Here is a 57,671-nt window from a genome sequence, read left to right as displayed (position 1 = left end):
TTCCTCCACCAATATCAACAACCATGCTTCCCGTAGGCTCCCATACAGGTAAATTCGCACCGATTGCCGCTGCAAACGGTTCTTCAATTGTATAGGCTGTCCGTGCTCCAGCTTGAACGGTCGCATCCTCCACAGCACGCTTTTCAACAGCTGTAATTCCCGATGGCACGCAAACCATTACATGTGGCCTTCTAGAAAAAGCAGATTGGTTTTTTTGTGCTTTTTCGATAAAATGCTTCAACATGATTGCTGTTGTTTCAAAATCAGCAATCACACCATCTTTCATCGGCCTTAAGGCGACAATATTTCCTGGTGTCCGACCAATCATATTTTTTGCTTCATTACCAACAGCTTCAATCGTTCCCTTATCCGTTCGAAAAGCAACAACAGAAGGTTCGCGTACGACAACACCTTTGCCTTTAACGTAAACTAGCGTATTCGCTGTTCCTAAGTCAATTCCCATATCACGAGAAAAGCCACCTAAACCAAACATAAATATGTATCTCTTCCTTTCTCAGCATGACGTACAAGAAACTTGTACACACAAACTCATAATGATTATTATACGGTAAAAAAATAGAAAAGGATAGTTTTTTAAACATATCCTTTTTCCTTTAAGCTTATAAATTTAGTATCGCCAATTATGAGATGGTCAAGTACTTCAATGCCAAGTAATTTTCCACATTCAACCAAGCGCTTTGTCACATCAATATCTTCACGGCTTGGTGTGGCGTCGCCAGAAGGGTGGTTATGAACGCAAATAATAGAGGCGCTTGACCTTCTGAGGGCTTCTTTGAAGTAGGGTAAGAACCCGATGCCTTGCTTAGTTACCTAAGTAGGTTTCCGAGAACTCCCCTCCAAACCGTACGTACTCCTCTCAGAGTATACGGCTTTCCATTTACCTAATCTATCTTTCCGTTATGCAATTTATGATGGCACGGGATACACATCGCAATGGTCTTTCTTCTCCTTGCAATCATTATCTGTTCCCACATCTTTTTACCTTCCAAATCTTTCAGCTTTTTCACATGGTGCATTTCTAGTGGTACGCCTTTGGCTCCACACCATTCACAGGTTTCTGCTAAAAGACGGTCGATTAAACTCGTTCTGCCACTATTAACTAACGTATTTTCGATTGTATCTACCGAATGATGTTTTATTTCCGAGTTTTTTTCCATACGTTGTTCCGTAAAATAGGCAATTTTTTGTCCATCCTTCGTTTTATAGCGTACACCGATACTCCCATTTATCTTAAACTTCGTAATGATTTGACTGACGGTGCTTCTATATTTATTGGCGTACGTTTTAATCATGCTGTATTTCATTGTCTGACGGAAAGATTGAAGCACATGTACATTGCTTGCTAAGCGATAGTAATTATATAACCCTTCAATTTCCGCATTGTATGTTCGAAGAATTTCTAAATCATCATTATGCACTAAATACGGTCGATGGATAGGTTTCCACCCATTGTTGCTGCCAATCTTTAATGCACCTAAATCGATGAGTTTTTTGATATATTTTTCATGCGGTACGAATAACTTAGTTTGGTAATTGAATTTTCTCTTTTTCGTACCATTTGGCATTTTCATTCTATGCCAATCTCTTGCTACTCGAATGTCATATCCTAGGAATCTAGCGTTTTTCTTACTGTGCGTTATCAACGTTTTTTCAGCACTTAATTCTAATTTAAGTTTATCTGCAAGGTAATCTGTTAAATCTTTCTTGATTTGTTCGGCTTCTTTTTTACTGCCAATAACACCAATAATAAAATCATCTGCATATCTTACATATTTCATTCGACGATAGTTAGGGTCAAAAAGGTCTTTGCTCTCATGGCTTTGTAGCTCTTTGTATAGAGCTTTTAATTCTCGAAGCCGTTCAGCTTTTTCTTCTTTGGTTAGTCGTTCCCAATCATGTTTGTTCTTGCTTTTACAATGATTTATTCTCGAAGCTAGGTTATGATAGACAAGATTATGTCTACGTTTTTCACCTTTATTAAAGGATTCTCCATAATGTTCTACATATCTATCTAATTCATTTAGATAGATATTCGATAATAAAGGACTAATTATCCCACCTTGAGGTGTTCCACTGTAGGTTTTATGAAAAGCCCACTCTTCTACATAACCTGCTCTAAAGAACTTCCAGATTAAATTAATTAATTTCTCATCCCTAATGCGCTTTCGTAAAAGTCCAATTAACACATGATGGTCGATATTGTCAAAGAAACCTTTTATATCCCCCTCAATGAACCATCTCGTACCTGTAAAAGTGTTGCGTATCTCCTTTAAGGCTGTGTGACAGCTACGATTTGGTCGAAATCCATGCGAATGATTTGAAAATTGTGGCTCGTAAATGCTTTCGAGTATTCGCCGAACAAGCTCTTGCACTAATTTATCCTCAAAGGTTGGTATTCCTAAAGGACGTGTTTTCCCATTCTTCTTTGAGATATACGTTCTTCGTGCTGGTTTTGGTTGATATGTTTGGTCTTTTATTTTTTCGATTAAACGTTCGATTCTTTGTAGACTCATCCCATCGATTGTATCGTCATCAATTCCCTTTGTATTGCTCCCTTTATTAGGGTAGAGTTTGGCATAGGCTTCTAAATAAAACTCGGTATTGTACAAATTTCGATACAGTTTCTCAAATACGTACGTTTCGTCTTGCGCTTTGAAAGTTAGACTGTTTAATACTACTTTTGGATTTCTCATAGAGCCTCACGCTCCTTCCCAATTTTGTATTAAGCTTGATAAACTGCTCCCCTTTGCCATGTAATAGGCTTTCCCTATCTCGGACTACTACGGGAGCTCCGTTGCCATATTGGATATTCAGACTCTTTTTTCATAGCCATATTTTGGCATCCCAACTTAGGCAATCCCCATTTAGACATTTAGAAACATAGCAATTCAATAGTTTCGGATGTGACTTTCGCTCTTTTCTTCCATATAGAAGATGGATGAAGTAGTATCACTTCATGTTTCTCGAAGTCTTTAAGAAACATGCATACTTCACACAGCGTAAATCGTTACCTCCCGCTGAAGGTCCCCGTAGTCCTCCTTGAGCTATCATTCAAGCAATCCAGCTTTCATCCTTGTCTATGAATTTTCATCTTGCCATTCAGTCGTGTCTTGGTAACTAGACAACTTATGGCTTTTCCAACATGCTACACTCCCCGCTTGGTTTCCCTTACGGATAAGTTGGCTGATGATAGGGTGAAAATTGTGATATTTCCCTACTGCTTTGCTAAAGCAGATTTTCTAAATGCCCTTATGGGCGCACAACCTCCCTTGGGTGTACGATCGAAGCATTGAGGCTTCCGATAAAAATAGATTGTTTATGTAGGACTTGATTTTTTGTATTTAAAAACAAGGCAACGAAGTGTTCTTGTGATAGGAAACGCATTTCATCCATGACGTATTTAGCGGCGTCTTCTGGTGAGCGGATTGTGTAGCGGTCATCATATTGGAGGCGATTTACTCTTCTTCCTAACTCTAATGAAGCGATAATTTGGATGGCTTTGACAGTGCCGATGCCATTGATTTTAGTAATTTCTTCGATTGTGGCATCTTTTAGGAGCCTCAAGCCCTCAAAGTTTTTGAGTAAGCGGTTCGCTAATTGCAAAACAGATTCGTTTTTTGTTCCAGTTCTTAGTAGTAAGGCGAGCAGCTCCTGATTCGAAAGACTAGCTGGGCCATCGGCCAAAAGCCGCTCCCTTGGGGTTGAATCCTTTGGATAATCCTTAATCATTAGGGACGTTTGTGGCATTTTTCTTCTCTCCATTTCGTCTGTTACTAATATAAAAACCGCTTTAATTCGCGGTAGGCCCTAGAAATTGGCAAGCCGACAACATTATAATAATCCCCTTCAATTCTTTTAACTAAAATTGAGCCAAGTTTTTGAATTCCATAAGCACCAGCTTTATCAAATGGCTCCCCACTTTTGATATAATCGTCTATCTCTTTGTCGGACAGCTCCCAAAACTGAACTTTTGTTTCTTCATAAAAGGTAGTTGTTTCCGTATTAGAGACAATGGCTACCCCCGTATAAACTGTATGTTCTCTGTTCGAAAGCTTTCTAAGCATTGTTTTTGCTTCATTTTCATCAATTGGTTTTCCTAATATTTGATTGTCTATCGTTACAATCGTATCTGCTCCAAGTACAACAGCATCACTGTCTAGCTTTGTGGCAACTGCCTCTGCTTTTTGCAGTGCTAGTGCCTGAACAATTTCATGTGGCTCGTTTTTGTCATTAAAATGCTCTTCCACTTGACTAACAACAATCTTAAACGGAATGTTTGCATAGGACAGCAATTCTTTTCTTCTTGGGGAACTAGAGGCTAAGATTAATTTTCTTTTCATCTGCATATCACCATTGTTTTATTTTTCTGAACTTCTGATCGTATTGATTATTTAATCCTTCTTAATTCTGCAATGTCTTGTTCTTGCTCTATTGACCGCAAAGATAAACGCTCTACTATTTTTTCATGTTTATCTTGTGTAGTTTGTATGTTCTTAGCTGTATCTTCTATACTTTTAACAGTATCTTGCATTTCATCTTGTTTTTGTAAGATTAGACTGTCAGAATTAATGTTTTCTATTCGTGCTTCTTTAATGATATTTTCAATACGTTTAATATCCTCTTTTGTTGCCATCGTGGACTCTATATTTGTGAAACGTTCATTCATCTCTTGTTTTATTTCTTTCGTTTCACCTTTTAAACCGTTTATTTCATCTTTCAAACCGCTCATTTCATCTTTCAAACCGCCCATTTGCTCTAAAATTTGATTTAATATTTGTTCACTCATATTGACTCCACCTTATATAGTTTTATTTCACGAAAAATCATTTATATTTTGTTTTATTTCTCTAATCTGTTCGATCGGTAGTTTGGATAGTTCTGAAATTAATTCCTCGGGTAGCCCTTTTTTGTACATTTCACGAACAATCTTTTCAATCCCTTTTTCCATTCCTTTTTCAATGCCCTGCTCAAGTCCTTTTTCAAAATAAGAATTAGGCAACCTCAAAATAGCCTTAGCATCCTCTTCTGGCAGCCTTGTGATTTCTTCTTGCATCAGTTTTTCCTCCTCCTCATTTAGCTGTAAGTATGTTTCAAAAAAACCGAATAAAAGCTCCATTTTTGCAGGATTTAATTCCATTCGGCTAATCATGCGTAAAAATTCAAGTTTTACTTGGATTCGTTCCTCTCGCCGATAGCCCATTTTGCTTAGGAGTGTGGCAGCCACTGGATTATTGCTACCGATAAATTTACGCCAATCCATTTTGATTAGGTGGATTTGTGAATAACGAAATTCAACCATTTTGAAAGTGGGAATTTCTATTATGAGGTAGTCTGACACCTCCTTGTTATCATTATAACTGAAAATGGCAATAGGGAATATTGGCTTTCGATATTTTTCATAAAGGCGACTAAAGTAGATAAACATCCGTTCATGGAATTCTTTTTGGAAGTAAGATTGAGGTTCAACGTGAATAAGAATAAGCGCATCTATATCTTTTAATTTTGTTTCTGCAAGAATATCAATTTTTCGTTTTTCTCCTTTTACGATGTCAGTAAACAATTCTTGCGAAAGGAATTTTAAATGAGAAAAATCAATGTGGATATAATGCTCGGGGAAAAATAACTCGACAAATTCTTGAAAAAAATTCTGAAGTAGTTCTTTAAATAAGCGGTCATGGTCAATATATGGGGCAGGGAAATCATAAATAATAACGTTTGCTTGCAACTGGCATTACCCTTTCTTTTTAAAATTAAATATGCATTATAGATTTTCCATCAAAACTTTTAATAGTAAAATATCAAACTTTCATTACAAAAACAAATTCGAGAAATTGAAAATCTAAAGCGATAATAACAAAAAAAGAAACCAAAATGGCTTCTTATCCATTAAATTTTCAATTTTTAAAGCAAAAACTTACGAAAAATTGAAATTCACACTCTATTGTAACATTTTGCGGTAAGGTACCTCTCCTCCTTCATCTGAGTGTGGCATGGTGCCAAGAGAGCCCTACCTCATATCATCATGCCATTTTTTGTAGGATACAAGGCCTTCTAGCAGGGCTTGCTGAGAATTCCATAGGTGCACTTCGTTAGCTTTTGTTTTGTAAGCTGCTAGTGATTCATATGCTTTTGCGACTGAATTTGAAAATTGAGTTAACGAAGCTGGTAGTTTTTGCGGTTTTGCATCTTGCCACTCTGAAAATTGTACATCCACGTCCTTCCATGCACTTTTTTCAATTGTGTTCGTCTGAAATGCCTGTGTGGAAAGCTTCACTAAAGTTTGATAGAGGCTTAATCCTATTGAAACAAAATCCGCTACTTCACGATTGTTAACCTTGCCTGCACCAATACCTGATAGTTCAAACGGTTTTAAATATACTTCTTGTCCCTTTTTGAGATAAAAATCACCGATAATCTCTGATTCATTACGATTTGTGCCAAGTCCGATAAACATGAGAACTGGTTTTGATTCTGGCAAAATCACAGCAGCAGACCCACCTTTTTTTAAGGCAGCAGCGAATTCATTTGCTGACTCTACAGATGCAAAGGCTCCCCCTTGGATGACTTCAATCTTCAATGGTGCAATCCCCATCATAGAATTAGTCCCATCAGTAGCGCTCGAACCACCAACCCCCTTCGTACCTAGTGATACTTCGTTCAGCATTCCAAACGTCTCTCCTTGCTGTTGTGTACCTTGGGGTGCCGCATCGGCATTTGTATTATTTTCTAAAATGGCTTGCCCAGCTTCACTTACGTTTGCGCTATTGCCATTACTCTGTTCTTCACTAAAATCCGTAAATAACGATAAGACGACATAACCAAAGCCTGTCCCAATGATAATAGCCGAAAGTAAAACTATCGCAAATTTCTTTAATAGTAATCTTCTTTTCTTTAACGACTTATCCAAAAAACTGTTTGACATAGGCTTAAAAGGCTTTTTATAGCCTTGCTTTCGACCTCGGCCGTTTCGTCGTTCTTCAAAATCTATCACATTATTTATTACTGAATCCTTGATAACTTCCATTTCATTTTCTTCTATATCCTTTGCTGCTGCAATTTCTTGATTTAACTCCTCATCAGATAAGAACAATCGTTCTTTGCCGTTAATCCGAATCGAAATTTGCTCGTTTTTATGCTTGTCCATGCTCTCATCCCACCTCTTTATAAAACAGTTCTAGCAGCGTACTCTCTCAATAAATGCTACCATATCAAAAACAAAAAAGAACAAGACATTTGTCGTCTTGTTCTTATATCTATTCGTCAATTCCTGTTAATATTCCACAATTGCTTTTTATTGAGTATTATTGCCACCCATGACTGCTTGTTTTTTTACCGACTTTGTTTCCTCCGTTGGCTTTGACTCAGTTTTATCACTTTGTTTTGTTTCAGCTTTATCTGTTTTTTTCGCAATATCCTCTTTATAATACATTCCTGTTGGCAACGGATTGTCTTTGTTACTTGGCGGCGGGGTATCAAATACTGGTAATTCATCCTTCAACTCTTTAAGTGCTGGATAGTAAAATGTCGATATTACAACCTTATAGGTTAACTCCTCAATTTCTTGGTCAGTTGATAATATTTCTTTACCACCATTAAATGTTAAAGAGTCGATTTTTGTAACCCGTTCTAAATTTTCAATGGCCTCAAGAAATGTAAGCAAATCGAAATAATCTTTCGATGTTACCGTTAAGTTGACTGTTACTCTTTTAATCCCTTCCGGAATTCCTGGAACGTCTGTCGATTGTTGTCCGGTATCTTGTGAATCGGTTGCGGCGCTAGTTTCAGTTGAGGCTTCATTGTTTTCTCCACTATTGTCTACAATAACATCCTTTTCTGAAACATCCTGATTTTGAAAAGTCATATCTTCAATTAAGCTATTCGAAACAACCTCTGCCTTTTCCAAATCCAAGACAAATTGTTCCATAAATGATTCCACAGGAAGCTTTTTTTGTAAATTTCTTGAATTGCCAATTACACTAGTTTTTGTACTACCAACCCGCTCTGCGAGCGTATCATAAAGTTTTTCCTCAGTTGAAAGCTGTTCTTTCAGAGTTTTTATTTCTGATTTCAATGGATTAACAAGGTAAAAATACGAACCCAGCGGCAAAACAACTGCCAAGATAATGGTAAAAATAAATGCTAGGTTTTTTTTCGATAATTGGAGGTTCATGATTCATCCTCCTTGTTCTCTAAAACTTTTAATGCTTGACGGTTTAAATGAAGTTCATATACAGCAACATATCTTGGAACGAGAACTTTCACTAGCTTGTCTTTTAAAATCTTGTCTGTTTTTTCAAGTTCATCTCCACTTGTATTTACACTTCTTAATTCAACTGAATCGATGATATCAGAGTTCTCTAACTCATTTAAATAATAAGCTACTTGGCGGTTTGTATCAAACTGAACTGTAAGTGTTACCACACCTGAATCCGCATAGGTTACATTCAAGATAAAACCACGTTCTGGTAAGAGCGCTGTAAGATGTCCAAGTAAAGTAACCGTCGAGATTGGCAGCTTCTGCACCCAATCGATTGTCGTTTTTAATCGATCAACGGCACTTGTCGAGGTTACTTCTGTTAGCTTCTGCTCTTGAATTGCACGAAGCTCTTTTGTCATTTGAAGATTAGTAGTGAGATTATTTACTTCCGTTTTTGAAGTTTGATACATTAATACATTATAAACGCTGCCAATAAGTAGAATTAATATAGATGCAATGACAACAATGAGAGTAGACAGCTTTTTCCGTTCTTTTTTTGGCAATAAATTAATTTCGATTAGCATCTACTCAATTCACCTCTTTCATTGCAAGCCCTAGGGCAAGGTGAAATTTGCGATGCAATTCTTCACTATTTGAATCAACTAATGTTGCATCTTTAATCGTCGCAATTGGGACTTCATATAATTCTACTAACCTGTTTTTTATATTATCAAGGTCTGGGTGATCGCCAGTTAACAAAATTTTCGTTACTTCTTGATTTCCTTGCTGCATCGAAAAACGGTAAAAATTCATTATCCGGTCTATTTCCGTAAAAATATCTTCCATTTGTGCTTGTAAATCGGCTTGTTCACCTTTCCACTCATATTCGCCATTATAATTTTTCTGCCATAGGGAATAATTCAAATCAAAGACTAAATGCCGCATAAAAAGCGGTTTATCATCATGAAATAAACTAACGTTGACCATCGGCAAATCGAACTGGATGACCATTAAATGATCATTTGGATTTGCTAAATCAAGCTTTGCATATAGTCGATAAATCGATAATGGCGAAATATCGGCAACTATCGGATTTAGCTTCACTTCTTCGAAAACTTCAACATAATCTTGCACAATTTGCTCTGGTGCAGCAAATAAAAGTACATTTTTTTTATTTTCGGTTGTCCCAAGGACGAACAAATCAAATACGGGATCCTCGAAAGGCAAATGGATGCTTGTCCCAAGCTCTAAATATAAATATCCTTTTATTTCATCATCATTTATTTCATTAGGCACCTCAACCGTACGAATAACAACGAAAGAATCAGGAACGATAAATCGAACATCCTGGCCTTTGATTTTCCATTCTTCAACACATTCTTCAAGGATTAAAATTAAAGATTCCTTATCCACAATATGTCCTTCACTAATAATCCCAGAAGGCAAATCACGTTCTCCTTGCAATCGGATGCTGAGTGGAGAGGATGAACGAATTTCCATATATCGAATAACATGATCTTTAATGACTATATTAGCGCAACGCTTTTTTCCAAAAAGCCGTAAAACCACAGGAATCCTCCTCCGATAATATCATGAACAATATATAATCATAGTTTACGAAATTCATATATTAAAAATATGTATAAAAAAATCATATTAACATTAAAATATTTGTACTATACCAATTAATTATATTCTCACCCCAAAAATAGGTAGCAAGCGCACCGATTGCAATATAGGGACCAAATGGCATCGGTTTACCCCGTTCGACTTTCTTTAACAACATTCCGATTATACCAAAGACCGTTCCAAACAATGTTGACATAAAAAAAGCTAGTAACACTAATTTCCAGCCAAGTACAAGCCCGATTAAAGCAAATAGCTTTATATCGCCACCACCCATGCCGCCTTTACTAATAATAGCAATCATCAATAGCAGACAGAAACCAGCAGACGCACCTAAAAACGAATTCCACCATGGGTTTAGTGGAATAATAATACGTTCAATGATGAGCATTGGTGCGAAAAATAATAAAACTTTATCAGGAATAAGCATGTATTTCAGATCCGAAACGACAATGATGATGAGCATAGACACAAATGTCAAGCTGACAATTAGTTCCGCACTAAAACCAAAATGATAGAAAGAATATACAAATAAAATACCAGTCACCAATTCAAAACATGGGTATATTGGTGATATTCTAGTGTGACAACTTCGGCATTTGCCCTTTTGGATTAAAAATGATAAGACAGGTATTAATTCGAGCATTGTTAATTGATGATGACAGTTTGGACAAGCTGAGCGCGGTTTAACAATCGACAAATTTTCTGGAACGCGTAGCCCGACAACGTTGAAAAACGAGCCGAATACTAAACCGATGACAAATAAATAACTATAAATAAATAACATATTCCCATCCTTAATAAAACAAGATAACTCTTTAGGAGTTATCTTGTTTAGTTAGAGTCGTCGTAAATTAATTATTATTCTACTTTATCGCGTCCTAATTCACCTTCGTCAATACCATTAATCTCCCTCTTACTTCCCTTTAATGTTACCGTATAGGTTAATTGAGGACTATCTTTATCTGGTCTATTAATAACTACTTTTGATTCGTCTTCATCATATGCTCCTGCCGCTTTATCATCTGGATCCTTTATTTTCTCTTGCAGATAACCATTTGTTATTAAGTCCCCAAGAGTAACAGTTGTAGATGTTGCTCCAATTGGTGCCAGATCAGGATCCGCTGTTAATGCAAGTTTCGTTGCACTTATCATTTGCTGCGCATTCGCAACATGTGCATCCTTTTTAGTATTGTCGATGATTCCACCAATTGCTGGTACTGCAAATGCTGCAATAATACCTAGAATAACAACAACTGCAAGCAATTCAATTAATGTTAAACCCTTTTCGTTTTTTAGCATGCGTTTTAGCATACTGTTCCCCCCATTTCATCTTTTTATGTTTATTTTTTATATAGACGCAATAATAAAAATTATTACGCACCTACCTGGTTAAAGATACCAAACATTGGCACCATAATCGAAAGAACGATTACACCGACAATCACAGCTAAGAAAACAATCATTAACGGCTCGATCAATGATTTAATTTGGTCTGTCGCTGTGTTTACTTCTAGTTCATAGAAATTAGCAACCTTCGCGAGCATTGCATCAAGCGCACCTGTTTTCTCACCAATCGAAATCATTTGGGTAACGAGCGGTGGAAAAACCCAATGGGCTCTCATTGGTACTGTTATAGAAGTCCCATGTTCTAGGGAAGTGCGCGATTCCCGCAATACTCTTGCAAATACTTCATTTTCTACAACCCTCTCAACAATTGATACAGCTTCCAAGATTGGAACGGAACTAGCAAACAACGAACTTAGAGTGCTTGTCATCCTAGCGAGTAATGCTTTTTGCATCAATCTTCCAAATATCGGGATTTTCAATATTGTATAGTCAAGATAATATTTGGTAGCATTATTTTTTTTCAAAAAGATAATGAATAACGAAATTATAATGGCACCTATCAATAAAATCCACCATTTTGTTTGTATCCAGTCACTTGAAAAAAGAACAAATTTCGTAATCGGCGGTAGCTCTGCGCCAAAATCTGCAAACATATCAGCAAAGTTTGGAACTACGCTTTTCAGCAAAAAAATAACGACACCGATTGCAATAATCCCAACGACAATTGGATAAGCTAAAGCTGACTGAATTTTCGACTTTGTTTCATGCTGCTTTTCAAAATGATCACCTAATCTTTCCAATGTTTCATCAAGCGCTCCACTTGCTTCCCCCACTTTTACTAGGTTGATAAACATCGGCGGAAAGATGCGCTTATGCTTTGCCGCACATTCTGATAATGGAATCCCTTGGTTTAAATCTTCTAAGACAAGACCAAGGGATTTACGCAAGGCTTTGCTTTCTGTTTGCATGCTTAATATTCTTGTTGCATCAACAATTGTGACCCCTGCTTTCAACAATGTTGAAAATTGCCGTAAGAAGATAACAAAATCTTTTAATTTGACTGGATTCCCGATATGAATTTCTTTATTCAATGCTGTTTCTGGGACATCATCAATTTGGAGAACGCGTATTCCGCGATCCTTTAATTTGGAGATGGCTTCTCGTCTTGAATCAGCCCTTAGCGTTCCTGTTCGCTTTTTCCCGCTCATTTCCCGGGCTATGTACTTAAATTGTGCCATGGCATCAACCTTCTTTGAATGCATCCTTAATACAAATTTTAATATAAAAATGTAAATAAGTGACATAGAAAATGTTACAACTTTGTGAAAAAATGTAAAATATTGTTATAACTTATCAGATATTAGATTTCCCCCTGATGCTCAGCTAAAAACGGATTAGCAACTTCTTTAGAGATTGTTCCCTTGGCTACTAAATTTTTAATATCCATTTCAAGTGTATGCATCCCAGTTCCACGGCTTGTCTGCATAATATTCGGAATTTGATGTATCTTTTCATTGCGAATTAAGTTAGCCACTGCCGAATTATTAATTAATATTTCAGTTCCCGCACATCTTCCTGATTTATTCATAGTTGGAAACAGGCGTTGTGAAATAATCGCTACTAATACTGTAGCAAGCTGGATTCGTACTTGCCCTTGCTGATTCGGTGGAAATACATCAATAATCCGATCTATAGTTGCAGGAGCACTTGATGTATGTAGTGTACCGTAGACAAGATGTCCAGTTTCAGCGGCCGTAATCGCTGTCGAGATTGTTTCTAAATCTCGCAATTCTCCTACTAGAATAACGTCAGGGTCTTGCCGCAAGGAAGCGCGTAAGCCTGCAGCGAATGACCCCGTATCAAAGCCTATTTCCCGCTGGTCAATAATACAGTTATTATGCTTATGAAGATATTCAATTGGATCCTCTAGTGTAATTACGTGTTTCCTCATATTACGATTCATATGGTCAATCATTGATGCAAGTGTTGTCGATTTTCCGCTTCCTGTTGGTCCCGTTACTAGGACAAGGCCCTGTGGTTTTGTAGTTATTTTTTTTAAAACCTCAGGCATTTTTAATTCCTCAATCGTCGGAATTTTCGTTGGAACAACACGGATTGCCATACATACACATGAACGCTGCTGATATACGTTGACACGAAAGCGGGATACTTGCTTAACGCCATAAGAAAAGTCAATTTCACCTACTTCTTTAAAACGCTCCCACATTTTCGGCGAAACAATCGCTTGTGCCATTTGTTCGACATCTAACGGTTTAAGTGTGTCAGTTCCATATCGTTTTAAATCCCCATGGATTCTTAAGATAGGCGGAACCCCTACCGTTAAATGTAAATCCGACGCTCTTAGTTCGTAGGCTGCGCGCATCAAATTTTCGATTCGGTTTTTCATTACCAATCCCCTACCCTATTCACTTAAAGCAATTTTTAATATTTCAGCTGTTGTTGTTAATCCTTGTTTCACTTTCAAAAGTCCATCATCTAGGAGAAAAATCATATTATTTCGTATCGCTTGTTCGCGAATTTTCGCATTCGTTTCTCCATCCATAATCATCCGACGAATTCTATCATCAATTACTAGTAGTTCATGAACAGCAAGGCGCCCTTTAAAGCCTGTCATACTGCAACGCCCACAGCCCTTCCCCCTAGCAACTTTATCAATCTTGATTCCTCGTTTTTCAAAAAGCTGCAACTCACTTTTTGTTGGCTCTATCGTCTCCACACAATCTCTACAAACACGGCGGACAAGCCGCTGGGAAAGGACACCTGCTAATGAAGAAGCCACTAAAAACGGTTCAATTCCCATATCTATTAATCTCGTTACTGTACTAATCGCATCATTTGTGTGGATTGTACTTAAAACTAAGTGACCAGTAAGAGAGGAACGAACGGCAATTTCGGCAGTTTCTTGGTCACGAATTTCTCCTATCATGATAATGTTAGGGTCTTGCCGAAGAATGGCTCGCAATCCTCTTGCAAATGTCATCCCGACGTTTGCATTTACTTGTACTTGGTTAATTCCTGCAAGTTGATACTCAACAGGATCCTCAACAGTAATAATATTCGTATCTTCCTGGTTTAAGTGATTCAAAGCGGCATAAAGTGTCGTTGATTTCCCTGAACCTGTTGGCCCTGTAATGAGAATGATACCGTTTGGTCTTTCGATCAATTCCATAAAATTTTTATAATTTATTTTGTTAAGTGACAGTTTATTAATATCAGCTAAGGCGCTGCCTAAATCAAGGATACGCATTACGACCTTTTCACCATAAACAGTTGGTAATGTTGAAATCCGCAAATCAACAGGACGAAAATCTATTGTCCGTTTTATACGACCATCTTGCGGCACCCTACTTTCGGTTATATCAAGCTTTGACATAATTTTGATTCTTGCTGTTAATACATTTTGAATGTTTTTCGGAAAAGTTCGTTCTGTTTTTAACACGCCATCGACACGAAACCTTAATAATACTTTATCTTCTTGTGGGTCAATATGAATATCACTTGCCCGCTGTTGAACAGCATTTAATAACAGCTGGTTTACTAATTTAACGATTGGAGCATCTTCATCCGTTATCTGTTCAACGTCTTCTTGTGGTGTTACATTTCCCGTAACGCTAGCATCAATGTCAAATGTATCTTCTGAATCATAATAGCGACGAATTGTTCTTTGAATATCTTCTTTTGTGGCAATTACCGTCTCAATTTGAAATCCAGTTCTTAAGCGCAAATCATCGATTGAAATATAGTCCATTGGATCTGCCATCGCAATATAAAGACGATCACCACTTTTTTTCAATGGAACAAGCGAATTTCTTGATGCAAATTCTTTTGGAATAAGGTTAATTAAGCTTTTATCAATTGGATATTGATATAAACTTACGTGTGGAATTCCTAATTGAAATTCCAACACCTCAATTAACTGCTGTTCCGTAATATAGCCTTTCTTTATTAGTGCATTTCCTAGTTTTTGCCCTTTCTCTTTTGTTGCTAGGGCCTCTTGAAGCTGCTCATTTGTTATAAGGCCATGTTCTACTAACAAATCACCTAAACGCTTTCGCTTCATTTTCATCGTATCACCTACTAACATTTTTGCTAATCATATCGGTTCTTCATAAGATGCTTCTTCGTCTTGTTCTTCAGATAGCATGTTAGTACTATTTAAATCTTCACTACTATTATCCACGTCGTCTAAATCTACGGCTCTGTTATTATTATTTTCATTCGTTTCTTTCGGCATTAACCCTAGTTGGGCAACACGATATTCTGGTGGATAAAAGTCTTCAGAAATAAAGGTAGTTTCAACAATCTGATCATAATCGTCTTTTGCCTCGCGATATACTTTTGCTAAAAGGCCCTTTTTTCCATTGTCAAGAATTTTCGTCTGGGTTGGCGAAAGCTTTGCCGAAAATTGGATAACTGTTTTAGGTATATAAGATGCCGTTTCTTTTTTTATACTATATTGATAAGGAAACGGCGGGCCACTCAATTTAACTTGGAGCGTATCGTTACCTAAATCAAATGTAAGTTTGTATGGGTATGGATTCGGATTCGTAAATAGCAAATCCATTTTATCTGAAACTTTTGCTTCTAAACCAAGTTCACTATATGGCGGCAATTGTTTACTAATATTTCTTTCAATAATCGTGAAATTACTCGGCAAAATCACATTATAAATCCCAGTAGCAATCATGCTCAACGCTTCACTATCAAATTCGTTAATTTCAAACAAACTCCGAAATGAAATGGTCTCATTTGCGCCAATTTCAATTTCTTCCTGTTCTGCAAGGATTGCTTCAATATTTATATATTCTTTTGCAATCCCTTTTATGCTGCTTACTGCCAATTCTTTACTTGCATTTTCGCCATCTGTTTTTAGATATGCTAAGAGTTGAAGACGAACTGGTTGATTTTGAAATTGCTGCACTGAGTGCAGCAACGACTCTTCAACCTTAGCAAAGTCTATATCTTGTAAAACATCCTGATTGGCAACCGTTTTGTTAATAGCCTCTTCGACTTGCGATTTATCAATCGCAACGACAAGCTCTGTTTGTTGTCCATCCACTACTGTTTGGATACTTGCCTTCGCGTCGATGTTAATAACATTATCAGGTAATTCTGTTACTGTATTTTGATATTGAATGGAGAAAGAACTTGTTTTACTCCATTCTTGAATTTTATTTATTAATACCGTTTCAGCTTCTTGCTTCGTCATGCCTTCTAAGGAGATAGTACTAATCATCGTGCCGTTTGAAAAAACGATGTTTTTCCCATTAAATACAGTTTCATATGCTTTTGAACCTAGTTGAGAGATTACCAAAATAAACGCAGTACAACAAATCAATAGCCCTAATAGTTTCACATTCAAATATTTGCTCACAAGCATGAACACTCCTTACAGGTTACTCGCCTTCAACATTCATTGATAATTGGATTACCATGCTTGGTCCTAATTGTTGCGCTTTAAGAATTTCGTCCCTTCCTAAAACCGTGCCTTGAGCAATTAGTACATTGCCATCCAAATCAAGTAAATCTTTAGTCGTTACCTTGCCTCTTAAGATTTCATACTGCAGGTCTTTAATCGCTTGAATAGGGTCTGAATCTGAAACAGGCTCTTGGTGTTCCTTGCTTATTGATGATGATTCAGTAAGCTCATCTACTAGAAGCACGCCGTCACTCCCATTATCATTTACAACTAGTTCAACTGGAATGGAGTCGACTTTTTTATCATTATCGTGAATTAATTGCTCCGGCGTATCTAAGAAGTAGTTGGAAACGTTTTCCTTCACGATAATAATGCCCCTTGCATAAGTAATAACACTACTTGCGGGAATTATAACCTCCCGATTGGAAACACTTAGTGAAGCACCTAAAATTAGACCGTTATCTTCATCAGCATAATATTCGACGATTTCCCCTAACAACTCACCCTTTTGAGTCATTACTTTAGAGCCATTTATTTTTATTTTTTTATTAACAAGTTGATTAGCAATCGGGATTTCATTCAAATCAATGACAACACTTTCAGATTGTACTGTTACCGCATATTCCCCGATTCCAACAACCTTTTTAAAAGGAATCGCTTTAACACTTACTTGCCAATCTTCTTTCTCAATGATAATGAAATCAATTGAACCGCCTTTATCGGGATTAATAACTAGAGATTTCACGATTCCGATTTCTAAACCATCGATAATACTAATAATTGGTAGACCTAATATTTGACTACTTTTTTTCATTTTATTCACCATACCTTTTCTAAAAAATTCGCCTATCTTTGCTGTCTTTTATTCTATAAAGTTTAATATCATGTGGCATTTAGCAATATCTTTCAAAAAGATATTGAATTTGTTGGTTTAAAACTGGGTATTTAGAAAATCGGGCTTTAAGTTCTTGCAATAAAGCTGTTAATTTATCGTACTGCCCTTGTAAAATGTAATGTTCAATTAACAAATACGAAAAAATAAAATAATCATGGTCAGAGAGCTCCGCCGCCATATGGGCACGGATAAGCTCTTCGTACTCTTCTACTGATAATTGAGCTTTAGATAATTCAATAAACTGTACCATTGTATGCAATATTTGCTGCTGTGTCTTTGTACTTCCTTGTGTATTTGCCAGATTTTCAACATTACTAATTGTACTATCTTCCTCGCCATCTAAACCAGTAGCGGTATTATCATAATTATACATTATTTCCTCAATTGTTTCTTCAATTCCTTCTTGTTGTAGTGTTGTTTGTTCAACGTGTTCCTGCTCTTCATTTTCACCAAATTCTTCTTGATCATTACTAATAGTTTCAGAGATTGCAGCTATTAATTGCTCCATAATTAGAGGATCTGTATCTTCAATAATTTCAATAGTATAATCATCTTTATTATCTTCATTGTCGCTTTCAATAGCTTCAATAGTTTCTATTTCTTCGGTACCTTCTAAATCAGTTGTTTCATTTGTATCAAGTTGAGCCAAAATGTCTGCATCTTCAATAATTGCTTCTCCTTCGCCATCAAGTTCAGCAAACAATGAAGCACGTCGTTGCAATAGCTCCATATCGTCTTCATCAGAAGAATCAACGTGAATGGTTGAATCAGCAGTTGGCTCTTCTACACCTTCGCTATCATTATCATTGCGTTGTCCTGATAATAAATCTTCGAGATCAACTTTTGAATATTGATTCAGTGTTAATTCTTCTTCAAGCTTATGTAGTTCATTTTGGACTCCGTCTTCAGTTGGAACATCGATTATATCTTGTTGCAATATTTCATTATCTTCTTGAGAAGCTTTACTTTGTTCTCTTTTTTCAAGTTGTTCTTGTTGGCTATTTTCCCCCATTGAAGGATTATATACATCAATTTCAAGCTGACCATTTTCATTTTGTTGTTCATCATCTTGGCTTGCTACCGCTTTTTCCGCTTTTGGAATATCATCAAAATCAGAGAACAATTCTGCATTATTATAAGAATCTTCAATAACCCCGCTTTGTTCTTCATCATTTCCTTCTTTCAAAGGGACTAATGAATCTATTGGAGAAAGAGTATGAGCATCCTTCGCTAGTTCTTGTTCTTGGGCTTCTTGAGATTCCTCAGTTGCAATGTTGCTGGTTAGTTCAGGCAGATGCTCCACTTCATTATTAGATTTCGGCTGCACTTTTTTTAATAGTAATCTATCAATCGCATCTTGGCCTAAATGAAAATCACCGAAATCTTTATTTTGCTCCTCTTCTTCTAGCTTATCTCTGTTTTTCGAATTGTTTTCAGATGAATCAACACAATCACCTTGCTCAACAAGTGCATTTCGTTTTCCCATTCCGACTTTTCCTAAGCTCGATTTTAGCCTTGTTCCGAAAAAATAAGTAGCAACTAAAACTAATAATAACAATACAATAATTGCTTGCCACATAGGAAGATACTTATTTGCAAACAAACCAATTTCCGCGAGTATAAAGGATAAGACAGCAATCATCACTTTTTCCTTCTTATTAAAGTTAAGAGGAATAAAATATAAAATAGGAATAAGAATTAAAACAAGGATGAAGCCAACAATGAAAACTACCAATTTTATCACCTGCTTTCATTTAAATTTGTTAGGAAATTTGACCAAATATTGAAAACTATTCCATGCTTAGTCGAATGATTTTAAAATGACATTTATTCATTCGCAATTTATTGTATAATAAAAATTGGAAATTTAAAAGCAATTTTAGATAAAGTTCTACCTTTGTTAACAATTTGTGACGAAAATCACATATTCAAAAAAGTATTGAAATTTAAGGAAAGAAGGGGACATCCTTGGGCAACGAAAAATGCTCGTTTAACCTTACCTTTGTCAAAAATAAAAATGGATTCACTTTAGTAGAAGTCTTGCTTTCTATTACACTTATTTTTGTCATTGTTTTTCCATTAATGGGATTCTTTTTGCAAGCTTACAAGTATACGATGCATAGCCAGGACAAAACAATTGCCATTAATGTTGGTAGAAATGTTGTGAACTATATGGAGAAACAAAACTTCCAAAATATGTATGCGTTTTTACAGCAAGAAAGTGATCTGTTTGCAACATTGGACTGGCGGTATTGTTTTTTTGATGATGATGGGACAATTGATGCATCGTCAGTAACAATTGATGCGGATGGAAATCGTGATTTATCAGCAGCAAAGCAATCTACAATCAATATTGATTTGACCAATTTCACAAATTCAAAGTTTAATAATTCAGATGAAGATTTGTCCTTATTTAGCAATGGGTCTGATATAACAGGAAAAGTTTGTATGAATGTCCTAAGCCCAGAAATTAACGGCAAACCTTTTTATAAAGAAAAAACAGATGATAACCAGATCGTAAAGGTTTATTTAACAAATTATTATAAGAGCGACATACCTAAAGAACTAATCAAATTACTTAAAGAAAAAAATAACCCAAATCTTACTACAGATATTGAGGACCTTTTAAATGGAAAGACATCTGTTTATGAAAAACAATTAATGCAAGTGTTTGTTGTCGTTAATTGGGATGAGAATAAGGAAAATATTGTATTTGAAGGGGTTATCTCTAATGAAGCATATCGTTAAATTGATACGTAATAGCGATGGCGTTACACTTCTTGAATTACTATTAGCGATTATTATTAGTACAATGGTTTTAGGAGTTGCCTACGGGTTGCTGCTTGTAGGGATAAGAACATATGAAGAAATAGGAATCAAACAAGTCCTCAAAGATGAAGCAGATTATGTAATAACACGGATTATGCAAACACTCAATTCATCTGAAATTAGTGATATTAAAGTATGCGATGATTCAAAAACATCATTACCGCCACATGACGGAGAAAACATCTGCATCGAAATTCATAGTACAGAGGCTATAAAAATCTCTGGGGGCACTAATGATAATGTTAAAATCGCGAACTCTAGTGAATTAAAAGAGAACGATAAAACAATCACACAAATTAAAATTATCGAAAAAACGAAAGCTGACGGCAATAAGGTAAATAATGTTGTGATTGAGAAATACGAAGCTATAAGAGATAGTAATAATAAAATCAGCATCGGCCCACTGATAGCAGACTCAAAGGAACAATTCAATTCCGAAAAATATGATTTTGTTATAATAAATTCGACAAGCCCATCGCCATATATTCCAGCACCTGTTTCTGAAATTAATGCTACCTGCTCTTATTCTTCATCAGTTGTCATAGATCCTGATAAAATCGGTACAGCTGAGGAAAAATTTTTTAATAAAAAATGTGAAAATGGCATTGTTGATATTTCACTCGTCATTAGAAGAGCAGGGTTGGAAAACGATAAGTACAAATTACATTTAAAAAGCCAATTTGGGTTTTAAAGGAGGGAATAAATATGTCCAAAAACAGAAAAATCTGGCCTACACTCAATCGTAAAAATCATGTTCGGCAATTATTTTGTAATAATCTGAACGAAAAAGGGTCAAGTTTAGTTCTTGTACTATTAATTTCATTAATTTTCTCTGTACTTGGCTTAGCTGTTTTAGGTGCTTCAATTAACAATGTAAAGCGCACGGAAATAAGAGAGCTAGACATTGATACAACCTTAAGTGCAAAAGTAATCATAAGTGAAGTATTAGTTAAATTGCAGGAAAACATAGATAAAAACGGTCCAATTAAAGACATGCTAAAAAAGGAAAAGCCATCTGATAGCGGAACCAACTATGATGTTCAGTTATATATTGAAAAAACCGATACAGAAAACGCTTTTAGCAGTCCAGATTATGAAGTCAAGATAGAAGAAGGTAATTACGGAGATTATAACATTACTGATGAAATATCCTTTAAGAAAGATAATTATTTAAGAGTCTTTAAAATTACGGTTACTTATAAAGGTACCGAGGCAAACAATCCAACAATTGAAAGAAAAGCCACTCAAAATGTCATTTTATCACCGACACCAAGCTTTCTAAATTATGCAGTTGGGGCGTATGGGAAGGAATCAGGCACTACTAATAATATAAAGGATGATTTTGGCAACCCTTTAAGTGCCCTTGTAATTAACGGCTCACCCGATATTATCGGCAATGTGTTTGCACCAACATTGGAACTTCATAGTAGAGCGAAATATATTGATATAGATGCTATTACTGGAATGCCAAAACCACCAGATGAAACTGGGCTATTTCACGGTCCAAGTATTTTTGGTACTTTGTATACGACTAAAGTTATTAATAAACGTGAAAGTACACCTGAAAAAGCCCCTTTTTATGAAGGGGTATTCAAGGAAAAAGATGACGGCATCAAGGGCATCCCTGTTATAAAATCTGTTGGCTCAAACTTTGTAGATATGAGCTTTCCTGAAACATTTTCTCTTAAATGGACTGAATCTGGTGCACCACCAATTTCTTTAAAAGCTGATGGTACACTTGATGAAAATCCCTCTTATAGTGATTTAGATTGTTCTGGGTATAGTACATCTTCATTTTATAATGCCTTAATTGAAACAGATGCACTTGTTGAAAATTATCGGAGTCCATCAAGTGAGTTTACTTATATTAGCGCTATTATTACCGGAGATGAAAACATTAGAACAAATGAACTTAGTGATATGTTTCAAAATCCAAAGTTTACATGCAAGCATAATGAAAAACCAACAGAAAAAAAATTATTTTTACTCGAAGAATCAATGCTTGAGACATACAATGGAAATAATTATTACCTTTTTACTAAAGATATAAATGGGACATCAAACACTCTATTTTTTACGAATATCGATAAGAAAACTGAAGGCGGTGCTCCTGAACTTCTAAATAAGTACAAAAAGAATGCTAGTGCAGACGAAACAGATAATATCCTAAAATTGACTAAATATTTACCAACTGATGGGTTATTATTAAAAAATGATGATAATCATGAGAAAGGATGGTTAGTCATCAATGGTTCGCTTGAAATTAATGGTGGCTCTGAAGACAATCCTGTTATTATAAAAGGTAACATTCTTGTAAATGGAGATTTATATATCAAAAGTGATAGTGGTAATAAAGAATTTATTAATTTTGATGCTACAATTTATGTTACAGGAACAACCATGATTGATAATGTCAATATCGATGGTGCTTTGGATGACCCAACGGACGACCCGTTGGATCCTAATTCAAAAAGAAAGCAACTTGTTCTTATTAGCAATGGAGAATTAAAAATCGTTCGAATCAACGAGTACGACGATGTTGATTATAGTGTAGCCCCTTTTAGCAAGGAGCTTGTTACACTTATTAATGAAAAACCTAATTTAAAAGGATTTTTCTATACCGATAAAAATGCCACTCTCTATGGTGTTGGCTCCCATTTTCAAATAGAAGGCGGAGTATTCGCTCGAGAACAGCTTATAATTAATGCAATCCGCTACAATTTCAATCCAAAGAATGAAGGTGCAATCAATCAAGCAAAGAATTTAGCATATTTCGATCACCCTGACTCCAAAGGGAAACGATCGCGTTTCTATGTGGAATATGACAACCGCGTAATTACCGACCAGCTAAGCTCATTGCCAAGGGTTAATCGCTTACAAGTTATCGCTGATGATTTAGTTGTAAAATAATTTAATTTATAATAAAAATAATAGGCTGCAAAATTGCAGCCTATTATTTTTACCATTGTTCTTTAAGTTGGTACTTTTCCCCGCCATTTCCATTTACCTTCATTAGTGCCTCTGCTTTATTATTACCTGATGGGTTCTTATAAAATTCATAATCAGGATTAAGTTGCGCCCTTACAAACTCAAATCCACCTTGAGATTTATCTTGCTTAATAATTTTACCATTATCAAATCTGAACAAATTACCTGTAATTCTCCATTCAACTTTTTTATCTTCAGTTACATTTATTCCCCATAGGATGGCTTCACGCGGTAGTTTAAATGAAATAGATAATTCTGGTGTAATCACTAGTTCCTCTTTAAACATATCAATTTTTTCTGTGTATAAATAATTATTTTTCTTTAACTCTATTTTCTCAACCACTAAATTTACTTTTACTGTTGTATCAGCCTGAATTTCATTGCCTTCTGAATCTGTTGCTTTTACGGTAATTTGTGTTTCGCCGAGACTAAATGGTGTAACAACTCCTTCGCTATTTACCTTTGCAACTGACTCATCTTCTGATGACCAAGTAAGATCCTCTCTCTTAGGAACTTCAGAATTCTCTACCTCAGGATCTGCTTCAAGTTTTTCATATAAGTCAAGCATAGGTGCTGGCAAAGAGCTAACATCAATATCGTAGCCATCTTCATTATTAAATTTCATTCCGACATTCTTATTTTTCACAATGCTAATTGTAAACGGATTACCTTTTATTGTTTGTGTCGTTCCTGTTAAGTCTACATATGTTAAAATTACGTCGTTAAAATTATAAGTTCCTTCTTTTTCAAAAGAAAGTGACATCAATTTTGGTGCTGGTGCTGTAGGCGTCTGATTGTCCTCAAACTGCACATCATTAAAGTTTATCACTGCATAGCTTGGATTCTGTTCATCAATAACAGCCCCATCTTGCAAAGCTACATTACCTGGGAAGCTTGAATCTTTAATTTTAAGCTTTACTTTTATATTTCTAAGTGCTTGCTTATTAATTTTATTTGTTAAATTCTCAAAAATCTTGCTTATATCAGCCTTTTCTCCTTTTTGGGCATATGAACCTGATAAGCTTGATAATTCATTTAAGAAATTCATGTCAACATCGCCGTCAGAACCAAAGCCAATTGACATTAGCTTCACATCTTTTGCAGCTAAATTTGCTGCTTCTGCGTAAGCATAAGAGTAGCTCAAATTATTATAATTAGCATATAAATACGTAACATTTTTATGAGTAAATACTGTCTGATTTCCTGAAACAGTCAATGTCACATCCCCATTTACAGGATATTTCTCTTTCGACCATGTATTATTCACTTTTTTTGAAAATTCACCACTAATTTTTATTTTGGAAAAACTGCCACCCTCTGGTCTTCCATCAGTCAGAAAAATAATATACTTCGGTTTACTAGAAGATCCAAACATAGTGTTAGCTTTCAAAAATGCTTGATAATAATTAGTTCCACCGTTTGCCGTTATTTTATCAATACTAGTCTTCATTGATTCTAGGTGTTTTTTTACTTCCGTTGTTGATGTATTGCTGTTAAAATTAGTTACATTCCCAACACTAGCATCAAAAGGAACGAAAGCAAAACGATCACCCGCTATTGCTGCTTCCTTAAATTTATCAATCGCATTTTTTGCCCCATCTTTAGCAGCCTTCAATTTATTAGTATCCATACACTTACTTTGGTTTTTATATTGATCATAACATTTCATATCTAATTGCATGGAACCTGATTTATCAAAAATAAAGACAACATCAATTGGTGTTTCCCTTTTTGGATCAAGTTTTCCTGTAACACCCTTTGGAAAAATACTTGCATTTAAATTAGCTGTTGCCACGTCTGTTTTCTTATCGATTAGGTAGCTTTTACTGCTTGGTTCTAGTTTATAATCTAGCCCTGCTTTATTATCCGCATAAGATACATTCAAAGAAGATAACGATGTAAAACTAATTAAAATAGCAATTAAAAGTGACACAGCGAACTTTTTTCTCATCATTTTTCCTCTCCTCCTCTACAAATTTATGTATATATTTTGTAAAAAATAACGGATAAACCTAATATTACATTTTATTATTAATAATAATTATAGTCTAAAAGTTATTACTTGAAAATACAAAATTACTATATCAATTCGTTTTTTTGAAATATGTTACAACATTTTGACTATTCGTTATTATGAACTTTTTAGTATGTCAATGATAGTTTAGTCCTAAATTCCCAATTTTTATGAAAGATTAGTGAATAGTAATTTATCACATACGTTAGATGGTATAATTATACATATATGAGTGGATTTGGTTTGTTTTTATATAATTTTTTATACCAACCATTTATGTTCAAAACCATAATAAGGCCTCTAACGAAAGATGCTTTAAATTTAAGAAAGGAGATAATAGCTTGTGTACCATTAAATTAATGCTAATTGATAATCATCCTTTCGTTTTAGAAGCTATTAGTAATTATTTATATAAAGTGGATGATTTCAAAGTAGTTAATAAAATTACTAATGGGAATAAAGCTCTAGCAATCATAATTTTTACAAGTTATATATTGTAATGAGTTTTTAAAACTTGCCTTTCAATTGGGTGTTCACGCCTTTTTATTAAAGGATGATCCTATTGAGAAATTAATTAATGCTATTCGGCAAAGTCACCTCGGCAACGTGTTACTCCCACACCATTTTTTAATGTGCGACAGTACGCAACACTATTTGACCATGACAGAAATTGGAATTTCGGGCCTTATTTCCAAAGAAAAAAGTAATCAAGAAATCGCAAAAGAACTACATATTAGTAAACGAACAGTAGAATACCATCTTACATCCATTTATCAGAAACTTGGCGTATATTCGCGGGTAGGAGCGATTATGAAAGGAATGGAAAAAGGGATTCTTTATTTATAAACTGAATTTAGGTGCAACAATAAGGGGCTAATTTAAAGTCTCTTTTTGTTTATAATCAAAATAACCAAATAGGCCATGTATAACGACAATTCAATTTGCGGGTTAGCGCAAATTGAATTGTGCAAGATTGCACTAATTTCGTCGTTATATACGGTTATTTTAAAAAGCTAAAAATATTATGGTAAACCAATTCGATCACCATCTATCGTTTTTTTTCTTAAAATTTTCAATTGATTGTTGAGCAGCTTTTTTTGCCGCTTCAACCTGTTTGTCAATCCCTAATAACTTGCCAAGAAGTCCTGTAATTAGTCCACGATTCATTGACCCTGATACATCAATCATAAAAATAATGTCCACCAGCTGTTTTCGACTATTAGAATCTAGTATTCCTTTTGGAACAATATTTGCATTTATATCAGCTCTTGCTACTCCTGTATTCATATCAATTAAGTACTCTGATTTTGTTGGCTTCACATCGGCATTTAACGAAGCCGAACCTAAATCCGCCTTGCTGCTTAACGGATATAAGAGTTGACCTAAGAGTAGTATGGTTATAAATAGTATAGGCACTATTCTTTTCAACCCCATGTTAATTTCCCAGCTTTTTATATAGTAATCTCAAGGATTTTGAGTATTGGAATATTCCTTCACTTATAATTGTAATAAATCTTACTGATAAAAAACACGCATAGCCTTGAAATTTGACATAATTTATTACGTTTTTTTTAATATTAAGTAATAGTTCTACTGTTTTTACATTAAAAACGGTAAGAACCAACAAAAACTATATGACATTAATATGAGCTAACGGCTCTTCTTCGACTACATTTTTCTATGCAAACTATTGAGCTAAATGTTAAACTCCAAGATTATGCCAGCACTACTAATCAATCAGATTCTTTTATGGTTACCATTCCTTTCCTGAACCATCAATTTTACTTGCATCTGCTGGTACTTTAATTAAAGTTTTCGCTTCAACAATTTCGTATCCAGGGTCACTCGGATTACTGTTGAATTTGTAATCATCTTTTAACTTTGCCGTTACGATTACAAAACCACACTGCGAGCCTGCTTGCTCAATGACACCTTTATCATCAACGGTTAAAATATCTGGCCTATTTACTTCCCACTCGATTGCTTCTGGATTTAGATTGAAATTATATACAGGGTCTTCAAGTTCCGGATACATTTCTTTTCCAAGTTTATATTCATAACTAGCTAATTTAAACTTCAAAGCTTTTAAGTTTACTTGCACTGGAGCTGTTGCCTTCAAACTTGGATTATCTACGGATTCAGCAGTTATCGTAGTTGCACCAATTCCCTTAGCTGTAACAATTCCATCTACAACTGTCACAACACTTGGATCACTACTTGACCATGTTAATTCTGGGAATTCAATTTCATCATCTTCCTCAGGTTCTGGGTCAAAGACAACCTCTGTTGTTAAATCGAGCATCGTTTCATCTTTATAAGCATTAATCTTATATGGTGGGTTCAAAAATTTTAACCCGATGCTATCATTATCTAGAACATTTATTGTAAATGCCGTGGCAGGCACATTTTGCTTTTGTCCTGCTAGATTTGTATATGATAGTGATACATCGTTAAATGTATAAGCTCCAGGTTGGTCAAACTCTAACGTAAATAGCTTATTCATGGCAGGCGGTGTTCCTGCACCTACTTTGTAATTAATTTCAGGTATATTGACATATAAGTTATGCTCTTTTCCACTTTTCATCATAATTGCATCGGAATCTTCTGGAATCCCAACATGTCCACCGTCTGGAAACGATACGTTTTTCAAATTAATCTTAAGTTGGATATCTCTCATCGTCGTTTGATTAATATCCTCTCCAATATGGAGTAATTGATTTTTTAACTCATCTGCTGTTTGAGCAATAAATGACTTGCCACCAGTGATTTTCGATAAATTATTCAAGAATTTTTTATCAGAGTTGTACCATTTCCCTAATCCTATTGAATATAGATTTACGTTTTTTGCTGCAAATGTATTGGCAACATCAAATGCGGCTAAATCATAAACATTGTATTCATAGGAATATTTATATGTTTTCCCATTATGTTTAAATTCCGAACGATGAAGAAATGGACTTTGTCCCAATAAATGATTCGTGATTGTCGTATCTTCTTGTTCTATATAAACTTTTTTACAATTGAGGCATCCTGATTGCTGATACATTCCATTAATATCTCTCTTTACATTATTCGGACCGTGATTTGGTTTTCCATCGGTTAAAAAGATAACATATTTTGTATTGTTACTATCGACAAACATTTCATCAGCCATTTTTAATGCCTTGTAGTAATTCGTCCCAGAAAGTTTAATTTTTGAGTCTTGAATTTTTTTATTAATTTTGTCTAAATGTTTATTTACGTCATTTCTAGATTGATTTGACTCGTTGAAATTAGTAAATTTCTCCGCGCTTTGATGGTAAGTGATTAACGCAAAACGATCGCCATCAATGGTTGTTTTCTTTAATTGTTCAATTAAACTATTAGACGCTCTCCTAGCCCCCTCCAGTTTTGAAACAATTTGTAATAGCCAACCATTCTTCCATTCGTAGTTAAGTGTATCCATCATTGAAAATGAAACATCTACGATGAAAATTACATCCATCGGCTTTACGCGTGTCTCACCATTGAAAACTCCTTCAGGGATTACATTTGCATAAATATCAGCAACCGCTGCACCTGTTTCATTATCAATTAGATACCCTTTTGTGTTTGTGGGTGTTACATTAATTCCCAATGAAGCACTGCTTGATGCCGCACTAGTACTTATTGGACAAAATTGGGTCAGTACAAATAAAAGTGCTATTAGACTATGAAACACCTTTTTCCAATTCACTAATCTCTCCTCCTTAATTTTTTGAAAATCTATTCAAGTAAAGAATTGTGTTCCATTATTTTCTTCCTCTCATACTCATTATGGTATTAACTTCTATGAAAAAACTAACTTATCGATGACAAGTATTTGAAGATTTTGTCACAACTTTGTTAACCTTTTATATAAGTACAGTTAATAAGTTAATATATATAAATAACGTGTTTTGCGGGATATTTGATGCGGGTAACGGAAAGGAACAAACAAAAAAGGGCCATCCAATAGACGAAAAATCGCCGTATTGATTAGCCCCTTTTGTGAAATTGAATATTTTTTTGCACTGCATATCGTAATCAGGTTAAATTGGTAAAAAATTAGAAAGAAGAGATTACTGAAGAAGCCTACGTACTTCCGAAATAAAATAAAGTGACCCCGTAATAATCAAAACTCCATCTTCCTTCGTTCCAATTTCCCGCCTTTCATCCTCAATTGCTTTTTTCCAATCTGCTTCGATGTGTTTATTCGTAGACGTTGATAATTCGAACAGCTCCCGAGCCTCTGCACAACGCGGAAATTCAAATTGCGTAAAAATAAGCTTATCAGCGATGTTGTCCAATTTGCCAATCATCTCATTTAAAAGTTTATCTTTCAAAGCGCTGAAAATGATATGAACTTTCTTATCTAGATAATAGCGGTTGATTGTGTCGCACAGAGAATCAATGCCTTCTGGGTTATGGGCGCCGTCAATAAAGATAAGCGGTTCGTCGGAAATTTTTTCGAAACGCCCATTCCAAGTTGTTTTCCGTAGACCATTTCTTATTTGTTCTTCATCAATGACGAATGAATAATATTGTCTTAAATAATCAATGGTCATTAATGCTGTCGCGGCGTTTTTTATTTGGTGTGCGCCTTTCATTGAGATTTCAAGGTTCTCTAATTTGTTAAAAAATGATTTAAACGTAAATGTTTCACGACCGTTGCTCAGCGTTGCTTCCTCTATTTTAAATTCCCCGCCTAACCTATACTGCTTGGCATTTTTAGCTTTTGCAGTTTCACTGATTACCTTTAATGCTTCCTCATCTTCGACCGCCGTAACGACTGGGACACCTGATTTAATGATTCCCGCTTTTTCTTTAGCAATCTCTGCAATTGTGTGACCTAGGATATTCATGTGGTCTTGTCCGATATTTGTGATGACTGAAACAAGTGGGTAAATCACATTTGTTGAATCCAATCTGCCACCAAGGCCCGTTTCCATTAGGGTAATATCTGGATAGGCGTAGTTTGCGAAATAAACGAGGGCGATAATGGTTAATACTTCAAATTCGGTTGGAGCACCATAATCAGAAGCTTCGCATTTCTCCACAATTGGTTTTATTTTTTTGACAATCTCGACAAAATCCTCATCAGAAATCGGCTCTCCGTTTACGCTAATTCTTTCATTAAAGCTTTCGATATATGGTGAAGTAAATGTGCCAACAACATAGCCTGCTTCTTGTAAAATATGGCGCATAAAGCTGACCGTGGAGCCTTTTCCATTTGTACCAGCAACATGAACGGTCTTCAGTCTTCTTTCTGGATTGCCAAGCTGTTCAAGCATGAATCTCATGCGCTCTAATCCAGGCTTAATGCCAAATGTAAGACGGTTGTTCAGCCAATGCAATGCTTCGTTAAATTCAGTTTTCATATGTAAAAAAGCCTCCTACTTAATCGCAATATATTCTTCTCACATTGTATGAACAATTCTTCCCCACTGTCAACGAACATACAATGACGAAAAATTTTTTAAACAAAATAGTTTACTTTCTCTAGAAATTTGCATACAATTAATTGAAACTTTCCTAAAGGAAACTTTTTAGCGCTTGTATAACTATTTTGAGTGAGGTTAATCTTTATGACTGAAAATATTATTTTACTTTCTCAATGTGAAACCGGTGATGCTGTTGTAATTGAAAGCATATCCATTCAGGGCGTGATGCGTCGCCGTTTGTTAGATTTAGGCTTCATTAAAGGTGCATATGTTGATGTTTTGCAAAAAAGTCCATTAGGTGACCCAACAGCTTATCGTGTAAACAATACAACAATCGCTTTGCGAAAAGAAGAAAGTTCTCATATCTTTGTAAAAAAATTAAAGGAGGATGCATTGTGACCACATACAAAATTGCTTTAGCTGGCAATCCAAATACTGGCAAGAGCACCCTTTTTAATGCGCTGACAGGCTTAAAGCAGCATACTGGAAATTGGGCAGGCAAAACGGTTGAACTAGCTGAAGGGGCGTTCCAATATTTAGATGACACCTACAAAATCATTGACCTGCCTGGAACGTATTCCTTATATTCCAATTCTCATGATGAAGAAGTGGCAAGAGATTATATTTTGTTTGAAAATCCAGATGTGACCTTAGTTGTTGTTGATGCAACCGCATTGGAACGGAATTTAAATCTTGCACTACAAGTATTGGAAATGACCAAAAAAGTGATTATTTGCGTGAATTTAATCGATGAGGCCGAAAAAAAAGGAATAAAAATTGATGATCAAGGCTTGTCTAAACAGCTGAATGTACCAGTTGTAAAAATTTCAGCAAGAAATAAGCAAGGCTTTGACAATTTATTTAAAGCAATTCACGACCTTGTACATGGGGCAATCACTACAAAAATATATACAATCCATTATTCGCCTGAATTAGAAAAGAAAATCGCGGAATTAGAGCCTTCAATAAAAAAAATAGTTGGCAATAAACTACCATCACGGTGGATTGCGTTGAGGCTTTTAGATGGGGATAAAAGATTAATAGAAAGCTTAAGTAAAAGGATGTGAGTAGGATGGGCCAACAATTTCCTTTATCGCATCATTCATTAGCTGATATTGCCAAACATGCCGCAACATTAATGAATGAACAAGTGCGTGATGAAATCGTTGAAAACATTTATAAAGAAAGTTCGACTATATGCAAAAATGTTGTGGCATATAAGGACAAGGAAAAATGGAAAACAGAAAAAATTGATGCTATTTTAACTTCGCCAATCTGGGGATTTCCGATTATGTTTGCCATGCTTGGCATTGTTTTTTGGATTACGATTGCTGGTGCTAATGTTCCATCGGAAATGATTGCCGCAGGATTCGCTTGGTTGGAGGAGCTGTTGACTAAATTTTTTATTGCGATCCATGCTCCTAACTGGCTCCACGGTATGTTCGTTTTGGGCTTTTTCAGAGGAACAGCATGGGTTGTCAGTGTGATGCTCCCGCCAATGGCGATTTTCTTTCCGTTATTTGCCTTGCTTGAAAATTACGGCTATTTGCCTCGTGTTGCATTTAACCTTGACCGCCTTTTTAAGGGTGTTGGCGCCCATGGAAAGCAAGGGCTGACAATGGCGATGGGCTTTGGCTGTAATGCTGCGGCAATTATGGCAACAAGAATAATTGAGTCCCCACGAGAGAGAATGCTAGCGATTTTAACGAATAATTTCGTACCATGTAATGGACGCTGGCCAATCTTAATTTTAGTGGCATCGTTATATATGGCAGCCACTTTTAGCGGTGGAATGGCTACCCTTGTCACGGCTGGAACCGTTATGGGCATGGTACTAATCGGCATTGCTGTAACGTTAGCTGTATCGTGGCTTTTATCAAAGACATTATTAAAGGGTGTGCCTTCTCATTATACATTGGAGCTGCCGCCTTATCGTCGCCCGAAAGTTTGGAATACGGTTGTGCGAGCGAGTCTTGATAAATCTTGGTTTGTTTTAAAAAGGGCAGTCATCATTGCTGCACCTGCTTCCATCATTACATGGATTTTGGCAAATATTTATATTGGCGACACGTCCATCCTTATGCATTTTGTAGAGTTTCTCGACCCTTTTGCAAGAATGCTAGGATTAGATGGGTTTATTTTAGCAGCATTTATTTTAGGTTTACCTGCCAATGAAATAGTCATTCCGATTTTATTAATGGGCTATTTATCACAAGGCGCTTTGCTTGAAATTGAGAACTTGTCTGAGATCAAACAAATTTTTATTAACCAAGGCTGGACATGGTTAACTGCTTTAAATATGATGTTGTTTTCGCTCTTGCACTATCCATGTGGAACAACATTGTTTAATATTTACAAAGAAACAAAGAGTAAAAAATGGACGTTTCTCTCATTTTTAATTCCAACTTCGATTGCCATTATCGTAACCTTTGTGATTGCTACAGCGGCAAGAGCATTCGGTTGGGTTTAGTTTATGTTGTAAGACCAAATGTCTTCCTATATAATAATAGTTACACTGAATTTTTTGAAGGTGGTATCGGAATGCCTACACCTAGTATGGAAGACTATTTGGAACAAATTTACTTACTAATAGACCAAAAAGGTTATGCAAGAGTATCGGATATTGCGGAAAATTTATCTGTTCAACCATCTTCTGTGACGAAAATGGTGCAAAAATTAGATAAAGACGATTATCTTATATATGAAAAATATCGTGGCATTATTCTCACAGCAAAAGGAAAAAAGATTGGGCAACGCTTATTATATCGCCACGAATTATTAGAACAATTTTTGGAGCTTATTGGCGTCAAAAAAGAGAATATTTATAATGATGTTGAGGGGATTGAACATCATTTGAGCTGGAACTCAATTGACAGAATTGGGGACCTTGTCCAATATCTTGAGAAGAATAAACAGGAGTATGAAGATTATTTAGAGGGGCTTTATACGTCTGAAAAGAGTTTGGACGAAAAAAAATAATTTATTGCAAAGGACTATCCAAAAGCCAAAAGGCTGGCTGATTGGATAGTCCTTTTTAAATGTAAAAAAAGGTTACATTTTCAGAAATCCAATTAATATAAGCAAGACTCCTGGAAGAAAGGTAATTTTTTGTATCCACTTTACATTTCTAAATAGCTCTCCCATTTTAATTCCCGCTATTAGAAGCAATGCGGATGCACTAGCAATAAAGAGGGCTGATAAGATTGGCGGCAAATCAATTAAGGCAGCCCCAATCCCCGCTCCGAAGGAATCTAATGATAGTGCAAAACCTAAAATAAAAGCCTCAATTCCTCTTATATTCCCTGATTGATCCAAGTCTGCTACCATCGGCTTTTTTAATACTTTAATGATGATGCCTAATGATTTTATTTCAAAGTCAACAAGTATTTCTTTATCCTGTTTTGCCCCCTTTTTTCCCGCTGTAAAAAATTGCACTAACAGCCATATTCCGATTGCAATTAAAATACAACCGCCCAGTGTTGCTGCTGCATTGGCCGAAACAAACACCTCAATCCAAGTCCCTATTCCCATCGCCAGTAACAGAACAACAAAAGTACAAATTGATATGATGAAAATTGATTTTAACGGTATTGAAACCTTTCTTATCCCATACGTAAGCCCTACACTAAAGCTGTCAAGACTGACCGCAAGCCCCAAAATAAATAAAGTTAAGAGCTGGCCCATTGATCTTCTCCTCTCAAGATGTTGCTACCATATCGTATGAAAGGAAAGCTTATTTATTGTTAACCTGCTTGAAAAATAGTTTAAAAACCATTATATGCCTAGCAACGGAGATTGTTTATTAAAATGGGCGGGTATTTTGGTAAAAGTGTAAAATAAAACAGCAAATCGCCAATATTGGATTTGCTGTTTTATTATTTACTTATTTATAAATGTTTAGGGCTATTAATTGTTACCCCTTCAATTCCTGAATACGCGCTTCTACAGTAGCCCGCTTTTCAAGGTAATCTTGTTCTTTTTTGCGTTCTTCTGCGACAACATTAGTTGGTGCTTTTGCGATGAATTTTTCATTGCATAATTTCTTTTGAACGCGGTCTACTTCGGCATTTAGTTTTTCGAGTTCTTTTTGTAGGCGGGCGATTTCTTCTTCCATATTAATTAAACCTTCAAGTGGAAGGGACAGTTCTGCACCTGTTACGACAGCTGTCATTGCTTTTTCATCTGTTGTGATTTCGGTTGCCATTGTTAGCTCACTTGGGTTACAGAAGCGAACTAAATAATGGCGATTTTTTTCTAAGCTTGCTAAAATATCGGCGTTCTTCGCTTTAATATTGAGCTTAATTTGCTTGCTCATCGGCGTATTCACTTCAGCACGAATGTTTCTTACTGAACGGATGATATCTACTAAAAGCTTCATTTCCGCGGCAGCAGCTTCGTCTGTTAGTTCAGCGCGAACTTCAGGCCATTTCGCAACTGTAATCGATTCACCTTCATGCGGCAGTGCCTGCCATATTTCCTCGGTAATAAATGGCATGAATGGGTGCAGGAGGCGCATTGTATTGTCGAGAACATAGGCCAATACAGATCTTGTTGTCTTTTTCGCTGCTTCGCCTTCGCCATACAATGGCAGCTTTGCCATTTCAATATACCAGTCGCAAACATCATCCCATATAAAGTTATAAAGGACACGCCCAACTTCACCGAACTCATATTTATCGGCCATCTTTGTTACGGATTCGATTGTTTCATTTAAACGCGTTAAAATCCATTTGTCAGCCACCGATTTTTCTCCGCTTAAATCAAGCTCGTTAAACGTGATTCCATTCATGTTCATCAGTGCAAAACGTGATGCATTCCAAATCTTATTAGCAAAGTTCCAAGTTGATTCAACTTTTTCCCAAACGAAGCGCAGGTCTTGGCCTGGTGAGCTTCCAGTTGATAAGAAGTATCGCAATGCATCGGCGCCATATTTTTCAATAACATCCATTGGGTCAACACCATTGCCTAGCGATTTACTCATCTTGCGGCCTTCGGCATCACGAACAAGACCATGAATAAGCACATCTTTAAACGGACGTTTATCAGTAAATTCTAACCCCTGGAAAATCATTCTTGATATCCAGAAGAAAATAATATCATAGCCTGTTACTAAGCAGTTTGTTGGATAATAACGTTTGAAATCTTCTGCTCGCTCGTCTGGCCAGCCTAAGGTTGAAAATGGCCATAACGCTGAACTAAACCATGTATCTAATACATCTTCATCTTGAGTCCAATTTTCCGCATCTCTTGGTGCTTCGTGGCCAACATAAACTTCACCTGTCTCTTTATGGTACCATGCAGGAATGCGATGGCCCCACCAAAGCTGGCGAGAAATACACCAATCACGAATGTTTTCAAGCCAATGGAGATACGTTTTTTCAAAACGCTCTGGTACAAAGTTTACCTTTCCTTCGGCGTTTTGTTGAAGCTCAATTGCCGTATCAGCTAAGGGCTGCATTTTTACAAACCATTGGGTTGAAAGATACGGCTCAACAACGGCCCCGCTTCGCTCTGAATGTCCAACTGAATGAAGATGATCTTCAATTTTGAATAAAACACCTTGGTCTTGAAGATCCTTGACGATTTGCTTGCGGCATTCAAAACGATCCATACCTTGATATTTACCAGCATTTTCATTCATCGTTCCATCTTCGTTCATGACTAAAACGCGCTCTAGGTTATGGCGATTGCCTAGTTCAAAGTCATTCGGATCATGGGCAGGGGTTATTTTCACTGCACCAGAACCAAATTCCATATCAACATAATCATCTGCCACAATTGGAATTTCACGACCTATGATTGGCAGCTTCACTGTTTTGCCAATGAGATGCTGATATCTTTCATCCTTTGGATGGACAGCAACCGCTGTATCACCAAGCATTGTTTCCGGGCGGGTTGTCGCTACTTCGATAGAGCCTGAGCCATCTGCTAATGGATAGTTCATATGGTAAAAAGCACCTTGAACATCTTTGTAAATAACTTCAATATCAGATAGAGCTGTTTTCGTTTGCGGATCCCAGTTAATAATGTATTCACCGCGGTAAATGAGGCCTTTTTCATAAAGCTTTACAAACACCTCGCGCACGGCTTTTGAAAGACCTTCATCCAATGTAAATCTTTCACGAGTATAATCAAGGCCTAAACCAAGCTTGGACCATTGTGCACGAATAAAATCGGCGTATTCTTCTTTCCATTCCCATGATTTTTCGAGGAATTTTTCGCGCCCAAGGTCATAGCGTGACTTTCCTTCTTCACGCAGCTTTTCCTCAACCTTAGCTTGAGTCGCTATCCCCGCATGGTCCATACCAGGAAGCCAAAGAACATCATAGCCTTGCATCCGTTTCATTCTTGTAAGAATATCTTGTAGCGTTGTATCCCAAGCATGGCCGAGATGAAGCTTTCCCGTTACATTTGGCGGTGGAATTACAATTGTATACGGTTGTTTTTGTGATTTTGGATTTGGTTCGAAGAATTTCCCTTCGATCCACCATGCATAGCGATCCTCTTCAACAGATTTCGGATCATATTTTGTAGGTAAATTAATCTCTTGATTCATTTCTTGGTTACTCATTAGTAAAACTCCTCCTAATTATTTATTGAAAATTATGTAAAAAGAACAAAAAACTCCTTCCATCCAATAAAAGGACGAAAGAAGCTATTCTTCGTGGTACCACCTTTTTTCATTGATATTGATTGTAAGGCATAATTAGCGCATGTTCGTTATGCACTTCTAACGAACATTCCAATCAGCAAAAATATCAACGCACTCAAAACAGATAACGGACTGTGACCGGCTTTCCCTACTGTTAATTTGAAATTTCAGAAAAGCTGCTTAAGGGCTACCTTCCAACGTTACATCCTAAGAGATCTCCCAGCGAATCAATCTCTCTCTCTGAAGGGTTCACGAAGTACTCCTCCCTGTCATTGCAGTTTAAGTTTATTTTTGTTGAAGTTGTTTTTCATTTCACTTATTATATATTAACTTTAAAAAATTCAAATCGTCAATATTATCGCCAATTTTTTTCAAACTTTATACTATCGCAATTATTACTTGAAAATTTTACAAAAAAATTAATAATATTAAACACCAATCATACTATAAAAGCATATGATAATACTACAATCTTTTGCGGCCCTTTATATTATTTAATGAAAGGAGTTCGAACATGGGCAGATTTTATCGGTTCCGCCTCCCGCCTTGGGCACGCCATTTTCTTTTAGTATTGGAACAAATAACGATACCTCTTGTCGTTTTCCAGGCACTCCGGACGCTATTTTTACCAAGCACATTTGATGTTATTTTGCTTTCTTTATTAGTGTTATTAGCGGTTTCTTTTTACTTAGAGTGGCTTTAATTAGGGCTGGCCCAAAGATTTTCTGGGTCAGCCCTTTTCCCATCTTAATGAATCTAAACCATATTATAACTCCACAAGTTAACACTAGGTTTGTGCTGCTGAACCCGTGCCATCTGTCTCCGCCTCTGCCTCGCCTAAATTATTGTACTCTTGTTTAATTGCCTCATCTATCTTGGAGATAAAATTGGAGGCTGCTTGCATTTGCCAAACGGCGCGTTGCAATTTTGTTACCATGTTTCGTTCAGATAAAGAAGAGGCAGTTTCGTATTGATGAATAATCTTATGAATTTTGCTCGTTTCCGTCATATAATAAAATAATAATAATTTTTCATCCTCTGTCAATGGATTGTTCCTAATATATTGTATATATTGATTTGATGCAGCGGATGCTTTTTGTGGGTAGTGATTAAGTAGTTTTCTAAAAAAATATAATAAGTCATAGATTGGCGATGCAGCAAATGTTCGCTCAAAGTTTATGAGAAAACTATGACCATTTTCATCATAGAGTAAGTGCTTTGGTGCTAAATTTCCATGGCAAATCACAACTCGGTCTTGTTTTTTTTCCTTTACTATATCAAACCAATCTTCAAGTTGCCTTAAAGTTGAATCCTCCATTCGGATAATTTGCATAAAATGCGTGCAATAAAGAAGCTCAAAAGGCGACATATATTGTTTTCTTTCACATTTCTCAATAAAGCGTTCATAATCAAGCCTACGCCGATCAATATTCGTTTTTGATTTCTCATAAAAATATTGAAAAAATGTCTGGTTTACTTCTCCTTTTGTCTCTGTTAAAGAATGCAGTTTAGCTGCTGCTCTAAGCAAATCTTTGTAACTGTTATCAGTGTTTGATTGGTAGGTTTCAAGCCATGGCATTAAGTAATATTCACTTTGGTTGTCTCTTAAAAGATAACTTCCATTTGTTGTTGAATAAATTGGAATCACATGGCGATAACCATTTCCATGGAGGCTTTGAACAGCATACAAAAATTGCTTGCGTTGCTCTTCCGAAAATTGAACTTCTTTTAAAGCAAAAACTCCTTTTTTCGAAATAATTTTTTTCACCTTTCCAAAATCCTCGATATGGTCTGGTTCAATTCTATATCGGTTTAAAATCCTATAATATGGTTGTTGTCGCAATATAAATCACCTCGTTCAATATCCATGAACTAAAAAGGCTTCCGTACGGAAGCCTTCTATTTTTCTACTCCAGCATATTCAGGGATATAAAGAATTTGACCTTCTTTTAAGATTTCATCATTTAATCCATTTAGTCGGATAATTTGATTAACTGAGATGTCATACGTTTCTGCAATTGTCCCTACTGTTTCGCCGCTTTGGACAATGCGAAGTCGTAATTTAGAAAAGTCCTCTTCCCCACCAGATGCAAGCATTTTTGTTAAATACAGTGCATTTTCTGTTCTTTTAGAACGATTGATTGTTTCTGCTGCGGTTTCTTTATCCTCGACAACTTCCTTAGTACCGAAAGTATTATATGTTGTTTGTTGTGGAGAGTATAAGTTTTTTGGATTCCAGCCTTGTTCTGTTTGCTCGGAACGGCCTTTCATTCCGATGTTCGGTGAAAGTTTTTTGGGAAAAATGTTAACGGGCACCTCTAATTCTGGTTCATCTATTACTTCGGCCTCCGTTTCAGCTAGTCGATCCTCTAAAACGTCTTCAAAATTTTGGTTAACTTCAACCTCCCCTGTTACTTCATCCCTGAGATCTGCTGCATTCTCCTCCACTATATCCTCTTTGCGGACCTCCGTTGAAAATGATGGGAACTTATACTCAGCACTATTTTCAAATTCGCGTTCATAGGAAGCTACTAACGATCCATTATTTGCCTCGTATTGATTAGCAATTGGAACTTCTACTTGTCGTTCAGCCTCGACTAGGCCAATATCATTAACATTGTAATCCTCACTAGCTTGTTGCTCGTTTAGTGCATTTTGCGCATTTGTATCTTGTTTTCGTTCAGCCGCTGAAGATTCCCTTTCATTCGTAATACCGCTAATACATAGATCCGCTTTTAACTCCAATCTGCCGCGCTCGGGTATTTCATAATCAAATGCTTCTATAAGCACATATACATCATCAAGACTACGAATTCGATTGGCCGGAATCGTTATGTCAATCGGAAAACGGTGTTTCATACTATGAATATTGCCTTCATTTTCGACAACCTCGTCCACTGTTCTATATATAGCTGTATCACGAAGTGAAAAAATATTTTCGTCCTCTTGTTCACCAGCATGTGGATGATACTCTCCAGATAGTACTAATGACCCTCGTATTGATATATAATTATCATGTTCTTGTACTGAAATTTCAGGATCTAATGACATAGAAACTACATCTGACACTTCCTGTCCCTTTTTAAACCATACAGATTCTTCTACCGAAAACCGAATAGAAGATGTTTGATTGAATGTCAATGAACTTTCTCCCCCTTCTTGTTTAGAGGTTATTCAAAAAGTAGCATCACCTTTCGAAACCATAATTTTACTATGACATTACAGATTTATGTAGGGACCAGCGTATTTATGCGAATTATTTTCGGATTAACAAATGGGCATTTTGAAATTTGGTGCTTTATCCACGAAATTTAAATTATATCCACGAATTCAGGTGCTTTATCCACGAAATTCAAATTATATCCACGAATTCAGGTGCTTTATCCACGAAATTCAAATTATATCCACGAATTCAATATTTCCTCAAAAAAATGCCTGCCAGCAAAAATTGCGCTGGCAGGCAAAGTCTTCTACATTTTTATTTTAATTTTGCAAAAGCTTCTTCTGCCGCGGCAATTGTTTTTTCAATATCCTCGTCAGTATGTGCCGTAGATAAAAAATAAGCTTCGAACTGTGAAGGCGGTAAAAATACACCTTGTTCAATCATTTCTCGGTAGTATTTCGCGAATAAATCCAAATCTGAAGTCTTCGCTGTTTCAAAATTAACTACTTTTTCATTTGTGAAGAAGAAGCCTAGCATCGCCCCTACACCATCACAATAATGAGGGATTTCATATTTTTCAGCAGCACGTTTTATACCTTCTAAAAGGCGGGCAACCTTTTTATCAAACTCCGCATATGTTTCTGGTGTTAAACGTGATAATGTTTCATAACCGGCTGTCATCGCTAATGGGTTGCCTGATAATGTCCCTGCTTGATAAATAGGGCCGCTTGGCGCAATTTGATTCATGATTTCAGCCTTGCCACCGTATGCACCAACAGGAAGCCCACCACCGATTACTTTTCCTAAACAAGTTAAATCCGGTGTGATGCCAAAATATCCTTGGGCACAATTATAGCCGACGCGGAAACCCGTCATAACCTCATCAAAAATTAATAATGTTCCATTCTTTTCTGTAATTTCACGGAGACCTTCTAAAAATCCAGGTAAGGGCTTTACAAATCCCATATTTCCAGCAACAGGCTCAACGATAACAGCTGCAATGTCTTTGCCATATTGCTCAAAGGCGTACTGAACACTCTCAAGATCATTATAAGGAACTGTGATTGTATTTTTTGCGATTGATTCTGGTACACCAGGGCTGTCAGGTAGTCCTAACGTAGCAACACCTGAGCCAGCTTTAATTAATAAAGAATCGCCATGACCGTGATAGCAGCCTTCAAACTTCATAATCAAATTGCGGCCAGTGAAACCACGGGCAAGACGAAGGGCGCTCATCGTTGCCTCCGTACCTGAATTGACCATGCGCACAACCTCTATCGATGGAACACGGTCAATGACAAGTTGAGCCAGCTTTGTCTCAAGTTCTGTTGGAGCTCCGAAGCTTGTCCCGCTTTCTGTTACCTTTTTAAGCTCTTCGACTATTTCATCATAGGCATGACCAAGGATTAACGGCCCCCAAGAAAGGACGTAATCAATATATTCATTTCCATCAATATCATACAGCTTTGAGCCTTTGCCGCGTTCCATAAAAATTGGGTCCATCTGAACTGATTTAAATGCTCTAACAGGACTGTTGACTCCGCCAGGCATAACACGGACAGCTTCACTGAATGCTGCTTTCGATTTTTCAAAGCTTCTCATCCTATCACTCCTACTTTTCTTCATTCAACCATGCAGCTACATCTTTTGCAAAATAAGTAATAATAAGGTCTGCGCCTGCACGTTTCATGCTTGTTAATAATTCAAGCACAATTCTCTTTTCATCAATCCAGCCGTTTTGTGCGGCTGCTTTCACCATCGCATACTCCCCGCTCACATTATAGGCTACCATTGGAGCGTTATAGCGGTCCTTCACCTCACGTATTACATCCAAATAAGATAGCGCTGGCTTCACCATTAGGAAATCCGCTCCTTCTTCAAGGTCAGACTCAGCTTCACGAAGTGCTTCCAAGCGATTGGCTGGATCCATTTGATATGTTTTGCGATCACCAAATTGTGGTGCGCTTCCAGCCGCATCACGGAATGGCCCATAGAAAGCGGAAGCATATTTAACCGCATAAGACATAATTGGAATATGCTCATAGCCAGCTTCATCTAAGCCTTTTCGGATTGCAGCTACAAAGCCATCCATCATATTTGACGGTGCGATAATATCTGCGCCTGCTTCAGCCTGGCTGATAGCTGTTTTTGTTAACAATTTTAACGATGGGTCATTTAAAATATCACCTTCTTCAATGACACCACAATGACCATGATTCGTAAATTCACATAAGCATGTATCGGCAATCACAATCAATTCAGGATACTTTTCTTTCACTTGTCTTGTTGCCTCTTGCACAATCCCGTGGTTATGATATGCACCTGTACCTACATCATCTTTTTCGGTCGGGATCCCGAATAAAATAATCGATGGAATGCCAAGTTTTACAACCGTTTGCACCTCTTCATCAAGATTATCTAATGATATCTGGTAAACGCCTGGCATTGATGGAACTTCATTTTTAATATCATTTCCTTCAATTACAAAAATCGGATAAATGAGATCTTCTTTTCGCACATAAGTTTCCCGTACCATTGACCGAATGCCTTCACTAGCCCGTAGGCGGCGATGACGTTTGAAATTTAAATCATTCATTAAAATTGTACCTCCTTTTTTACTATGGGGTCTCGGACCCCTCCTAACGGTTGATGATGGCATCAATAAGCCCTGCAATCGTGTATTCCTCGGCCACAATGTCCACTTTTATTCCCGCTTCTAAAGCTGTATTTTCCGTAATTGGTCCGATACAAACAATTTGGACATCATCCATCCAATCTTGCCAGTTTGTCCCTTGCAAAAGCGCTACAAAATTTGTTACTGTACTAGAGCTTGTAAATGTAATCATATCTATAGAGTGGTTTTTTAATAAATGTAAAAGCTCCATTTGCTTCTCCATATTTAAGACCGTTTCATAGATGACTAAGTCATCCACTTTTATCCCGATTTCAGCCAACTTTTCTGGTAAAAGTAATCTGCCAAGATTCCCTCTTGCTAATAAGAGCGTCTCACCTGCGACAACGGTTTCAACCAGCTTTTCCAATAAATCCTCAGCAACAAATTTCTCAGGGATTAGGTCCGCAGTGTAGCCCTTTTCTTCCAAGGCCTCTAACGTCTTTTTACCAACAACCGCTATTTTCGGCCACATAGACGCTTCCTTGTCAAAGCTAATGTTAAATTTTTTAAGAAAATCAAAAAAATAGTGAACACCATTGACACTTGTCAATACGAGCCAATCATAAGCCAAGATGTTTTCCAGTGTTCGTTTGATTAACTCCGTATTTTTAGGCGGCTGGATTTTAATTAAAGGAATTTCAATTGGAATTCCCCCAAGCTCAGCGATTTTTTCTGAAAAAGATACCGCCTGCTCCTTCGCGCGTGTTACTAAAATACGCTTACCTTGAAGGGGGCTGCTACTAGCAGGCATTATCGATCATTCTCCTTTTGGACCGCTTCAATAATGTCCTTTGCCCCTTTTTCGGTTAAGCGATGCGCCGCTTCTTCACCAAGACTTTTGGCATCCGTTCCAACCAACTCTTCTTTCAAAATTGTTTTTCCATCAGGTGAAGCGACAAGTGCAATAAGTTTGATTCTTCCATCTTCCAACACTTCCGCAAAGCCAGCAATCGGTACTTGACAGCCACCTTCCATTTTATGTAGGAATACTCGCTCGGCCTCGACTGCTTTTGCTGTATTCTCGTCTTGTAATTTAAGTAAAAGGTCCAATACTTCTCTATCATCTTCGCGACATTCAATCGCTAGCGCCCCTTGGCCAATTGCTGGTACTGAGACATCAATATCTAAATATTCTGTTACCGTATCATCGCTCCAGCCCATGCGGATAAGCCCTGCAGCCGCTAAAATAATCGCATCGAAGCCTTCAGCGGGATCATTTAACTTTGCTAAACGAGTATCTATATTGCCGCGAATCCACTTGATGTTCAAATCAGGACGATATGCCAACAGCTGGGCACCCCTCCTAAGGCTGCTTGTCCCAATAACGCTACCTGAAGGTAAGTCTTTTAACTTCACATGCCCCTTTGATATAAAAGCATCACGATGGTCTTTGCGAGCTGGAATACAACCAATTGTAAAGCCCTCTGGCAAAACGGCAGGCATATCCTTCATGCTATGGACAGCCATATCAATTTCTTTATCCAACATGGCTTGTTCTATTTCTTTGACAAAAAGTCCTTTTCCACCAACTTTAGAAAGGGTCACATCAAGAATTTTATCACCTTTTGTCACAATCTTTTTTACCTCAAATTCAAATGGAAGCCCTAAGCCTTTCATTTGCTCGATAAACCAGTTTGTCTGTGTTAAAGCAAGCTTACTCTGTCTCGAACCTACAATGATTTTTCGCATTCTATATTTTTCCTCCATTTATAATATCTATATTAACCATACCAAAAGTGAAAACGTGATAAACTACTAGATAAAAAAAAGTTTGCTAAAAGAATAAGAAAAGCCGCTAGATTCCATAGTGCTACCGTTTTCCCTTGAAGCCCTTTCGCAACTCGAACATATAAATAAACGCTATATGCTAGTAAAACAGTGAAGGACCCGACGGCCTTCGCATCATACCATTTAAAATCGTCGATTGAAATATACGCCCAAATGACCCCTAATATAAGTGATATTAACAAGAGGGGAACCCCGCTCATGTTAAAGCTAAATGAAAGCCGATCAAGCTTCGATAAATCACCTAAGCGCCGCAAGCGTCTGCCCCATTTTTTTTTCTTGATCATATGATATTGCAAGACATACATCATGGAAAAAATAGCAGAGAGAGAAAAAGCGCCGTATGAAATAATCGCTATAGTGATGTGAATCACTAATAACTCAGACATAAGCTGCGCTGCTAATACGTCAGGCTTATATTCCACAGGGGCAAATAAATGCAGGGTCATAATAATGAAACCTAGTACATTTGTAAAAAAAACAATAAAGTCAATTCGAAACACTTTATTAATAATGAGTGAAAATGACACTAATACCCATGTATAAAAATAAAGGCCTTCCGCTATCGTAAGGATGGGGAACCGCCCCATTTCCACCATTCTTGAAACTAAAAAAACAGATTGCAAAACCCATACAATAGCAAGCAACCAGAAGGCAGTTCTATTTGCCTTCCGGTTGTTTTGTAAAAAATCTATAAAATAGCCTAAAACACTACATGCGTATACTATTATCGTAACATCATAAATCCAACCAAATTGAAAGGTATGCATCCTTTGAATCCTCTCTAAGATTGTTCTTTTTAGAGGCTGAATACAGTTAAATATTCTTTACCGAATAGGACCATTGTTTTTCCCGTTCAATGGGTATGACAACTTTTTCCTGTTCCTTTTGTGCATTGATTTCCTCTTGAACATCTTCTCCAATATCAAATATCTTCATAAATAGCTTTAAAGATTCTTCCGCATTTGGTTGTGCAGCCAATTCCTTGGCATTATTGATGGGCTCTCGAAGAAGTTGGTTAATAATGCTCTTTGTATGTTTATTTAATAATCGCTTTTCACGGTCAGTTAAATTAGGCATTTTTCTTTCGATGCTATTCATCGTTTCTGCTTGGATTGCAAGTGCGCGTTTCCTTAGGGCTGAAATGATTGGAACAACTCCTAAAGTACCAAGCCATGTTTGGAATTCTGCCATTTGCACCTCGATCATTTTACTAATTATAGCGGCCGCTTTCTCACGCTCCGCTAAATTCGCATCGACAACACCTTGGAGATCATCGATATCATATAAGAACACATTTTCAAGCTCATCAAGAGCAGGGTCAAGGTCACGCGGAACTGCAATATCAACCATAAACAACGGACGACCTTTCCGTCTTTTTTCAACATTGGCCACCATTTCTTTTGTAATTACAAAATCTTTTGAGCCTGTCGAGCTAATTAAAATATCAGCATCAACAAGGACCTGCGCTAACTCTTCAATAGACTGTGCCTGTCCATTGAAGCGGTTTGCTAATTCCTCTGCTTTTTCAAAAGTGCGGTTAATTACTGTAATATGATGAGCACCACTGCCGTGAAGATTTTTGGCAGCGAGTTCCCCCATCTTACCAGCGCCAACTATGACAACATGCTTATTTTCAAGATTTCCAAAAATTTTCTTGGCCAGCTCTACCGCAGCATAGCTCACTGAAACAGCATTTTCGCCGATCTCCGTTTCATTATGAGCCTTCTTTGCTAAAGTAATTGCTTCTTTAAACAGTTCATTAAAAATAGTCCCTGTCGTTTTCATTTCTTGGGCAAGCAAAAAGCTGTCGCGGACTTGTCCAAGAATTTGCGTTTCGCCTAATACCATAGAATCTAAACCACATGTAACGCGAAATAAATGTTCTATTGCTTCTTCATTTTCATATATCGATAAGTATGGGGCGAAATCATCGATTTCACAATTAAACCAGTCTGCCAAAAAGGCCATGACATAATACCGGCCGGTATGAATTTGCTCAACTACAGCATAAATCTCCGTTCGGTTACAAGTAGAAATGATGACATCTTCTAGGACGCTTTTTTGCTCTCTTAGCTTTAGATGAGCTTCTTGCATCGTAGAAGGATCAAATGTTAGTTTTTCTCTTATTTCCACTGGGGCCGTTTTATAATTCAAACCTATTTTTAGAACATGCATTATTACTCCACCCCGCATTTATAATCAATCAACAAGTGTAGTTTCTTGTCGAAAAAATACCAATATAATTATAATAGCATATATTGATGAAATTTTACTGAAAAATTATGAACAGTATATGAAAACGTTATGATATCATTAATTCATACTGCAACCAAAAGTAACCAAAAGCTAAATCTCGACATATTCATAGTTCTAAAAATATCTTAACAAAAAGAAATGCGATTAATCAAGTACATGACAGTTTATTAACAGGAGTGTGTTGTTTTCCATTATGAAAAAACAAAGCTTTTTTCTAGGTATTATGTTAATTGGTTTAGGTGTTTACTTTTTAATGGACCAACTAAACATACCCATTTTGGATAATATTTTTACATGGCCTACATTAATATTAATGCTCGGAATTGCCTTCCTATTACAAGCCTATGTTGCAAAAGAAAAACAAAGTATATTTCCCGGTGTCATCTTAACGGGGCTTGGTATTCATTTTCATGGGCGGGAGCTTTTTTCTTTTTGGCCTGAGCATTGGGCTATTTATACATTAATTATTGGGGTTGCATTCGTCCTTCGACATAAAAAAATAGTAGGTATATTATTATTAGTTATTTCACTGTTAGGGTTATTTTATGACGGTGTGATTGGTTGGATGAGATATATTGGTGAAGCAGTAGGATGGTTGGTAAATTTTTGGCCGGTTGTTTTGATTGCCCTAGGGGTGTATGTACTCTATAAGAAATAGCAAGATATGCGGAGGCAGGGGAACCATCCCCTGCTTCCTTACATATAATATTGAATTGCTGCCCAGGCTTCGTCTTTGCCCTTGCCCGTTTCAGATGAAAAAACAATCACTCTGTCATTTGGGTCAACATCCAATGTTTCTTTAATAATTTTTAAATGCTTATCCCATTTGCCTTTTGGTATTTTATCGGCTTTCGTAGCAATAAGAATCACAGGAATTTCATAATGCTTGCAAAAGCTGTACATTAATTTATCGTCTTCTGTCGGCTTGTGCCTACTATCGACTATTTGGATTACAGCTCGAAGCTTATCGCTTGTTGTTAAATACGTTTCGATCATTTTCCCCCAGGCTTCGCGATCTTTTTTCGAAACCTTTGCAAACCCATAGCCAGGAACATCGACAAAATAAAGGGCATCATTAATATTATAAAAATTTAATGTTTGTGTTTTCCCAGGTTTGGATGATGTTCTTGCTAAGTTTTTACGGTTTAGCATTTTATTAATGAAAGAAGATTTTCCAACATTAGAACGTCCTGCTAAAGCAAAGTTTGGCATTGCGTCATTTGGATATTGTTCAGGCTTTACAGCACTGATTACGATCTCTGCTTTTGTTACCTTCATTTTCCCTCTCCTGTTAAAGCATGTTTTAACACTTCATCCAAGTGCTCAACTAGTATAAACGTAAGGTCATTTCTAACACTTTCAGGGATGTCCTCTAAATCCTTTTCATTTTCTTTAGGAATTATAATCGTTTTTAACCCCGCACGGTGAGCGGCCAATGATTTTTCCTTTAAGCCACCAATCGGCAACACTCTTCCTCTAAGCGTAATTTCCCCAGTCATTCCGACTTCTTTACGGACAGCAAGGCCTGTTAATGCCGATACAAGTGCGGTTGCCATCGTAATCCCTGCTGAAGGTCCATCCTTCGGAATTGCCCCTTCTGGAACATGAATATGAATATCATTTTTCTCATGAAAATCAGGGTCAATTTTGAGTTCACTTGCTCTTGAACGAATGTAACTAAAGGCAGCTTGAGCCGATTCTTTCATCACATCGCCTAGTTTCCCAGTCAATGTTAATCTACCTTTTCCAGGTATAACGGATACCTCAATTGATAATGTATCCCCGCCGACCGTTGTATAGGCAAGTCCTGTGGCCGCCCCGACTTGATTTTGAAGCTCCGCATGTCCATAGCGAAAGCGCGGTTTTCCTAGAAAGTCTTCAAGGTTTTTTTCTGTAATGATGATTCTTTTCCGTTGTTCATCAGTAACAATAATTTTCGCCGCTTTTCTGCACAAATTAGCAATTTGCCGTTCCAAACCACGGACACCAGCTTCGCGAGTATATGTACGGATAACTTTTAATAAAGCATCATCTCGGATTTGTAATTTTCCTTTTTCTAGTCCATGTGCTTTTACTTGTTTTGGTAATAAATGATCCTTAGCAATATGGAGTTTTTCTACTTCTGTATAGCCTGCAATAGAAATGATTTCCATACGGTCACGCAAAGGGCCTGGAATTGTACCGATATTATTAGCTGTTGCAATAAACATGACCTTGGACAAATCGTATGCTTCTTCGATATAATGGTCGCTGAAATTCGCATTTTGTTCCGGGTCCAACACCTCTAACATCGCTGATGAAGGATCGCCACGAAAATCATTTGCCATTTTATCAATTTCATCTAATAAAAACAAAGGATTTATTGTACCGGCTTTTTTCATGCCTTGAATAATTCTTCCTGGCATCGCTCCTACATACGTTCTACGGTGGCCACGAATTTCCGCTTCATCACGAACCCCACCAAGGGAAATACGCACGAAACTTCTACCTAAAGCCTTGGCAATTGAACGAGCTAATGAGGTTTTTCCAACACCTGGTGGTCCAACTAAACAAAGAATCGGGCCTTTTAATGATTTCGTCAGCTTTTGGACAGCTAAATATTCCAACACCCGCTCTTTTACCTTTTCTAAACCATAGTGGTCAGCATCCAATACTGTTTCGGCATTATAAATATCCAAGTTATCAACCGTTTCCTTATGCCATGGCAGTGCAATGAGCCAATCAATATAAGTGCGGATGACTGAACTTTCAGCTGAGCTTGCTGGGATTTTCTCAAACCGCTCCAGCTCTTTTAATACTGTTTCTTTAACACGCTCAGGCATTTGGGCATTTTCGATTTTCTCCCTGAATGTTTCAACTTCACCAAGTTTTCCTTCTTTATCACCTAATTCTTTTTGAATGGCTTTCATTTGCTCGCGAAGATAATATTCCTTTTGTGTCCGTTCGATTGACCGCTTCACTCGTTGGCCTATTTTCTTTTCGAGGTTCAAAATTTCTTTTTCGTTATTGATTAAAACAATCATTTTTTCAAGGCGATCTTTGACATCTAACGTCTCCAAAATTTCTTGCTTTTCTTTTATTTGTAAAGACAAATTTGATGCAATAATGTCGGCCATCCTTCCCGGACCCTGAATATCCGCGACAGATGCAAAAGTTTCTGTCGTGACTTTTTTTGATAATTTTATGTATTGTTCGAATTGACTAAGCAAGGTCCTCATTAATGCTCTTTCTTCTGAATTAGCATCTTCAGGCTCTTCTATCTTTTCAACTTTCACTAATAGTGTTTCTTCATCCTGAATATATTGTAAAATCTTTGCTCGATTTATGCCTTCAACAAGGATTCGAATCGTACCATTCGGAAGCCTAAGCATTTGTTTAACTTTTGATAAGGTTCCTACTTCGAAAATATCCTCTTCCGCTGGGTCATTAATTCCTACTTCTTTTTGAGTAGCCAGTACGATTAGATGATCATCCACCATAGCCTTTTCAAGTGCCTGTACTGACTTTTCTCGCCCGACATCCAAATGAAGCACCATCGTTGGATATACAAGTAAACCACGCAACGGAAGGAGGGGGACGATCATCTCTGTATTTTTCGTCATTTAACTTTACCTCCAAATGTGAAACTGCTACCTTTGTATCTTTTTACAATTCTATCTTATTTAACGAATAATTGTCTATGGATATGCCGCAATTTAGAAAAAAGAGGCTGACCCCTCCCCTGCGAAAAATACAGGAGAGGAATCTGACCCCTTCAAATCGATGCAGGCGGAGGATTTAATTCTACTCCTACAGCTGGTACTGCTTCGCCATATCGTTCTTGATCATCTTGATTTTCAAAAAAGTGTGGAAATACAACTGTAAACACTTCGTTCAAATGATTAACAGGTACAACTTCGATGCCTTCAAATTCATCAAGAATGCTTTGGTAGTTTTCCTTCGGAATAAACACTTTTTTTGCACCTGCTTTTTTAGCTGCCCTTACCTTCGCAACGACACCACCTACTGGCTTCACATTTCCATGGACACTGATTTCTCCAGTAAAAGCGATTGTATGTTCAACAGTTTGTTTATGAATAGCTGAGAAAACAGCCGTTGCCATGGCCACGCCGGCAGATGGGCCATCAACTGGTACACCGCCAGGGAAATTAACATGAATATCATAATCTGCTGCTTTTACACCCATTGAACGTAACACTGTGACAACATTTTCAATTGATCCTTTTGCCATGCTTTTACGTCTAATTGATTTCCCTTGACCACCAATACTTTCTTCTTCAACAATTCCTGTAATATTAATGCCCCCTTTATCCTGGGCTGGAATAACAGATACCTCAATTTCTAACAAGGCGCCCATATTTGGTCCAAATACTGCTAAACCATTGACTAGACCAACCTTTGGTGCCTCATGAATTTTCTTTTCATAGCGGGGGGACAATTGGCTCGAATGGATGACCCATTCAATTTCTCTTTCCGATATTTCATTTTTATTCTCAGATATAGCTAGACCCGCTGCAATTTGCATTAAATTAACCGCTTCGCGGCCATTCTTCGCATATTTTGCAACAATTTCAATCCCTGCATCAGAAACTGCTAATTTTATTTTATTAGCCGCATTTCTAGCAACTTTGGCAATTTCTTCGGGATCTAATTCACGAAAAAACACTTCCATACATCTCGAGCGAATGGCAGGGGGGATTTCTTCAGGTGTTCTTGTCGTCGCCCCTATCATTCGAAAATCTGCAGGTAAACCATTTTTGAAAATATCATGAATATGGATCGGAATTTGCTGATTTTCCGCACTATAGTAGGCACTTTCCAAAAATACTTTCCGATCCTCAAGCACCTTCAACAACTTGTTCATTTGAATAGGATGAAGTTCACCAATTTCATCTATAAAAAGAATGCCACCATGCGCATTTGTAACTGCACCTTGCTTAGGCTGCGGAATACCTGCTTGTCCCATCGCCCCAGCGCCTTGATAAATTGGATCATGAACAGAACCGATTAATGGGTCCGCAATCCCGCGTTCGTCAAACCTAGCCGTTGTTGCGTCCAATTCAATGAAAACAGCATCCTCTTTAAACGGTGTTTGTCTTTGTTTTTTCGCTTCATCAAGAACTAATCTCGCTGCTGCTGTTTTTCCAACACCGGGGGGACCATAAATGATGACATGCTGTGGGTTAGGGCCACAAATCGCTGCACGTAAAGCTCTTATTCCATCTTCCTGGCCAATCACATCTTTGAACGATGTTGGTCTTACCTTCTCTGCAAGTGGTTCGGATAATGATATCGAACGAAGTTTCTGGAGTTCTTCCATTTCTTTTTTTGATTCTCTATCAATTGAAACCTTTTGGGTGCGTTGATTGCGCAAAAGATTCCAGAAATAAAGCCCGATTACGATACCGAAGAAAAGTTGAACGAACAAAGCAATAGATGTCCAATCCATGTTTTACCTCCTGCACTTTATGTTAGTTATGTATTTCTATTTAATTGTTAGTATCTCCGTGCAGAAGCCGCAATAAACAAATTTGCTATTTAAAAACAAGGTGGAAAATAATGTGAATCTGAACGTATATTTTTATAAAAAAAGAGGCTGCCTGCTAGATCAGGACAACCTCTTTTTTTATGCACTTTCTCGTGGTGTTTCTTTTTTATTATCAAATTCGATGACATTGCCATCTTTCAAATGTAGACGCGCGCCTTCTTCATTACGTACTGTTTTTGCTGTAATTGCGCATTTATCAATATCATCTCTTGATGGAAGGTCATACATGACATCGAGCATAATACTCTCAATAATGGAGCGCAATCCCCGTGCTCCGGTTTTTCTCTCGATTGCACGTTTCGCTATTTCCTTTAATGCATCTTCCTCAAATTCAAGCTCCACATTATCCAATTCAAGCATTTTTTGATATTGTTTTATCAACGCATTTTTCGGCTTCGTTAAAATTTCCACAAGAGCTTCCTCATCTAGCTGTTCTAACGTTGCCATAACTGGTAAGCGACCAATAAATTCTGGTATTAAACCAAAACGGAGCAGGTCTTCTGGCAATACTTTAGAAAGTAATTCCTTTTGTGGAATTTCTTCCTGTTTAGAGTCTGTACCAAAACCGATAATCTTTTTACCTAAACGTCTTTTAATAATTTGCTCAATGCCATCAAATGCTCCGCCGCAAATGAATAAAATATTCGTTGTATCAATTTGAATGAATTCTTGATGTGGATGCTTGCGTCCACCTTGCGGAGGAACGCTGGCAACTGTGCCTTCTAAAATTTTCAAAAGGGCTTGCTGCACACCTTCACCTGATACATCACGAGTAATTGATGGATTTTCCGATTTACGAGCCACTTTATCAATTTCATCAATGTAAATAATACCCTTTTCTGCTTTCTCAACATCATAATCTGCAGCCTGAATTAATTTCAGCAAGATGTTTTCAACGTCTTCTCCTACATAGCCTGCCTCTGTTAAGGATGTTGCATCAGCGATGGCAAACGGTACATTTAAAATTCTTGCTAATGTTTGTGCAAGCAATGTTTTCCCGCTACCAGTTGGGCCAATCATAACAATATTACTTTTTGAAAGCTCGACATCATCAATCTTACTATTGGAATTGATACGCTTGTAATGGTTATAAACGGCAACAGACAATGACTTTTTCGCCGCTTCCTGTCCAATTACATAATCATTAAGAATTTCGCGAATTTCCCTTGGCTTTGGCACATCTTTAAATTCAACTTCTTCCTCAGAGCCAAGCTCTTCCTCGACAATTTCTGTGCAAAGCTCAATACATTCATCACATATATATACACCTGGGCCAGCGACAAGCTTTCGAACTTGATCCTGGGTTTTCCCACAAAAAGAGCATTTCAATTGCCCTTTTTCATCATTAAATTTAAACATATATTCACCCCAAACTTTCTTTCATAACCGTTCAGTCAATGCTGTAATTTTTTACTGCAATTTTTCAATTCATTATGTTCTTAAATTTTAACACATTATGGTACAAAACAGGTAATGATATGCCTTTCGTTATGTATTGCTATTATTATGATATGTATGTGTTTACGAAAACTGTATAGTAAACTATGCTATATATCTCCTCTCTTTTTTTCATTATTATAACCATTTTTGGTGGAGATTAGTATTAAAAAGCATTATTCAAAATTTGATTAGAGATTGTAAAACAAGGCACGATTAGCTCGCGCCTTGTTTTTAGTAGTTCTATATTATGCAATAGCCTTGCTATTCTCGACAAGGAAATCAATTGCTTTTTTGATTTTTAAATCTTCTGCTACATAATTGTTCGCGCCAAACATCTTCTTAACATCTTCGACAGATGTCTGATACATATTCGCAATGTTTTCATATTCTGCGTTAATATCATCTTCAGATACTTCAATATTTTCTGCAGCAATGATTGCTTCTAATACAAGGCTAGTTTTTACTCGTTTTTCTGCATCGGCTTTCATTTGCTCACGCAGCGCTCCTTCGCCTTGACCAGAGAATTGGTAATAAAGCTGTAAATTTAAACCTTGCATTTGTAGACGTTGTTCGAATTCTTTCAACATCCGTTCGATTTCAGATTTAATCATTGCTTCTGGAATATCAACAGTTGCATTTTCAACTGCTTTTTCAACAGCAGCATCTTCTTTTGCATGCTTTGCATGATGCTCTTTATCTTTTTGAAGCTGGTCTTTTAGCTTAGCTTTTAATTCAGCTAAAGTTTCAACTTCATCATCAACATCTTTTGCGAATTCATCATCTAACTCTGGAAGCTCTTTGTATTTAATTTCATGAAGATTTACTTTGAATACAGCAGGTTTTCCTGCTAAATCAGGGGCATGATATTCTTCTGGGAATGTTACATTTACATCCTTTTCTTCGCCAGCTTTCATGCCAACAATTTGGTCTTCAAAGCCTGGAATAAATTGACCAGAACCGATTATTAAACTATAGTTGTCTGCTTGACCGCCATCAAATGCTTCCCCATCAACAAAGCCTTCAAAATCGATTACTACTGTATCACCGTTTTCAACTTCACCATTTTCTTTTACTACTAATTCAGCATTTCTTTCTTGCTGACTTTTTAATTCTGCATCCACATCTTCGTCTGTGACAGTTGTATCTTGTTCTTGAACCTCAAGACCTTTATATTCGCCTAATTGTACTTCTGGCTTGACAGTTACTGTTGCCGTAAAAATCATGTTCTTTCCTTTTTCGATTTGTTTTACGTCAATTTCCGGATAGTCAACTGGCTCAATCCCAGTTTCATCAACTGCTTTACCATATGCATTTGGCAGCATAATATCCAAAGCATCTTGATAAAGTGCCTCAACACCAAAACGTTGTTCGAACATTTTGCGAGGTACTTTTCCTTTACGGAAGCCTGGTACATTAACTTTATTAACAACCTTCTTAAACGCTTGATCTAATGCTTGGTCAACTTCTTGGGCATCAACTTCAATTGTTAAGATACCTTGGTTACCTTCTAACTTTTCCCATTTTGCAGACATGTATATTTCCCTCCAACAAAATTAATTCTCTTTTTATAAATAATCTTTTTACAAATTTAAAACTTGTTCCTCTGTAAATCATGTTACCGAAAAGGATCAGTTATGTATAAAAGACACTATTATAACCATTACATTATACACTATAGAAAATAGAAGTTACAATAATTGTGTAGATTCTTTTATGGAAAGATTGTGTCCACTTCCATAATTTGTTGAATAGCTCTGTTAATTTCAGCTATATCTACACCGTAATGGTCCTCTATTTCACTGTCGGAAAGATCCATTCCAAATAACTGATGGCCAAATTTATGTAATGCACCCGCCCAAACGATAACTTCTAATGGCTCTGGTTGTAGCGGAAATAAAACAAATAAAAACCGTTCCCAAGCTTCTTTCACCGCTTCGAACAGTGTTGGATTTTCATGGCCCAACACATCCTCTAATTGATTTAAAACCTGAATCGTAAAGGGCTCTTCAAAAATATTCAAAAGAGTGCTAGGATTCACCTTTATAGTACGATTCAATTTCTTCACTACAACGCTAGCTTTTATCTCTTTTTCCATTAGTAATTGCAGTGCCGTTGACTGAACAATCGGATGGGCACGAGGATCTAATAGTACTTTTTTTATATCACCGATTATTTCAGTAATAGTTCCTGCTGTTCTCATGTTTTGAATAGCTTGCATCTGTTCATTTATATTGCCGTTAACAAGTTGACATCCTAGCTTCTCTACATCTGCTGTTGTTTCATTATGACGAACAACACCCATTTTATTATCGCTGCTTTTTCTTGCGAATTCCAACAAATGAAACAATTCTTTTGCATGATTGGCCGGGATTTTTTCTTCTTCAAAAAGCACTTCTAAAATGGATACTACTTCATCATATTCACTAAGCTGAATTAAAATTGTAATGTAAATTTCGAGAACATTAAAATAATCGCCAATATCTTGTTTCAATAGACGTTCGCACTTTTCCTTTGCATCTTCATATAAGCCAAGCTCTAATAAGCAAACAGCGATTCCCACTTCGACTTCTGGATAATTTTTGTTGTAGGAGGTGAATTGATTTAAAATTTGCAACGCCTCTTTGTAACGCTTTTCCTTAAGTGCCTCCATCCCTTTATCTAAGAGGCGATTTTCCAGGTTAGGAAAGGGGATGATCTTGCTGTTCGAATTTCCATTCTTTTTTTTCATAAAAATCGCCCCGATGCTAGCTATTATTTTGCTTTTTAGTTTAGCATGTTCTCCTGCTTCCTGCAAAGCACACAAAAGGAAGCAGGAGAATCGTCCCCTGCTTCCTTCTATTTTGCTTCATAAACAGAAATTGCATCAGCATATTTTAATGTTACATCAATTTCATCCCAGCCATTTAGCAGCAGTTCTTTCCAATATGGGTCGATTTCGAATGAATATCGCTTGTCCCCATCCATAACTACTTGGTTTTTAAGATCGACTGTTAATTCAAAATCTGCGGCATTTGCTTTTTGTAATAATTCTTTTACGACTGTTTCTTCTAAGCGGATTGGTAACATGCCATTTTTTAAGCAGTTGTTATAAAAAATATCGGCAAACGATGGCGCAATCACAACTTGGAAACCGTAGTCATTTAATGCCCAAGGAGCATGCTCTCTTGAAGAACCGCAGCCAAAGTTTTGGCCAGCTACAAGAATTGAAGCACCTTTATTTTCTGGGCGATTTAATTCGAAGCTTTCATTTTCTGTTCCATCGTTATTAAAACGCCAATCAAAGAATAAAAATTGTCCAAATCCTGTTCTTTCAATTCGTTTTAAAAATTGCTTTGGAATAATTTGGTCT

General features: G+C 36.8%; 48 protein-coding genes, 2 pseudogenes and 1 other annotated feature (2 of these 51 only partly in view). Of the genes and pseudogenes, 10 read left to right on the top strand and 40 right to left on the bottom strand.

Annotated features, from left to right (window positions below):
• The 19 genes and pseudogenes from GX497_06435 to GX497_06345 form a co-directional block, all read right to left on the bottom strand.
• Nucleotides 1–493, bottom strand: the 5' end (the start) of a protein-coding gene (locus GX497_06435; GenBank protein HHY72850.1) for a rod shape-determining protein. It extends 548 nt beyond the left edge of the window; 493 of the gene's 1,041 nt are visible here — the first part of the coding sequence; it begins with the start codon at nt 491–493; its stop codon lies beyond the left edge, outside the window.
• A 101-nt stretch (nt 494–594) separates the two neighbouring features.
• Nucleotides 595–798 (bottom strand): annotated as a pseudogene (locus GX497_06430) (hypothetical protein).
• Nucleotides 799–902: 104 nt separating this feature from the next.
• A complete protein-coding gene (locus GX497_06425) occupies nt 903–2,714 on the bottom strand; it encodes a group II intron reverse transcriptase/maturase (GenBank protein HHY72849.1) in 1,812 nt (603 codons plus the stop codon).
• Between the two features lie 568 nt (nt 2,715–3,282).
• Nucleotides 3,283–3,768, bottom strand: a pseudogene (gene radC, locus GX497_06420) (DNA repair protein RadC).
• A 26-nt stretch (nt 3,769–3,794) separates the two neighbouring features.
• Nucleotides 3,795–4,361 (bottom strand): septum formation inhibitor Maf, encoded by a 567-nt coding sequence (locus GX497_06415; GenBank protein ID HHY72848.1) that lies wholly within the window; start codon nt 4,359–4,361, stop codon nt 3,795–3,797.
• Between the two features lie 47 nt (nt 4,362–4,408).
• Nucleotides 4,409–4,807 carry a hypothetical protein gene (locus GX497_06410; GenBank protein HHY72847.1) on the bottom strand — a complete coding sequence of 133 codons (399 nt, stop codon included), beginning with the start codon at nt 4,805–4,807 and terminating at the stop codon, nt 4,409–4,411.
• Nucleotides 4,808–4,834: 27 nt separating this feature from the next.
• Entirely contained in the window at nt 4,835–5,728 is an 894-nt protein-coding gene (locus GX497_06405; GenBank protein ID HHY72846.1) for an Rpn family recombination-promoting nuclease/putative transposase, read from the bottom strand.
• A 300-nt stretch (nt 5,729–6,028) separates the two neighbouring features.
• Nucleotides 6,029–7,165, bottom strand: a complete 1,137-nt coding sequence (locus GX497_06400) for a hypothetical protein (GenBank protein HHY72845.1) — start codon at nt 7,163–7,165, stop codon at nt 6,029–6,031.
• A 147-nt stretch (nt 7,166–7,312) separates the two neighbouring features.
• A complete protein-coding gene (locus GX497_06395; GenBank protein HHY72844.1) occupies nt 7,313–8,191 on the bottom strand; it encodes a hypothetical protein in 879 nt (292 codons plus the stop codon).
• Nucleotides 8,188–8,802: a fimbrial protein gene (locus GX497_06390; GenBank protein HHY72843.1), complete on the bottom strand. Its 615-nt coding sequence runs from the start codon at nt 8,800–8,802 to the stop codon at nt 8,188–8,190. The genes GX497_06395 and GX497_06390 overlap by 4 nt, the downstream gene beginning before the upstream one ends.
• A gap of 4 nt (nt 8,803–8,806) precedes the next feature.
• On the bottom strand, nt 8,807–9,787 hold the full coding sequence (locus GX497_06385; protein ID HHY72842.1) for a pilus assembly protein PilM: 981 nt from the start codon (nt 9,785–9,787) through the stop codon (nt 8,807–8,809).
• Nucleotides 9,788–9,869: 82 nt separating this feature from the next.
• The gene (locus tag GX497_06380) at nt 9,870–10,631 is read right to left on the bottom strand and encodes a prepilin peptidase (GenBank protein HHY72841.1); all 762 of its coding nucleotides are present in this window, start codon (nt 10,629–10,631) and stop codon (nt 9,870–9,872) included.
• 74 nt (nt 10,632–10,705) lie between these two features.
• On the bottom strand, nt 10,706–11,158 hold the full coding sequence (locus GX497_06375) for a type II secretion system protein (GenBank protein HHY72840.1): 453 nt from the start codon (nt 11,156–11,158) through the stop codon (nt 10,706–10,708).
• 62 nt (nt 11,159–11,220) lie between these two features.
• Nucleotides 11,221–12,432, bottom strand: coding sequence for a type II secretion system F family protein (locus GX497_06370; GenBank protein HHY72839.1), 1,212 nt, complete (start codon nt 12,430–12,432; stop codon nt 11,221–11,223).
• Between the two features lie 122 nt (nt 12,433–12,554).
• Nucleotides 12,555–13,601, bottom strand: a complete 1,047-nt coding sequence (locus tag GX497_06365; protein ID HHY72838.1) for a type IV pilus twitching motility protein PilT — start codon at nt 13,599–13,601, stop codon at nt 12,555–12,557.
• A gap of 15 nt (nt 13,602–13,616) precedes the next feature.
• The gene (tadA, locus tag GX497_06360; protein HHY72837.1) at nt 13,617–15,281 is read right to left on the bottom strand and encodes a Flp pilus assembly complex ATPase component TadA; all 1,665 of its coding nucleotides are present in this window, start codon (nt 15,279–15,281) and stop codon (nt 13,617–13,619) included.
• A 27-nt stretch (nt 15,282–15,308) separates the two neighbouring features.
• Entirely contained in the window at nt 15,309–16,589 is a 1,281-nt protein-coding gene (locus GX497_06355) for a hypothetical protein (protein ID HHY72836.1), read from the bottom strand.
• A 22-nt stretch (nt 16,590–16,611) separates the two neighbouring features.
• Entirely contained in the window at nt 16,612–17,448 is an 837-nt protein-coding gene (locus GX497_06350) for a photosystem reaction center subunit H (protein ID HHY72835.1), read from the bottom strand.
• Between the two features lie 79 nt (nt 17,449–17,527).
• Nucleotides 17,528–19,264, bottom strand: coding sequence for a hypothetical protein (locus GX497_06345; protein ID HHY72834.1), 1,737 nt, complete (start codon nt 19,262–19,264; stop codon nt 17,528–17,530).
• Nucleotides 19,265–19,497: 233 nt separating this feature from the next.
• Here GX497_06345 and GX497_06340 point away from each other — a divergent pair, with 233 nt between their 5' ends.
• From GX497_06340 to GX497_06330, 3 genes are read left to right on the top strand one after another with little or no spacing between them, the layout of a single operon-like run.
• Nucleotides 19,498–20,277 (top strand): hypothetical protein, encoded by a 780-nt coding sequence (locus GX497_06340; GenBank protein HHY72833.1) that lies wholly within the window; start codon nt 19,498–19,500, stop codon nt 20,275–20,277.
• Nucleotides 20,261–21,049 carry a hypothetical protein gene (locus GX497_06335; GenBank protein HHY72832.1) on the top strand — a complete coding sequence of 263 codons (789 nt, stop codon included), beginning with the start codon at nt 20,261–20,263 and terminating at the stop codon, nt 21,047–21,049. Before GX497_06340 ends, GX497_06335 begins: the two co-directional genes overlap by 17 nt.
• Nucleotides 21,050–21,063: 14 nt before the next feature.
• On the top strand, nt 21,064–23,268 hold the full coding sequence (locus tag GX497_06330) for a hypothetical protein (protein ID HHY72831.1): 2,205 nt from the start codon (nt 21,064–21,066) through the stop codon (nt 23,266–23,268).
• Nucleotides 23,269–23,317: 49 nt separating this feature from the next.
• Here GX497_06330 and GX497_06325 read toward each other — a convergent pair whose 3' ends face one another.
• Nucleotides 23,318–25,300, bottom strand: coding sequence for a VWA domain-containing protein (locus tag GX497_06325; protein HHY72830.1), 1,983 nt, complete (start codon nt 25,298–25,300; stop codon nt 23,318–23,320).
• Nucleotides 25,301–26,020: 720 nt separating this feature from the next.
• Here GX497_06325 and GX497_06320 point away from each other — a divergent pair.
• A complete protein-coding gene (locus tag GX497_06320; protein HHY72829.1) occupies nt 26,021–26,206 on the top strand; it encodes a response regulator transcription factor in 186 nt (61 codons plus the stop codon).
• Nucleotides 26,207–26,401: 195 nt separating this feature from the next.
• Here GX497_06320 and GX497_06315 read toward each other — a convergent pair whose 3' ends face one another.
• The 3 genes from GX497_06315 to GX497_06305 all read right to left on the bottom strand — a co-directional run bounded on the left by GX497_06315 (nt 26,402) and on the right by GX497_06305 (nt 30,738).
• Nucleotides 26,402–26,776: a hypothetical protein gene (locus GX497_06315; GenBank protein ID HHY72828.1), complete on the bottom strand. Its 375-nt coding sequence runs from the start codon at nt 26,774–26,776 to the stop codon at nt 26,402–26,404.
• Nucleotides 26,777–27,113: 337 nt separating this feature from the next.
• A complete protein-coding gene (locus GX497_06310) occupies nt 27,114–29,075 on the bottom strand; it encodes a VWA domain-containing protein (GenBank protein HHY72827.1) in 1,962 nt (653 codons plus the stop codon).
• Nucleotides 29,076–29,439: 364 nt separating this feature from the next.
• Complete coding sequence (locus GX497_06305) at nt 29,440–30,738, bottom strand: bifunctional folylpolyglutamate synthase/dihydrofolate synthase (protein ID HHY72826.1); 1,299 nt, start codon at nt 30,736–30,738, stop codon at nt 29,440–29,442.
• Between the two features lie 207 nt (nt 30,739–30,945).
• On the opposite strand from GX497_06305, the gene GX497_06300 reads away from it, so the two are divergent.
• The 4 genes from GX497_06300 (at nt 30,946) to mntR (ending at nt 33,780) form a co-directional block, all read left to right on the top strand.
• Nucleotides 30,946–31,200, top strand: a complete 255-nt coding sequence (locus tag GX497_06300; protein HHY72825.1) for a ferrous iron transport protein A — start codon at nt 30,946–30,948, stop codon at nt 31,198–31,200.
• Nucleotides 31,197–31,868 carry a GTP-binding protein gene (locus tag GX497_06295; protein ID HHY72824.1) on the top strand — a complete coding sequence of 224 codons (672 nt, stop codon included), beginning with the start codon at nt 31,197–31,199 and terminating at the stop codon, nt 31,866–31,868. The genes GX497_06300 and GX497_06295 overlap by 4 nt, the downstream gene beginning before the upstream one ends.
• 5 nt (nt 31,869–31,873) lie before the next feature.
• The gene (locus GX497_06290) at nt 31,874–33,271 is read left to right on the top strand and encodes a ferrous iron transporter B (GenBank protein ID HHY72823.1); all 1,398 of its coding nucleotides are present in this window, start codon (nt 31,874–31,876) and stop codon (nt 33,269–33,271) included.
• Between the two features lie 71 nt (nt 33,272–33,342).
• Complete coding sequence (gene mntR, locus GX497_06285; protein HHY72822.1) at nt 33,343–33,780, top strand: transcriptional regulator MntR; 438 nt, start codon at nt 33,343–33,345, stop codon at nt 33,778–33,780.
• Between the two features lie 72 nt (nt 33,781–33,852).
• Here the strand turns inward: mntR and ytaF are convergent, their stop codons facing one another.
• On the bottom strand, nt 33,853–34,485 hold the full coding sequence (gene ytaF / locus GX497_06280; protein ID HHY72821.1) for a sporulation membrane protein YtaF: 633 nt from the start codon (nt 34,483–34,485) through the stop codon (nt 33,853–33,855).
• Between the two features lie 229 nt (nt 34,486–34,714).
• Nucleotides 34,715–37,372: a valine--tRNA ligase gene (locus tag GX497_06275; GenBank protein HHY72820.1), complete on the bottom strand. Its 2,658-nt coding sequence runs from the start codon at nt 37,370–37,372 to the stop codon at nt 34,715–34,717.
• Nucleotides 37,373–37,439: 67 nt separating this feature from the next.
• Nucleotides 37,440–37,735 (bottom strand) — a binding site (T-box leader).
• Between the two features lie 232 nt (nt 37,736–37,967).
• Between GX497_06275 and GX497_06270 the strand changes: the two genes are divergently transcribed.
• Nucleotides 37,968–38,156 (top strand): hypothetical protein, encoded by a 189-nt coding sequence (locus tag GX497_06270; GenBank protein ID HHY72819.1) that lies wholly within the window; start codon nt 37,968–37,970, stop codon nt 38,154–38,156.
• Between the two features lie 84 nt (nt 38,157–38,240).
• Here GX497_06270 and ysxE read toward each other — a convergent pair whose 3' ends face one another.
• The 8 genes from ysxE to GX497_06230 all read right to left on the bottom strand — a co-directional run bounded on the left by ysxE (nt 38,241) and on the right by GX497_06230 (nt 47,253).
• On the bottom strand, nt 38,241–39,296 hold the full coding sequence (gene ysxE / locus GX497_06265; GenBank protein HHY72818.1) for a spore coat protein YsxE: 1,056 nt from the start codon (nt 39,294–39,296) through the stop codon (nt 38,241–38,243).
• 56 nt (nt 39,297–39,352) lie between these two features.
• Complete coding sequence (gene spoVID / locus GX497_06260) at nt 39,353–40,594, bottom strand: stage VI sporulation protein D (GenBank protein HHY72817.1); 1,242 nt, start codon at nt 40,592–40,594, stop codon at nt 39,353–39,355.
• A 337-nt stretch (nt 40,595–40,931) separates the two neighbouring features.
• The gene (hemL, locus tag GX497_06255; GenBank protein HHY72816.1) at nt 40,932–42,218 is read right to left on the bottom strand and encodes a glutamate-1-semialdehyde 2,1-aminomutase; all 1,287 of its coding nucleotides are present in this window, start codon (nt 42,216–42,218) and stop codon (nt 40,932–40,934) included.
• A gap of 10 nt (nt 42,219–42,228) precedes the next feature.
• Nucleotides 42,229–43,212, bottom strand: coding sequence for a porphobilinogen synthase (gene hemB / locus GX497_06250; GenBank protein HHY72815.1), 984 nt, complete (start codon nt 43,210–43,212; stop codon nt 42,229–42,231).
• 43 nt (nt 43,213–43,255) lie between these two features.
• On the bottom strand, nt 43,256–44,041 hold the full coding sequence (locus GX497_06245; GenBank protein HHY72814.1) for a uroporphyrinogen-III synthase: 786 nt from the start codon (nt 44,039–44,041) through the stop codon (nt 43,256–43,258).
• Nucleotides 44,041–44,979: a hydroxymethylbilane synthase gene (gene hemC / locus GX497_06240; GenBank protein HHY72813.1), complete on the bottom strand. Its 939-nt coding sequence runs from the start codon at nt 44,977–44,979 to the stop codon at nt 44,041–44,043. Before hemC ends, GX497_06245 begins: the two co-directional genes overlap by 1 nt.
• 32 nt (nt 44,980–45,011) lie before the next feature.
• Complete coding sequence (gene ccsA, locus GX497_06235; GenBank protein HHY72812.1) at nt 45,012–45,845, bottom strand: cytochrome c biogenesis protein CcsA; 834 nt, start codon at nt 45,843–45,845, stop codon at nt 45,012–45,014.
• Nucleotides 45,846–45,891: 46 nt separating this feature from the next.
• Entirely contained in the window at nt 45,892–47,253 is a 1,362-nt protein-coding gene (locus GX497_06230; protein ID HHY72811.1) for a glutamyl-tRNA reductase, read from the bottom strand.
• A gap of 271 nt (nt 47,254–47,524) precedes the next feature.
• On the opposite strand from GX497_06230, the gene GX497_06225 reads away from it, so the two are divergent.
• Nucleotides 47,525–47,992 carry a hypothetical protein gene (locus tag GX497_06225; GenBank protein ID HHY72810.1) on the top strand — a complete coding sequence of 156 codons (468 nt, stop codon included), beginning with the start codon at nt 47,525–47,527 and terminating at the stop codon, nt 47,990–47,992.
• Between the two features lie 38 nt (nt 47,993–48,030).
• Here GX497_06225 and GX497_06220 read toward each other — a convergent pair whose 3' ends face one another.
• From GX497_06220 to leuD, 7 genes are all read right to left on the bottom strand, one after another.
• Nucleotides 48,031–48,612 carry a YihA family ribosome biogenesis GTP-binding protein gene (locus GX497_06220; GenBank protein ID HHY72809.1) on the bottom strand — a complete coding sequence of 194 codons (582 nt, stop codon included), beginning with the start codon at nt 48,610–48,612 and terminating at the stop codon, nt 48,031–48,033.
• Complete coding sequence (gene lon / locus GX497_06215; GenBank protein ID HHY72808.1) at nt 48,609–50,936, bottom strand: endopeptidase La; 2,328 nt, start codon at nt 50,934–50,936, stop codon at nt 48,609–48,611. The genes GX497_06220 and lon overlap by 4 nt, the downstream gene beginning before the upstream one ends.
• Before the next feature lie 152 nt (nt 50,937–51,088).
• Nucleotides 51,089–52,783: an ATP-dependent protease LonB gene (lonB, locus tag GX497_06210; protein ID HHY72807.1), complete on the bottom strand. Its 1,695-nt coding sequence runs from the start codon at nt 52,781–52,783 to the stop codon at nt 51,089–51,091.
• Nucleotides 52,784–52,960: 177 nt separating this feature from the next.
• Complete coding sequence (gene clpX / locus GX497_06205; protein HHY72806.1) at nt 52,961–54,241, bottom strand: ATP-dependent protease ATP-binding subunit ClpX; 1,281 nt, start codon at nt 54,239–54,241, stop codon at nt 52,961–52,963.
• 326 nt (nt 54,242–54,567) lie between these two features.
• Nucleotides 54,568–55,854 (bottom strand): trigger factor, encoded by a 1,287-nt coding sequence (locus GX497_06200; GenBank protein HHY72805.1) that lies wholly within the window; start codon nt 55,852–55,854, stop codon nt 54,568–54,570.
• Between the two features lie 179 nt (nt 55,855–56,033).
• Nucleotides 56,034–57,050, bottom strand: a complete 1,017-nt coding sequence (locus tag GX497_06195) for a tetratricopeptide repeat protein (protein HHY72804.1) — start codon at nt 57,048–57,050, stop codon at nt 56,034–56,036.
• 107 nt (nt 57,051–57,157) lie between these two features.
• On the bottom strand, nt 57,158–57,671 hold the 3' portion of the coding sequence (gene leuD / locus GX497_06190; GenBank protein HHY72803.1) for a 3-isopropylmalate dehydratase small subunit. 62 nt of this gene lie beyond the right edge of the window; 514 of the gene's 576 nt are visible here — the last part of the coding sequence; its start codon lies beyond the right edge, outside the window — the gene reads right to left on this strand; the stop codon is at nt 57,158–57,160.

The sequence above is a fragment of the Bacillus sp. (in: firmicutes) genome, assembly GCA_012842745.1.
Lineage (GTDB): Bacteria > Bacillota > Bacilli > Bacillales > Bacillaceae_J > Schinkia.
This window is presented reverse-complemented; position numbering and strand designations above follow the sequence as displayed.

Coding starts and splice junctions, on each gene's coding strand:
- GX497_06220 (HHY72809.1), bottom strand. CDS start 48,612: ATGAAGGTAACAAAAGCAGAGATCGTAATCAGTGCTGTAAAGCCTGAA.
- tadA (HHY72837.1), bottom strand. CDS start 15,281: ATGAAAATGAAGCGAAAGCGTTTAGGTGATTTGTTAGTAGAACATGGC.
- GX497_06365 (HHY72838.1), bottom strand. CDS start 13,601: ATGAAAAACCGAATCGAAAATTTGATGCGCGCAGCCTACGAACTAAGA.
- hemB (HHY72815.1), bottom strand. CDS start 43,212: ATGAATGATTTAAATTTCAAACGTCATCGCCGCCTACGGGCTAGTGAA.
- GX497_06300 (HHY72825.1), top strand. CDS start 30,946: ATGACTGAAAATATTATTTTACTTTCTCAATGTGAAACCGGTGATGCT.
- GX497_06325 (HHY72830.1), bottom strand. CDS start 25,300: ATGATGAGAAAAAAGTTCGCTGTGTCACTTTTAATTGCTATTTTAATT.
- GX497_06425 (HHY72849.1), bottom strand. CDS start 2,714: ATGAGAAATCCAAAAGTAGTATTAAACAGTCTAACTTTCAAAGCGCAA.
- GX497_06335 (HHY72832.1), top strand. CDS start 20,261: ATGAAGCATATCGTTAAATTGATACGTAATAGCGATGGCGTTACACTT.
- hemL (HHY72816.1), bottom strand. CDS start 42,218: ATGAGAAGCTTTGAAAAATCGAAAGCAGCATTCAGTGAAGCTGTCCGT.
- GX497_06200 (HHY72805.1), bottom strand. CDS start 55,854: ATGTCTGCAAAATGGGAAAAGTTAGAAGGTAACCAAGGTATCTTAACA.
- GX497_06275 (HHY72820.1), bottom strand. CDS start 37,372: ATGAGTAACCAAGAAATGAATCAAGAGATTAATTTACCTACAAAATAT.
- GX497_06370 (HHY72839.1), bottom strand. CDS start 12,432: ATGGCACAATTTAAGTACATAGCCCGGGAAATGAGCGGGAAAAAGCGA.
- lonB (HHY72807.1), bottom strand. CDS start 52,783: ATGGATTGGACATCTATTGCTTTGTTCGTTCAACTTTTCTTCGGTATC.
- GX497_06380 (HHY72841.1), bottom strand. CDS start 10,631: ATGTTATTTATTTATAGTTATTTATTTGTCATCGGTTTAGTATTCGGC.
- GX497_06230 (HHY72811.1), bottom strand. CDS start 47,253: ATGCATGTTCTAAAAATAGGTTTGAATTATAAAACGGCCCCAGTGGAA.
- ytaF (HHY72821.1), bottom strand. CDS start 34,485: ATGGGCCAGCTCTTAACTTTATTTATTTTGGGGCTTGCGGTCAGTCTT.
- clpX (HHY72806.1), bottom strand. CDS start 54,241: ATGTTTAAATTTAATGATGAAAAAGGGCAATTGAAATGCTCTTTTTGT.
- GX497_06245 (HHY72814.1), bottom strand. CDS start 44,041: ATGCCTGCTAGTAGCAGCCCCCTTCAAGGTAAGCGTATTTTAGTAACA.
- GX497_06375 (HHY72840.1), bottom strand. CDS start 11,158: ATGCTAAAACGCATGCTAAAAAACGAAAAGGGTTTAACATTAATTGAA.
- GX497_06305 (HHY72826.1), bottom strand. CDS start 30,738: ATGAAAACTGAATTTAACGAAGCATTGCATTGGCTGAACAACCGTCTT.
- GX497_06195 (HHY72804.1), bottom strand. CDS start 57,050: ATGAAAAAAAAGAATGGAAATTCGAACAGCAAGATCATCCCCTTTCCT.
- GX497_06290 (HHY72823.1), top strand. CDS start 31,874: ATGGGCCAACAATTTCCTTTATCGCATCATTCATTAGCTGATATTGCC.
- GX497_06270 (HHY72819.1), top strand. CDS start 37,968: ATGGGCAGATTTTATCGGTTCCGCCTCCCGCCTTGGGCACGCCATTTT.
- mntR (HHY72822.1), top strand. CDS start 33,343: ATGCCTACACCTAGTATGGAAGACTATTTGGAACAAATTTACTTACTA.
- GX497_06400 (HHY72845.1), bottom strand. CDS start 7,165: ATGGACAAGCATAAAAACGAGCAAATTTCGATTCGGATTAACGGCAAA.
- GX497_06415 (HHY72848.1), bottom strand. CDS start 4,361: ATGAAAAGAAAATTAATCTTAGCCTCTAGTTCCCCAAGAAGAAAAGAA.
- GX497_06410 (HHY72847.1), bottom strand. CDS start 4,807: ATGAGTGAACAAATATTAAATCAAATTTTAGAGCAAATGGGCGGTTTG.
- GX497_06395 (HHY72844.1), bottom strand. CDS start 8,191: ATGAACCTCCAATTATCGAAAAAAAACCTAGCATTTATTTTTACCATT.
- GX497_06350 (HHY72835.1), bottom strand. CDS start 17,448: ATGAAAAAAAGTAGTCAAATATTAGGTCTACCAATTATTAGTATTATC.
- hemC (HHY72813.1), bottom strand. CDS start 44,979: ATGCGAAAAATCATTGTAGGTTCGAGACAGAGTAAGCTTGCTTTAACA.
- ccsA (HHY72812.1), bottom strand. CDS start 45,845: ATGCATACCTTTCAATTTGGTTGGATTTATGATGTTACGATAATAGTA.
- GX497_06320 (HHY72829.1), top strand. CDS start 26,021: ATGACAGAAATTGGAATTTCGGGCCTTATTTCCAAAGAAAAAAGTAAT.
- GX497_06330 (HHY72831.1), top strand. CDS start 21,064: ATGTCCAAAAACAGAAAAATCTGGCCTACACTCAATCGTAAAAATCAT.
- lon (HHY72808.1), bottom strand. CDS start 50,936: ATGACGAAAAATACAGAGATGATCGTCCCCCTCCTTCCGTTGCGTGGT.
- GX497_06390 (HHY72843.1), bottom strand. CDS start 8,802: ATGCTAATCGAAATTAATTTATTGCCAAAAAAAGAACGGAAAAAGCTG.